Here is a 57,205-nt window from a genome sequence, read left to right on the forward strand (position 1 = left end):
GTAAGTCACCTGTAAAGCTTGTCCATCGCGTGCTTTCATCCGCCGAAACGGCACGTTGGTTGCTCCTGACGACGACGCGACAGCGTCCGAACCACGACCGCCCGTCGGCCGTGTCTCGCCATTCATCGTCACTGAGGGAGTCCAGCATGGCTGGCAACGGAAGACTTCATTCGCTCACGTTCTTCACGGCCATCGTGTTCGTCGTCATCGGCCTGCTGCTCGGGATCGGCGGGGCGTACCTCGTGGCGGTGAAAGGCTCGTGGTACTACGTGGTCACGGGCGTGGCCATCGTCTTGACCGGATTGCTGCTGCTCATCCGGCGCCGCTCGGCGCTTTTGCTATTTGCACTCGTGCTGTTCGGCTCCACGCTGTGGGCCGTATTCGAAGTGCATTTCGATTTCTGGCAACTGATGCCGCGCCTGTGGGTCTGGCTCGTGCTCGCCATCTGGCTGCTGATCCCGTTCGTGCATCGCGGGGCCATGTTCGGGCCGCCGTCCACCGCACGGGCCGCGCGCACTCCGCTGGCGGCGGCGATCATTCTCACGTTGCTGCTCGGCGCCGGCACGTATTTCCGCGATCCGCACGACCTGTCCGGACGCATCGACGTGGAAGCCGCCGCCGATGCCAATCAACCCGACGCGAACGCCGGCACCGGACGCAAGCCCGGCGACTGGACCGATTACGGCGGCTCCCCGCTCGCGCAGCGTTACGTGCCGCTGACGCAGATCACGCCGGAGAACGCGCATCAGCTGAAAGTGGCCTGGACGTATCGGACCGGCGACATGCCCGGTTCCGGCGATCCCACCGAGACCACCGACGAGAATACGCCGATCAAGGTCGGCGACACGATTTTCCTGTGTACGCCGCATAGCAAGGTGATCGCGCTGGATGCCGCGTCGGGCAAGGAGAAGTGGCGTTTCGATCCGCAGATCCAGAGCCCGGTCGGATTCAAGCATTGGGAGCATATGACTTGCCGGGGCGTCGCTTATTACGATCCGGCGATGCATGCGGCCGCTGCTCCTTCCGATGCGGCGGCTTCCGCTCCGACCGATGCCGCCGCATCCGCTCCGGCCGATGCCGCGGCCTCTGCTCCAGTCGATGCCGCAGCGTCAGCACCCGCGCCCGTAACAACGCCCGCGCAAACCACCGCGCTCGCTGAGTGCCCGCGCCGCCTGTTCCTGCCCACCGCCGACGCCCGCCTGATCGCCCTCGATGCCGACACCGGCAAGCCCTGCGCGAGCTTCGGCAAGGACGGCGCGATCGATCTGCGCGCCAACGTCGGCCCGTTCACGCCGGGCGGCTATTACTCGACTTCGCCGCCGGCGCTGTTCCATAACCTCGTGATCGTCGGCGGCCACGTCACCGACAACGAATCGAACAACGAACCTTCCGGCGTAATCCGCGCGTTCGACGTGAACGACGGCCATCTCGTCTGGAACTGGGATCCGGGCAACCCGGACGCCACCGAGCCGATCGCGGCTGGCGGCACCTACGTCCGCAATTCGCCGAACATGTGGTCGATGTTCAGCGTCGACGAGAAGCGCGGCATGATCTACCTGCCGATGGGCAACCAGACGCCGGATCAATGGGGCGGCCAACGCACGCCGCAGGCAGAGAAGTTCGGTGCGGGACTCGTCGCGCTGGACGGCGCGACCGGCAAGCTGCGCTGGAATTATCAATTCACGCATCACGACCTGTGGGACATGGACGTGGGCGGCCAGCCGACGCTCATCGACCTGCAGACGGCGCAGGGCACGCAGCCGGCGATCATCGCGTCGACGAAGCAGGGCAGCATCTACGTGCTGAATCGCGAGACCGGCCAGCCGATCGTGCCGATCAACGAAGTGCCCGTGCCGCAGGGCGCGGCCAAGGGCGACCATACATCGCCGACGCAGGCGGTCTCCGCGCTCAACTTCAACCCGCCGCGCATCCGGGAGGCGGACATGTGGGGCACCACGCCGTTCGATCAGCTCTGGTGCCGGATCAAGTTCAAGAGCCTGCGTTATGACGGGCCGTTCACGCCGCCGTCGGAGCAGGGCACGCTGGTGTTCCCCGGCAACTTCGGCGTGTTCGACTGGGGCGGTATCTCAGTGGATCCGGTGCGGCAGATCCTGATCGCGAATCCGGACTACATGGCGTTCGTGTCGAAGCTGATTCCGCGCGAGAAGATTCCGGAAGGAACCGGCGAGAAGAAAGGCAGCGAGACCAGCGGCATCAAGCTGGCGCGCGGCACGCCGTTCGGCTTCGAGATCAATCCGTTCCTTTCACCGCTCGGCATTCCGTGCCAGGCGCCGCCGTGGGGCTACATGGCGGGCGTCGATTTGCGCACGAACAAGATTGCGTGGCAGCACAAGAACGGCACGATCGTCGACAGCGCGCCGTTGCCCATTCCGATGCCGCTCGGCGTGCCGAGTCTGGGCGGAACGATCGTGACGGCGGGCGGCGTGGCGTTCCTGACCGGTACGCTCGATCAATACGTGCGCGCCTACGACGTACACGACGGCCGGAAGCTGTGGGAAGCGCGCTTGCCGGCGGGCGGACAGTCGACGCCGATGAGCTATGCGGACGCCAGCGGCAAGCAGTATTTGCTCGTGACCGCGGGCGGTCATGGTTCGCTCGGAACCAAGGCCGGCGATTACGTCATTGCCTACACGCTGCAATGACGCATGAGCCGTGAGATTACTGCGCGCGCCGGTAGGCTTCGGCCATCAGCGCGCTGACCTTGGCGCGGGCATCGAGCGCGTCGCGCGTGGCTGCGCGCAGTTTGGCGACGAGGAAGGAAACGAGGGCGATCGGGGTGGCGGCGATGATTCCCATGGCGGACTCCGTACTAGGGGTAACTAACTAGGTAATAACCCTAGGTTAGCATATTTTGATGCGGTGCAATAAAACGCTTTCACAAAACTGCATCAGTGTGGGCATTTCGTATGCTGATTAACCGGGATCGCCGTGCGTTGAAATGTCGGCACGGTGATTCCTGATCGTTCCGTCTCTCCGTCAAGGAGTTGCACATGAAAGCGCTCGTTCCTGCCTGTGCTGCTGCTGTCGGCGCCGCGCTGCTCGCGGTCATCATCGGCGCATGCAGCGGGGGCGGCTCCGGCGGTGATGCCTCCTCATCGGCGGCGGGCGGCGGAGCGGCTTCGGGAGCATCGGGTGCTGGAGGTGCGTCGAGTCCGGCGGGTGCATCGAGTCCTTCAGGCGCTTCCGGCAGCAACGGCAACGGCTCGACCGCCGTCAGTCATCCGATGGACGTCACCACCTGGCACAACGACATCGCCCGAACCGGCCAGCAACTGGCCGAAACCGTCCTGACGCCCTCGAATGTCAATACGGCGACGTTCGGCAAGGTGGGCGTGTTCAACGTGGACGGCGCCGTCGATGCCCAGCCGCTCTTCCTCGCAGGCGTGCCCATCGCGGGCGGCACGCGCAATGTGCTGTACGTCGCGACCGAGAACGCGAACGTCTATGCCTTCGACGCCGACAGCGGCGCCGTGCTCTGGAAAGTCTCGACGCTCGGCAACGGCGAGTCGCCCAGCGACGATCACGGCTGCGCGCAGATCACGCCGAACATCGGCGTCACGGCGACGCCGGTCATCGACCGTTCGCGCGGGCCGAATGGCGTGATGTACGTGGTCGGCATGTCGAAGGACGGGTCGGGCGGCTATCACCAGCGCATCCACGCGCTCGACGTCGCCACGGGCGCCGAACTCTTCAACGGTCCGACGGAGATCACCGCGAGCTATCCGGGCAACGGCGCGGGCAGCCAGAACGGCCAGGTGCCATTCACGCCGGGCCAGTACGCCGAACGTGCCGCGCTGCTCTTGCTGAACGGCGTCGTCTACACGTCCTGGACTTCGCACTGCGATTTCATGCCGTACACCGGCTGGGTCATCGGCTATAACGCCGACACGCTCCAGCAGGCGAGCGTGCTCAACCTGACGCCGAACGGCCAGATGGGCGCGATCTGGATGAGCGGCGCGGGACCGGCATCGGACGGGCAGGGCATCTATCTGCTCAATGCCAACGGCACCTTCGACCCGACGCAAAACGCCCAGGAGATGCCGATCAACGGCAACTACGGCAACGGCTTCCTGCGCATCGACCCGAATCCGCTGCGAGTGCAGGATTACTTCCAGGCGTCGAACACGGTGCAGGAGTCGAACGAAGACGAGGACCTCGGCTCGGGCGGCGCGATGGTGCTGCCCGATTTCACCGATGCCAACGGCGTCGTCCAGCATCTTGCGGTGGGCGCGGGCAAGAACTCGACCATCTACGTGGTCAACCGCCTGTCGATGGGCAAGTTCGACTCGAACGCCGACCACATTTATCAGGAACTCGTCGGGCAGATCACGGGGCCGATGTTCGCCGGGCCGGCCTACTTCAACAACACGGTCTATTTCGGCTCGATTGGCGACAGCATCAAGGCGTTCGCGGTATCGAACGCTGCGTTGTCCGCGACGCCCACCAGCAAGACCGCGAACACCTTCGGCTCACCGGGCGCGACGCCGAGCATCTCGGCCAACGGCGCCGCGAACGGCATCCTGTGGGCAGCGGAGAACGGCACGATCGCCGGGCTGCGCGCCTACGACGCCAGCAACCTCGCGACCCAGCTCTACAACAGCGGCGACACCAGCGGACGCGACCAGTTTGGCCAGGGCAACAAGTTCATCACGCCGACGGTCGCGAACGGCAAGGTGTATGTGGGCACGAAGAGCGGCGTCGGCGTGTTCGGACTGCTGGCGAAGTGAGCGCGCTATCTCACGGCGCCGGATGCGCCGCGACGAACGACTTGAACGCGCTGTAGGCCGGCTTGGGCGTCTTGCCGTCGTTCAGCATGATGCCGTACGGGCCTTCGCCGCCGCTGGGGTCGTCGTAGAGTTCGTAGACCTGCAGTGACGTGATGCCGTATTGCGCGGAGATCGACTTGAGTGCGCCCAGCATGTTGACCGACAGGTAATCGGCGGCCTGTTGCTGGGTGCCCGGAAAGCTCGGCCGGATACCGACTTCGTTGATCCACACCGGCTTGCCGAAACTCTTCAAGGTGCCGATCACGTTGTAGCAACCCGTGCCGCCGCACGCGTGAGTGATGTCGCCTTGCTCGGAATACCAGTGCCAGGCCGTCACGTCCCAGGTGACTTTCGGATGGCCGCTGGTGCCGTCGGGCTGCGTGCCGTTCGCGAGCATGACATCGAAGCCATAGTGCATCCAGGTATTGCCGCCGATCACGATCTTGCCCAGCGGATCCAGCGACTTGATCCCCGCGATCAACCCGCGCACCACGCCGCGTGCAATCTGGAAGCGTGCGTTGTCGAAGTCGGTGCTGCGCACGCCGTCCACCCAGCCGACGAGACATTGCGCCGCGAGCTCGTTGGTCACTTCGTAGTACGCGTAGCGCTGCACGGCGACGATCTGTCGGGCGATGGAATACGCGACGCTGTAGGCATCGCTCTCGCCGGCGAAATTGAGTTCGAGCAGGATGACCGGATACACGGTGATGCCGCTGGCGGCCATGGTCCTGGCGACGTTGGCGAGGGTTCGGGCGCCTGGCGCATCGCGCACCTCGATGCGATACATCTTCACGTTGAGATCGCGCAATTGCGACCGTTGCAGCGCCGGGCTCGAGATGGCATACGCGCCGGTGTTGTTATGGCCGTTGATGCCGTAGGCGATGTCGCGGGCACTCGGGTACGTAAGCGGCGCGGGAATGACCGGGCGCGCGGCATCGCTGACCGCGGCGGGGCCGGCGCTGTCCGAGCCGCCGCCGCACGCCGCGAGCAACAGAGGCAGCGTGAGCGCGCCGAGCTTGTGGACGAGTTTCATGATGAGGTAAGGACGCGAGAAATATCGAAGCGATACCCCGAACCGTTGCCGATATCGAATTGATGGGGTGGACGCGAACCGGAGGGACGCGGCGTTGTGATGGTTCGATGGGAATGCGCGTCGGCGGCGGGCGTCTGGCCGGTGCACGCACGTTCTGCGGAAGGGGCAGGAAGAGGCCGCGAAGGCCTTGTTTGGCGAAGCTGCGGGAACGTGAGGGAGCGTGCGTAGATGACTATAGACGCTGATTCCGCGCGAAATCAAGGCGTGGCGTCGCCAGGCAAACGCACGAAACGGTAGACCTCCGAAAGCCCGTTTTTGCCTCGGCCGAACGGTCGGAATGCAGTCCGGTGCCTGTCTGGAGAAGAAGGCGCGCGCGGCGGGCTTTGCGCGCATGCCGGAACTGAGCGAAGCCGTGCAGGCGACGCGTGAAGCGGCCCGGCAGCGCGAGTGGCTGTTTTCCGATTCGTTCGGCACCGATGCCGCCGCGCTCCGCGAAGCCGCTCGCGCGCTGGAACGCCTGGACGCGACGCTCGTCGGCTTGTGTGTCGAACATGTGGTGCGGCAGACCGCCTCGCGCGGCGCCAAAGGCAAGGCGCGGCGCGCCTGAGCATCGACCCGTGACAGCGTTCAGGGCGATGACCTGATCCCGGACGGCACGGCATCGAGCTGGCGGAATACACTGAGCCAGTCTTCGAGATGCCAGGTTTTCGACACGCGGTCGCCGCGTATTTCGTGGAAGGAGTGAATCGCGAAACGAAGCGGCTTGCGGGTGGCGGCGATGCCCATCAGCGGCCCGGCCTGTGTGCCGCTCACTTCGGCGCGCACGCCCACGCGATCATCCTGCACCAGCATGTCCAGAATCTCGATGCGCATGTCGGGCAGCGCAATGGCGAGATCGGCGAAGATGGGGATCATCTGGTCGGGACCGGGACGCTCTCCGGGCGGTTCGGGAAGATACGCCCAGTCCGGTGTGACGGCCTCGCGCAGCAGCATGAGATCGTGCGTGGCAAACGCACGATAGAGCCGTTCGACTGCGTCTTTCGCAGCCGCGTGGGTAAGCTGGCCTGCCTGCATGGCGCCTCCGTCATGAGCGGGTTGGCATGCGGTGGAAACTGCGGCATAACGCACCCACTGTACCGCAACCTGTCGTGAACGCGCAGGAACGCCCGGGAGTCATGTTAAGCTCACGTCTCTTCGCTGGGGAGTAGCCAGCTTTTCCGTTCGGAAAAGCGTCCATGTCAACACGCTCGGTCGTTCAGACCGTGGCATGGACAACCGTCAAGGGTTGGCAAGACCATCGACAGAATCCGCGACCGGTCGGGCGCGCGTTCTGTCGTTCCATCTTGCCCGGCCAGAGCGCTACTCGATGAACCTCGCCTCCACACTATTCCTCGCCTTCGCCATGTCCACCGACGCCTTCGCGGCCGCCGTCGGTAAAGGCGCCACGTTGCACAAGCCGCGCATTGCAGAGGCCCTGAAGACCGGCGTGATCTTCGGAGTGATCGAGGCGCTGACGCCGCTCGTCGGCTGGGCGCTCGGCAAGGCGGCCGCGCACTACGTCACCGCGTGGGACCACTGGATTGCGTTCGCGCTGCTCGGCCTGCTCGGCGCGCGCATGATTCGCGAAGGCCTGCGCGCCGCGGAGCACGAGGAAGAAAAGCCCAACTCCCACTCGTTCTGGGTGCTCGCGCTCACCGGCTTCGCCACCAGTATCGACGCCATGGCGGTCGGCGCGGGCCTCGCGTTCATCGATGTCGATATCTTCTCCACGGCCGCGACCATCGGCTTCGCGACCATGCTGATGGTGACTATCGGCGTGATGGTCGGGCGGCTCGTGGGCGCGACCATCGGCAAGCGGGCGGAGATCGTCGGCGGGCTGATACTGATTGGTGTCGGCTGCGTGATCCTGGCCGAGCATCTCGGCTATCTCAACTGAGCTTGCCCGCCTGTCCGCCGCGCGGCGTGAAGTACGCGAGCGCGGCGGCGACGATGAACAGCGCCGGCACATCGCCGGCCAGATGGCCGATATGCGCATGAGACTGCGCGCCGCCGAATGACTGCACGGCCATGATGGCGCCGTGCACGATGCTCGACCACACCGTGAACCAGATGAGACTCAGGTGCCGCAGCGGATCGCGCGAGGCGATCAGCAGGAATACGCCGAGCGTCGCGTAGAGGCCGACGATCATCAGCGCGTACTCCGAGCGGCCTCCGTGCTCGCCTTCCCAGGCCCAGCCGGAAGGCCAGAGCAGCATCAGGGGATAGAGGGCGAACAGCGCGATCAGCCCGACGATCACGAGCACGATGCGCAGGCAGGCAAGACGACGGGCGTCGGTCATGGTGATCTCCTTCGCCGCATGCGGCATGAGCCTCACGATACGCCGGAAAGCACGCGTCGCGAAGCTTGGGATGCGTGTTCGGCGGGCAGCGTCTTCCACCAAAATTCGGCGCGAATACGATAACAAAAACTGCCTTCCGGCCGATACGATTCGTGCTTCCACTGCCTTCTTTCACAAAAGCAGCATGGCGCGTCCTATCAGGCGGCCCATGCCGGGGAGCACGCATGCCACGTCCGATTTCCGCACGCATTCATCTCGACGCCATCCGTCACAACCTGCAATTCGTCCGGGACACGGCGCCGACGTCGCGCGTATGGGCCGTGATCAAGGCGAACGCGTATGGTCACGGCATCGAGCGCATTTATCCGGCGCTCGCGGACGCCGACGGCATCGCGTTGCTCGATCTCGACGAAGCCGTGCGCGTGCGCGAGCTCGGCTGGCGCAAGCCAATACTGCTGCTGGAAGGCGTTTTCGAACCGGCTGACGTGCAGGTGGCGGACCGGTATCGGCTGAATGTCACCGTGCACTGCGACGAACAGCTCGACATGCTCGAAGCCGCACGCCCGCGTGAGCGCATCGACATCCAGCTGAAGATGAACTCGGGAATGAACCGGCTGGGCTTCCGCCCGGCGGACTATGAGCGTGCGTGGCTGCGGGCGTCGCGCATCGGATCGATCGGTTCGATCGGCCTGATGACTCATTTCGCCACCGCCGATGATGGCGCAATCGACTGGCAAGTCGACGCCTTCGACGCCGTCACGCGCAACCTGCCGGGCACGCGGTCCCTGTCGAACTCGGCGGCGGTGCTGTGGCACCCGCGCGCGCATCGCGACTGGGTGCGGCCCGGGACGATCCTTTATGGCGCGTCGCCGAGCGGGTGCGCGCGTCATATCGCAGGCGTACCGCTGCGCGCGGCGATGACGCTCGAGAGCCGCATCATCGGCGTGCAGACGTTGCAGCCCGGCGAGACGACCGGCTATGGGCGCATTTTCACGACGGATCGACCGATGCGCATCGGCGTGGTGGCGTGCGGTTACGCGGATGGCTATCCGCGCCACGCGCCGGCCGGTACGCCGGTCATGGTGGCGGGCGTGAGGACGCGGATCGTCGGGCGCGTGTCGATGGACATGCTCACGGTCGATCTCACGCCCTGCCCGGCGGCGGGTATGGGCGCGCCGGTCGAGCTGTGGGGCGCGCACGTCGGCGTCGACGAAGTGGCGGAGCCGTCCGGTACGATCGGCTACGAATTGCTGTGCGCGCTGGCGCGTCGGGTGCCGGTGCGCTGCGAGGCGGCTGAAATGGCCGCGGCGGCCGTCTACGAGTGACCCGGTTGACGTGCCGCTGCGCGAAGCATCAGCGCGTCGCGGCCATGAAGAACGCCGTGGAACGCTGCGGCGTCACGCCCACGATGCTCATCTGATTGTTCACGACGGTCGCTTCGACCGGCATCGTCACGCCGCTGCCCGTCGCGCACGCGGCGCTGGTGAAGTTGAGCGAGCCGTCCAGAACATGCTTGCCGGTCGCGCGCGGCTTGAAATTGCCGGTGAACGTGCAGGCGCCCTGCGAACCGGTGACCGCGCCGTTGGCGGCGAAGGTGATCGTCGAGACGGTCGTGACGCTGGCCGGGTTGGTCCACGTGCCCAGCACGTCGCCGATGACGAGCGGCGTGTCGTAGGTGGCGCTGTAGTTGCCGTTGAAGTTCAGCGCGGTGGCGTTCGGCTTGGTGTTGATCGAACTCGTCGCCGAGAACGCGCTCTTCGCCGTGAACGTGCCGCTGAGCGTGCCCGCGATGATCTCGCCGGTGTAGTGCAGCGCGACGACCGCCGGATCGGTGAATGCGCCGTCGGTGGCGGTGACGAAGCCTTCGGTCATCCAGACCAGATCCTGATTCAACGTATAGATGCTGAAGTACTGTCCGGTCTCGAGGACGATGGTCTGCGCCGCCAGGCCGGTGTCCGTTGCGCCGAACCAGATGCCTTCGGGAATGGCATGCGACGTCTTGGCGACGCAGGTCTTCGTGAGGTCTCCGTTCGTGACACATGTTTCGTCGCTTCCTCCGCCTCCGCAGGCGGCGAGAACGGGCAGGGCGAGCAGCATCACTTTCGGGAGCAGTTTCATGGGAACGTTGGAGGTTGTTCTTGTCGATGAGCGTGGTGGGCGCGCGGGAAGGCGCGCCTGCCATGCGTTATCGGAACGTTCGGACGAAACTTGAGATGAGGTTTGTAGCCAGGCCGCTATGCCATTCCTGATCGGCACGCTATGACATTGATTGGCGGGACATCCCTCACCACCGCGCCTCCCCCGCCCCCGGCCTGACCGACTCCCGCGCATACCCCGCCGGCGTCCGCGCCAGCTGCGCGCTCGGCGTCACCGCCACCAACTCGCCAAAGCCCGACGCATACCGCGTCATGAACGGCGCGACATCCGGCGTCGGCGCAGCGATACCGCCTTCCACGCGCCCCAGTCCGCGCAACCACTGCCCCGTCTGCGCGAGCGATACCTGCACATGCCAGCTGCCGCCTTCGCGCTGCTGCCGCCACAGCGCCGCCGCCGCGCCGAACGCCATCAGGAAGCCGCTCGCCATGTCGAGCATCTGCATGGGCAATGCACGCGGCTTGCCTTCGCCGGCTGCTTCGCCTTCGACTGCGTTGAAGCCCATCGCCGTCTGCACGAGCGAATCGAACCCGCGCCGTTGCGCCCACGGTCCTTCCGTGCCGTACGCCGTCAGCGAGACATAAACGATGCCCGGCCGCCGCGCCGCCAGCGCATCCGGCCCGAAACCGAGCGCCGCCAGCCCGCCCGGCCGATACCCCTGCGAGAACACATGCGCCTCGTCGATCAGTTGCCCGAGCGCCGCGCGATCCCGCTCCGTGCGCAAGTCGAGCAGCGCCGAACGCTTGCCGCGACTCGTGTCCGCAATCGCCGGAATGTTCGGCAGATGCGGCGCGTTCACCAGCATGACGTCCGCGCCGAACGCAGCCAGCGTGCGCCCGCCGACCGGCCCCGCAAGAATGCGCGTGAAGTCGAGCACGCGAATGCCATCGAGCGGCCGCGCGGTTTCAGCCAACGCAGGCAGCGCGCGCGGCGGCGCATCGCCGATACGGGTCAGCGTCATCAACGGTTGCGCGGCGATCGCACGCGCGTGAGGCGTCGCGTCCCATTCGTCGAAGCTGCGCAGCATCGTGACAACAAGCCCTTGCGCCGCCGCAGCGTCCTCGAAGTCGCGGCCGCGCCAGGCCAGCATCGCGCGCTCCGCGTCCGCGCGCGTCGCCGCCTTCGGATTGAGACCGAGCAGGCGCAGCGCGCCGTCCTGATGATGTTCGAAGTTCGCGTGAATGCGCACGTAGCCGTCGGCGCAGCGATACAGGCCGGAGAAGCGTCCCCATGTCTCGGGTGCTTGCCCGTCGACGGTGAAGGCGCCCGTGCACTCCACGGCCGCGTGCGTCATGTCCACCGACACGCGTTGCCGGTCTACGCCCCGCGCATGCGCCAGTTCGCACGCGGCGAGCGCCGCTGCGGCGACGGTCGCCTGCGCCGCCGTGCCAATGGCGAAGCTCGATGGAAAGACCGGCTCGCGACCCGGGAGATCGATGAAAGAAAGCGCATCGCCGGGCAAGCCGGCGATGCGCCAGAGCGCGTGAAGCGTATTGGAAGCTGAAGCGGACGTTTGAGCGGACATGATGGATGGGCGCGCGTGCTTCGTGAGGAAGAAGCCCCCATTGTCGCGCCGACCGCGCGCTCGCGCTCGACCCGCCGCTCAGTAAATAGCCTCAGTGACGCCGCGTCGCCAGTTCCGCGCCTTGCCGCAGCGCTTCGAGCATGCTGCCTTCGTCGGCGATGCCCTTGCCGGCGATATCGAATGCCGTGCCATGATCCACCGACGTGCGGATCACCTCCAGCCCGACCGTCACATTGACGCCCGCTTCGAGACCCAGCACCTTCACCGGACCGTGCCCCTGGTCGTGATACATCGCGACGACGAGATCGAAATCGCCGCGTCCGGCGCGATAGAACAGGGTATCGGCGGGCAGCGGACCGGTCACGTCGAGACCGCGTTCCTGCAGCACCTTCACGGCCGGAATGATCTTCTCTTCTTCCTCGCCATAGCCGAACAGGCCGTTTTCGCCCGCATGCGGATTGATCCCGCACACGCCGATGCGCGGCTTGCTGATCCCCGCCTTGATGAGCGTCGCGTTGCCGCGCTCGATCGTGCGCTGGACCAGACCCGGCTCGATCTTGCGGATGGCGTCGATGATGCCGATATGCGTCGTCACGTGGATCACGCGCAGTTGCGGCGCGACCAGCATCATCGAGACTTCGTCGACGCCGGTCAGGTGCGCCAGCATTTCCGTGTGGCCCGGATACTTGTGGCCGCCCGCATGCAGCGCTTCCTTGTTCAGCGGCGCGGTGCAGATCGCGTCGATCTGGCCGGCCTGCGCAAGCTCGACCGCGCGCGCGATGTACTGATACGCGGCATCGCCCGCGACGGCGGACAACTGGCCGAACGGCAGATCATCGGGAATCAGGCCGAGGTCGATGCAATCGATCGTGCCGCGCTCGTAGCGCGCTTCCGGCGCGCCCTGGATGCGTCGCACGCTGGCGCTGACGCCGGTGAGTTCGATCGCGCGTTCGAGGCGGCGTGCATCGCCGATCACGAGCGGACGGCACTGCTGGTAGACCGCATCGTGCGCGAGGCTCTTGACGACGACTTCCGGACCGACGCCGCTTGCGTCGCCCATCGTGATGCCGATTACGGGGAGGTAGTTGCTCATGATGTTCGTCTGGGTGAATTCGGTTACTGGCGCGCGACGGGAAGGTCCGCGCCGCGCAAGTGCAGGTAGGCGCCGAGCAGCGCATGCTCGCTGCCGAACGCGCCCGCCTTGGTGACGACGGCCGGCCCCGCGCCGTTCGCGGGCCTGCCGAGCGCGACGCCGGCTTCCACCTCGCGCAACAGCTCGAGGCTGCCGACCTGCGCGGCGGCAAGCATCGCGCGCGCGGTTTCTCCGCCGGTCGCGATCAGGCCGCCCAACTGGTCGAAGTGCGGTGCGACGAGCGCGGCAAGGGCATTCGACAAGCGCGCGCCTTCAGCCGGATCGAAGGCATCGTCGCGGCCGATGCGCACGATCGCGTCCTCGCGATCCCGCACCGTTCGGCCAATGCGTTCGTGCCACGCCTGCCATTCCGGATGACGCGCGCCGTCGCGCAGCACGGCGGGCGGCACGATCATCTCGCGGACGCCGGCTTCCGCGCCGAGCAGCGCGCACTGGCGCTCCGAGATCGCCGAGAGACTGCCGACCAGCGCGAGGATCGGGCCTTGCGTGCCGTCGAACGGACGGGCGCCGTGGGTATCGGCTTCGGTGGCGAAGAGATCGGGCAACGCGGCCAGTTCGCGCGCGAGCCCGCCCGAGCCGACCCAGAAGAACGACGCATCGAGCGCCGCCGTCACGCGGGCGAGCGAGGCGAGATCCTCGCTGGTTTCGGCATCGACGATGATCGCATCGACGCCGTCCGTTGAAGCCGCCGCCGACGTCACCATCGCCGCGACATCCTGCGGCGCGGCACGAAACGCTTCGAGCGATACATGCGCGACGCGCAGTCCCACCATGTCGAGCATCGCGCGCAGTTCGGGGTTCTGGCCGGCGTGTTCCAGCTGCCAGGTCTCGGTTTCTTCGAGCGGCACGCCGCGCACGATCACGCAGCCATCGCGCACCGCGCGGCCGGTAGCGGGAAAGGCGGGCGCGACGATGGCCGGTCCCGCGATCCGCGCGAGCGCCGCCACTTCGGCGGTCCAGTTGCCGCGCAAGGTCGAATCGATCTTCTTGTAGAGCCGTCGGCCCGGCGCGCGCAACGCCTGCCACGCAGCAGCCACGCGCTGCGCGGCTTCGGCGGGCGCGAGGCGGCGCGTGTCGGTATCGGCGGCGATCACGGCCGCGTCCTGGGACGGTGCGTTCGCGTCGAGCGACACGACCGTCCTGCGACCCGCCGCCGCGAACGCGATGGCGCAGTCGGCGGCGCCCGACAGATCGTCGGCGACGATCAGCAAGCTGTTCATTGCGTGGCCTCGCGTGTCTTCGCGGTGGCGCGCGCCTGGTCCCGGGCGTTGGCGCGTTTCGCGATCGACGCTGTCAGGATCGGCGAGACGATGGCCGTCACTACCACGCAGGCGGCCACCAGCAGCGTCGCCGATTTGGCCGCTTCGTTATAGACCGGATTGGCCGCCGCGATCAACGCCGGCACCGCTGCCGCATTGCCCGCGGTATTGGCTGCCGCCGCGCCCGCGACACCCGTGCCGCCGGTGAGACGGTCAGCGAGATAAAGCGGAATGCCCGTCACGATCACGACCGCGAAGCCCAGACCAATGCCGAGCAGTCCCGCCTGCCAGACTTTGTGCAGATCGAGGCTCGCACCGAGCGCCAGCGCGAAGAACGGGATCATCACCGGCACGGCGCGGCCGAGGAAGTCGCGCATCTCGCGGTCGAGATTGCCGAGCAGCATGCCGACCGCGAGCGGCAAGATGCTGCCGACGAGCGTCGGCCACGGAAACGCCGCAAGGCCCGCGACGCCCAGCGTGACCATGGGCAGGAACGGGCCGGATTCGAGCGACATGATGGTGTACGCGCCCACGTCCTCCGAGCGGCCGTACTGGCCCATCAGCGCCATGTAGAGACCGCCGTTGGTGTCGTTCATCGCGGCGACGACGGCCAGCGTCGAGATGCCCGCGAACAAGCCTGAGCTGACCGGCTGCTCGCCGAGGAAATGCCCGAGCACGATGCCCGCGACAATCGCCGTCCCGACCTTGGTCGCGAACAGCGCGCCGCCCTTGCGCAGCAGGTAAGGCGTCGCCTTCACGTCGATGCCCGCGCCCATGCAGACATAGAACACCGCGAGAATCGGCAGCGAACCGGTGAACAGCGCGTTCGTGAACGAGCCGAAGAACTTCGGCATGCCCGGCGCGAAGGTCGCGATCAGCGAGCCGATCAGCAGCGGGACGATCATCATCCCGCCGGGCACGCGCTCGACGGCGCGCTTGATGTGAATCTGAGCCATGCATGTCTCCAAGTGGTTTCTGGCCGAATCACGCAAAATATGATTGATTCGATCAATTTGGAGTGTAGCGCTATCGTCCGGTTCGCGCAATTTGCGCAATGTGCGGGTTTGTACTGATCGTTTCGATCATTTGTGTCCGTCGGAAGATGATCGAAACGATCAAAGGTCAAGCATGCGGCGGGCCCGCCGGGTTCGCTACACTGTGCGTCCCGCCGGGAAGCCACCAAGTCAGGGAACAGGATGAAAGTAGAGAAACGCCGCGAAGCGATGCTCAAGGCCGTGCTGTCCGGCATGAACGATGTCGCCGCGCTGTGCGAGCACTTTGGCATGTCGGAAGCAACGGTGCGCCGCGACCTGAGCGCGCTCGCCGGCGAGCGGCGGCTCGTGCGCACCTACGGCGGCGCGGCGTCGGTGGGCATGCATGAACCGGAGGAATCGCTCGACACGCGCCGCGAGAGTTTCCGGGAACAGAAGGAAGCGATCGCCCGCGCGGCGGTGCGCCACATTCAAGACGGCGACACCATTTTCCTCGACGGCGGCACCACGACCGCCGCGCTGGCACGCCTGCTTGCGGGACGTACGGCGATTCATGTGGTGACCAACAATCTGCTAGCAGTGGGCGCGCTTGCGGCGGCGGACGTGCGCGTAACGCTGATCGGCGGCGATGTGCGGCCGTCCAGCATGAGCACGCTCGGGCCCATCGCGCAGGTGGGGCTGACGCGCGTCACCTTCGACAAGGCGTTCCTCGGCGCGGACGGCGTCGTCGCGGGCCGCGGGCTGTGCGAGGCCACGGCGGAGCAGGCGTATCTGAAGGAATGCATCGTCGCGCAGGCGGCGGGCGTGTTCGTGCTGGTCACGTCGAACAAGCTCGAACGCGCGAGCCAGCAGCACTGGACGCCGCTGGACCGCAACTGGACGCTCGTCACCGATGCGCTGGCCGAAGCGCCGCTGCTCGCCCGTTTCAGCGAGCGCGGCAATGTGACGGTGGAAGCGGCGGCGCTTACGTCGAAAGAAGCGTGACCAGCGCGACCGCCGAGTCGCCCGCAAGCTGACCGCCATTGTTTTCCGCGAGCGCGACCTTCGCGCCCGGCCGCTGCCGCCCGCCGGCCTGGCCGCGCAACTGCTGCGTCAGCTCGACGATCTGCGCCACGCCCGTCGCCCCGACCGGATGACCACGCGACAGCAAACCGCCGCTCGGATTCACCGAAATCCTTCCGCCGATGCCGGTATCGCCCGAACGGATCAGCTTCGGCGCATCGCCGGGGGCGCACAGGCCGAGGTTCTCGTAGTGGATCAGCTCGGCGGGCGCGGAGGCATCCCGCAGTTCGACCACGTGCACGTCCTCCGGGCCGATGCCGGCCTGTTCATACGCCTCGCGCGCAGCGCGCACGGCGACGAGTTCGCCCGTGCCGTCCGCTTTCGCCGACACGATCGAACTCGCGCGAATGAACACCGGGCGGATGTCGTGCCGCGCCGCGAAGGACTCGGAGCAGATGAACACGGCCGCGCCGCCATCGCCGATGGACGAGCACATGAACAGCGTCAGCGGATCGCTCACCATGCGGCTCGACAGCACTTCCCCGACGCTCGTCTCCTTGCGGAACTGCGCGTGCGGATTGAGCGAGCCCGCGTGACGGCTCTTCACGACGACCCGCGCGAAATCGCTGGCCTCGGCGCCGGTCCGGGCCATCCACTTGCGCGCCTTCGCCGCGTACAGATCCATGAACAGCGAGCCGGTGCCGGCCGTCACGCCTTCGGGCAGCGGCTCTTCGAGATCGACGGCCTTGGCGAACGCGTCGAACGACACCGCCTTGTCCTCGTGCGAGAGCTTTTCCACGCCGACGACCAGCGCCGTCTCCGCTTGCCCCGACGCCACCGAGAGCCACGCGAGATGCAGCGCCGAACTGCCGGACGCGCAGGCGTTCTCGACGTTGAACATCGGCTTGCCGTCGAGCCCGGTGCGTTCTGGCCCGTGCTGAAGCCGCCCTATCGGCTGGCGAAGACGCCCGCCTGCGTGCGGGGTATTCCGGGCGCGCCGCGTCATGTGAGTGACTTCAGCCCCGTCCCGCCAGCGCCAGCACGCGTTCCAGTTCCGGAAGATCGACCGGCTTGACGAGATGCGCGTCGAAGCCCGCAGCGCGGGTGCGCGCGCGGTCTTCATCCGAGCCGAGCCCGGTCATCGCCGCGACGACCACGCGCGCGCCTTCGTCGCGCATGCGGCGGATCACGTCGAAACCGGTCAGGCCGGGCATCGAGAGATCGAGCAGCACGACCTGCGGCCGTTCCGCCTCGAACAAGGCGAGCGCTTCGGAACCGTCATAGGCCGGGCGCGTGCGATGGCCCAGCATGTCCACGAGCAAGGTCATGCTGTCGGCGGAATCGCGGTTGTCGTCGACCACGAGCACGTCGAGCTGACGGGTCGCGGCCGTGCCGGACGTCGTGCTCGCGGGTGCGCCCGTGGCCGGCGGTTCCGCGAGCGGCAGCCATAGCGAGAACGCGCTGCCCCGGCCCGCGCCGCCGCTCTTCGCTTCCACATGGCCGCCGTGCAGTTCCGTGATTGCCCGCACGAGCGTCAGGCCGATGCCCAGCCCGCCTTCATCCGGATGCGCGCCCGGCGGATGTTCCTGCACGAACAGGTCGAACACGATGGCGAGCGCTTCCGGCGAGATGCCGCGCCCCTGGTCGATCACGCGCACCATCACCGATGAGCCGCGCGGACCCACTTCGAGCGTGATGGTCGAGGCGGGCGGACTGAACTTCGATGCGTTGTTGAGCAGGTTGTTGAGCGCCTGCACGAGGCGCGTGGGATCGCCGTTGACGTACAGCGGCTGGCCGCTGTCTTTCACGACGATGCGCTGGCCGCGTGCGTCGATCAGCGGCTGGCTGGCCTCGACGCTGAGATGCACGACCGTGGCGATATCGATGACATCGGTACTGAGGCGGATCTTGCCCGAGCTCACGCGGCCGGCTTCGAGGAGATCGTCGACGAGCCGCGTCAGGTGCGCGAGCTGCCGGTCGACGATCTGACGGCTGCGGATCACTTCTTCGTCGCTGGTGGCCTTGAGCTTCAGGATGCTGACCGCGTTGCGGATGGGTGCGAGCGGATTGCGCAACTCGTGGCCCAGCAGCGCGAGAAATTCGTTCATGCGTCGGCTCGACGCCTCCAGTTCCTCCAGACGCCGCCGCGCGGTCATGTCGCGCGTGATCTTGACGAAACTGCGCTCGCCGCCGGAACCGTTCGGCAGCGCGCTCAGCATCACGTGCGCCCAGAATTCCGAGCCGTCGCGACGCATGTGCCAGTCTTCGTGTTCCACGCGGCCGCGTTCGGCGGCCAGCATCAGGTCGTCCATGGGACGGTCGCGGCCGTGTTCGTCCGACGTGTAGAACAGCGCGAAATGCCGGCCGATCGCCTCGCTGGCCGTGAAGCCGTAGATGGCGCGCGCGCCCTCGTTCCACGAGCGCACGTAGCCGTTCTGGTCGAGCATGCAGATGGCGTAGTCGCTGACCGAATCGATCAAGAGACGCAGGCGTTCGTTCGCCTCGCTGGCGCGCCGCCGGTCGGTGATGTCGTGCACGAAGCAGGCGAACTGGCGCTGGCCTTCATACCAGACTTCGCTGATGGTCAGTTCCGCGGCGAATTCACTGCCGTCGCGGCGCAGCGCCGGCAACTCGACGCGCCGGTTGATCATGCGCGCCTCGCCGGTGGCGAGATAGCGCGTGAGCCCGGCACGGTGCCCGTCGCGCAGACGTTCCGGCACGATCAGCGCCGCCAGTTCGCGGCCCACCGCTTCGGGCGCTTTCCAGCCGAACAGCAGCGCGGCGGCCTCGTTCCAGTCGACGATCATGCCCGCTTCGTCCATCGACACGAACGCGACATGCGCGTTGTCGAGCACGGTCTGGCGGCGGCGCATGGCGTCGGCGAGCTTCTTTTCGTACTCGAGCCGCAGGGACGACTCCACCGTGAGATCCGCTGCGACGCTCGCGTTCTCCTTGAGCAGCTTGCGGTTTTCCTGCGCGAACTCCTCGCGCGCGATGGTTTCCGCGATGCAAGCGCAAAACGCGTTGAGAATGCTGATGTCGGACGGACCGAAGAAATCCTTTTGCCCGGAAATCAGTTTCAGGACAGCGACCGAACGGCTTTCGTAGATGACCGGCGCCACGACCATCGACACCGCGCCGACAGCCTCGCACGCGGCGCGGTCCACGCGATGATCCGTGGCTGCATCGCGGCAGATGAGCGCCTGCTGCCGCGTGATGCACAGACCGGACAGGCTGCCGGCGGTGGGCAGGCGCACGCCGATGTGCGCGGCTGCGGCGCCGCTCGCCGCCTGATAGACGAGCTCCTCGCCCTCGATCCATTCCACCACCGCCGATGCGACGCCTGCGACTTCCCTCAAGGTATCGGTGACTTTTTGCAGATAGGCGGACAGCGGCAGCCGCGAATGCGCGAGGCTGGCGAAGGTGGCGAACCAGCGCTGGAAATGCACCTGACGCCCGTCTTCCGCCTTGTTGCGCTTTTCTGAAGTCGATGCCTCGGAGTGAGTCCGCATGAGCCGAATATCCAATCGATGATTTGCGATGGTAATCGCGAACGTATCGCAGGGTTTGAACAGATAATCGGATCAATTGGAACACAAAAGGTGGTAAAACGTTTGCGGTTTGAGGGTTTTTATTAAATGCAATCTGGAACAGGGCGTTTCGCGAAAATCGTCGGGGCGCATGGTTGCGCCCTTTTGCGAATGCCCCATTCCAGACCCTTTTACTCGCTTGCCCATTGTTGCGCGCATTCGGCCGCGAAATCGCGGTACGTACGCGGCGGACGTCCGAGCAATTGGGACAGGCGCTCGATTTCATGCGCATTCGCCACGGCGCCGTCTTGCTGGTAACGCTGCATCATGAGCCGGATGTCATAGGCGAGCCACTCGGGTCCTGCGCCTTTCATCCGTGTTTCGAGCGCGTCGAGATCGTCGCCGCCGTAGCGGATTTCACGATTCAGCGCGTCGCTCCAGATGGCGACAATGCTGTCCGCCGTCAGCGCATCCGGTCCGACGAGTTCGTACGTGGCGGGCGGCAGCGGTTCCGCGCTGCGTTCGCGCCGCAGCAGTTCCCGCGTGGCGGCATCGCCGATATCGCGCACGTCGACCATCGAGATGCCTTTCGCGCCGATCGGCATGCCGAAGACGCCGTGCTTCAGAAGCGCGTCCTTCGTGCTCGCGTCGTTCTGCATGAAGTACGCGGGGCGCAGGACGGTTGCGGGCAGGCCGGCCTGCTCGATCATGCGTTCCACCGCATGCTTGCTGGTGAAATGCGGCACGTCCGCGTACGCCTCGCCCTTGAACACGGACAGATACACGATGCCTCGCACCCCGGACTCGCGCGCGATGCTCAGCGCCTGCAAGGCTTGCGTGAGTTCGTCGGCTGCGGTGGGTGCGAGCAGGACCAGCGGGTCGACGTCCTGCAATGCGTTGCGCAGCCCGCCAAGGTCGCCGAGTTCGCCCTTGATGGCTTCCACACCGGCGGGGAATTGCGCGCGCTCCGGCGAGCGCGTCAGCGCGCGCACGCTCGCGCCGCTGCCTTGAAGATGCTCGAGCACCTGGGTACCGATGACGCCGGTGCTGCCTGTCACGAGGATGGTCATTTCGAAACTCCTTAATGATTCAGTTTGGACGCTGTTACGATAATCGTTCCGATTTGGCGTTGATAGACCTTGGTTCGAGACTCTTCGTCTCGTCAATGGAACGAAAATGGACCTGATCGCACTCGTGGACTTCAATGCCGTCGCTTTGCACGGTGGTTTCGGCCCTGCGGCGCGCCAGACCGGACGGCCGAAGGCCACGCTGTCGCGGCATGTCGCCGAACTGGAGCAGAGCCTGGGCGTGCGGCTGATCGAGCGCGGCGCACGCACGCTGCGCCTCACCGAAGAGGGCCGCGCGCTGCATGAACGGACGCGCGGCCTGCTGGCCGAGATCGACGACGCCGGGGAAGCGCTCGTCGCGCGCGCCCCTGTGCCGCGCGGACGATTGCGCGTGAGCGCGCCGATCGTTTTTTCGCACGTGATGTTGCCGGGCATCGCGTCGCGCTTCGCGCGGGACTATCCACAGGTCGAGCTGGAGATCGTTGCCGAGGATCGCGTGGCGGATCCCGTGCAGGACGGCTATGACCTCGTGATCCGCGTCAATCCGGATGCCGATGAATTGCTCGTCGGACGGTGTGTTGCCACTGACCGGCGTGCGCTGGTTGCGCCGCGCGACTTTGCAGCGGATGCGGGCGCGGCGACGCTGCCTGCGGTCGTGCTGGCGCGCACGGCGAACGAGGTGTGGCGGATCGAGGATCCGGATGGCGGCACGCGAGAGATCACGCCTGAACCGGTGTTGCGGCTGTCGTCGCTGCTGATGGCGCGCGAAGCCGTGCTCGCGGGCGCGGGTGCGGCGTTGCTGCCGGGCATGCTCGTCGAAGCCGACGTGGCGGCGGGCCGCCTTCAACTGCTCGGATACGAGGCGGGGCCGAACGTGGAGCTTTGGGCGCTCTACAGTTCGCGACGTCTGTTGAGCGCGAAGGTCCGCGCGTTCGTCGACATGTTGAATGCGGGTTAAGACGCTTGAATTCGCGTCTTGCGAGCAACGTTGTCGGGTTTTGGATTTTTTAAAACAGCTTGATCCGAATTAATGATGCTTGTCGGCATTAATTAATTCGGATGCCTGTTCTTGACAGAGTGCGCCCTTCGAAGAATTAGGAAATATCGCGTTATATCGCAGGCACTCGCGAAGATAAATTGACAGTCGGTTGAATACGCAATCCGCGTGTTCCGCTTCAGATCGATTGTCGAGGTTTCATCGTGTCGAATGCCGGGTTACAGAATAGTGGAATGCTCGAGCGCAGCGCGGCGGACATCGCCGGGAGCGCGCTCGGCTCGAAGCGCACGATTACCTTGAGCGGGGCCGCGCTGCCCGTCGCGGGAACCGGTGAACCGGCGTTGCGCTTGCGGTCGATCGAGGGCGAGGAAGTGCTTTCCCGGCTGTATGCGTACACCATCAAGTGCGCCACGCCGCTCGATTCCGTGATGCCCGGTCAGGCAGCGGCGAACCTCGACCGGAACGCAATGATCGGCAAGGAACTGACCGTGTCCATCGAACTGGAGGGCATGGGGCTCGGCAGCGTGGTCAATATCGGCGCGGGCGTGCGCGAGATCAGCGGCCTCGTCACGCATGCGGACTACGTGGGCCAGTCCGACCGTCAGAGCCTCTATCGGCTCGTCCTGCAACCCTGGCTGGTGCTGCTCGAACAGCGCTCCGACTACCGGATCTTCCAGCGCAAGACCGTGGTGGAGATAATCGAGGAGGTGTTCGAGAACTACCTGTACTCGTATGAAATGCGGCTGTCCGAATCCTATCCGGTGCTGGACTACCAGGTTCAGTATGGTGAAACGGATTTCGCGTTCATCCAGCGGCTGATGGCGGAGCACGGCATCTACTGGTTCTTCGAGCACAGCCAGTCTTTCCATCGCATGGTGCTGGTGGATCAGGTCGGCGCGCATCGGCCTGTTCAGAGCCCGGCGTATCAGACGCTGAGGTACTTTCCTCCGGGGCACAAGACCGACGCCGAACACATCAGCAAGTTCGAAGTCAACGGCAGTCTGCAACCGGGGCGTGTCACCACCAATGATTTCGACTTCAAGAAGCCGCGCGCCACGCTGATCAAGCAAAACGAGCTGCCGCTGGAAACCGATCACAACCGTCTCGAGCGCTACGAATGGCCAGGCGACTACACCGATCCCTCACACGGTGAACAGTTTGCGCGCTTGCGCATGGAAGAGTGGCGCGCGCAGGGAGAACGCGCTTCCGGCTCGGGCAACGTGCGCGATATCGTCTGCGGCACGACCTTCAAGCTCGAAGGCTTTCCGCACGAAGCGGCGAACCGGGAATATCTGGTCATCGAATCGCGGGTCGTCGCGTCCGAACCGGATCAGACCAGCAACTCGGGCCACTATCTGTTCGTGGCTTCGTTTGTGGTGCAGCCGGCGACGGTCGCGTTTCGGCCGTCGCGCAAGGACTATCCCAAGCCGCGCACCAGCGGCCCGCAGACCGCCATCGTCACGGGACCGGCAGGCCAGGAAATCTGGACGGATCAATACGGCCGGGTCAAGCTGAGCTTTCACTGGGACCGCTCGGGCGTGAAGGACCAGAACTCGTCGTGCTGGGTGCGCGTGTCGTATCCCTGGGCGGGCGGCGGCTATGGCGGCGTGAATATTCCGCGTATCGGCAGCGAGGTGATCGTCGACTTCGAAAACGGCGATCCGGACCGGCCGATCGTCGTGGGACGGGTCTATAACGCGGAGTCGATGCCGCCCTGGCCTCTGCCGGCCAACGCAACGCAAAGCGGAATGTTGTCCCGCTCGATGAAAGGGGGCGTCGAGACTGCGAACGGCATCCGCATGGAGGACAAGCAGGGCGGCGAGGAACTCTGGGTGCAGGCCCAGAAGGACATGAACACGACGGTCAAGAACAACGAAACGCACAAGGTTGCGGCGGATCGCGAGAAGTCGGTGGGCGGGAACGAGACTACGACAGTCACCGGCACCCGCACCGAGACCGTGACGAACGACGAGACCATCACCCTCAAAGCCAACCGCAAGCGCGAGGTGACGGCCAACGATACGTTGACCATTGGCGGGGATCAGAAGACCGACATCACCGGCAAGCAGACGCATACGGTCAGCAAGGACCGCACATCGACGGTGGTGGGGAAGGAAACCTTCACGGTGCACAAGGATCGCGAGGCCGAGGTTATCGGCGCGGAGCATGAAACCGTCCACCTGGCCAAGACCTCGGACTTTCTGAATAACCACACGGTGAACGTGACCGGTCATCAGAAGTTCGTTGTCGGGAACGGCCAGGAGGTCGAAGTCACCAATAACGTGCTGCTCACGTCCACGACGCAGATCAAGCTTCAGTGCGGCGCGTCCTGCATCACGATGATGCAGGACGGCACCATCACCATATCAGGCGTCAAGATCACCTCGACGGGCACGGACAGTCATGCGATCCACGGCTCGACCGTCACCTTCGACGGCTCGACCATCACCAGTAGCGCAACCGGCGAACACACGGTTCAGGGCGCCAAGCTGAAGCTCAATCCTTGATGCCGGCCTCATGCAAGACTGGAAACCCACCAACCCGGTAGAGCGCCGGCTGATGGCCGCGCATGAAGACTGGCTTCGCTTCGCCCACGACCCTTCTGCGCGGCTGCTCTACTGGCATGCCAATCCGGCCGACATCGAACTGCTGAAGACGTTCTTCCAGGGACAACGGGAACTGTCGAATGCCGTGCTGGAGTTGAGCGCGCCTTTCGAAGACGCGGATCAGTACGTCACTGCTCTGGCCGAAGAAGTCATCCGGTTCTATGACGCGCGTCGCGAAGGGTCCGCAAGGGCGGGGATTGTCGCGGACTGGCAGCCTCCCGTGCGCAACCGCGAGCCTGCTGCGGCTTATTTTCTCGCGCTGCTTGGCAGTCTGATGCGGCATCACCCGGATGTGTTTCCGGGCGTGGTGCTCGTGCTCGTTCCAGAGCGCATCAGCAAACTCAAGGCGTTCGCGGCATGTCTCGAGACGCTGTTGCTATTGCTGGAGGGCGCTTACGCCGATCTGTCCCGGCGGCTAAGGTTGACGCTCTACGGAACCGAGCCGACGTTCCTCGACGGCCTCGCGCAACGGCAAGCTCACGCCGTGCGCGTGATCCATGGACGCTATCAGATGGACGCGCTGCCTCGGGAACTCGCCGCGCAATCGGGCGAGCGTGGGACGTCGGGGCAGTTCAGGCGGCTGTTCGTCGAACTTTCGGAAAGCGTGTCGCATGAGGATCCCGCTCGCCTCGAACGCTTGCGCGGGGCGGCGCTTGCCGTGAGCAACGGCCGTCAATGGTTCGATCAGAGCGCGACCGTGCATCTGCTGGCCGGCGCGGCGTATCTCAAATGGGGCGATACCGAAAACGCGTTGCATGCCTATCGCGAAGCGGCTGCTTCCGGGCAGCAGGCGCGCGCCGTGGCGGCCCCCGCCGGAAACAAGCTCGTTCTCAACGGCTTGTTCGGCGAAGCGAGCGTGCATGTCATGGGCGAGCGCTATCTCGATGCAGCGCGTTGCTACGCGGGCGCGGCGCCGTATGCGCAGGCGGAGAACGACGCCATCATGCTGGTCGAGGCCTATCGGATGCAGGCATGGTGTCTCGATCGCAAACGCGAACGCGCGGCCGCGCTCGACGCGGGCTTCAACGCGCTGAACGCCGGCATGGGCATCGATCCGGCGTTGCGCGCGAACAGCAACCTGCAACTCGTGGTCGCCTGGATGCTGGCGCGGATCGACTGGCTGCACACGCGGCGCAGTCAACTGGAGGGCGCACTGCGGTCGCTTTATGGCACCGACTGGAAACAGGCGGTTCAGCCGCTGGAGCCCGCCGAAGTTTCGGCCCGCCTGATGGAACACGACGCCGACTGCAATAACGCAGGCACCGGGACGCAAGCGACATGACGATGCTGGCAGTGAACCACCTGACGCCAGTGGTCGGCATCGATGTGCATTGGGTCAATCTCCCGCCGTCGCCCGCGCCGGTTCCGCTGCCGCACCCGCACGTGGGCGTCGTGCTGGATCTGCGCGAGTACGCGAATGCTGCGCTGGCGGTCATGGGCAGCATCGTGTTCAGCTTCGTCGAGGAGCAGGTCGGCGGCGTGATGCAAAGCGATCTGGTTCAGTCCGGCCTGGGCGCCGTCGATGCCGTCATGAACAACGACGTCGTCAAAGGCGGCATGGACGCGCTGAAAGCGGCGAACGCGCTGCAGCGGAAGGTGAGCGATGCCTTGGGCGGCCGCGTCGGGTCGGGCGGCGGGGGCGCGCCGGTCACGATCAACGGCTTGCTGCGCGCGACCGCGGGCACGCACACGTTCCATGCACCGGGCCTGCACTTTCCGTTGGGCGCGGGCTTTGCCGCATCGGATGCACGGGGACCGTCGCAGGATGCGGAGTCGTTCATGGGCAGCCGCACCGTGCTGGCCAACGGCGACCCGATGTCGTTCGAGGCGCTGCCGGCGTTGAGCTGCTGGTGCGCGGGCATGCTGCCGATGTCGCACAACAGCGCGCATACCGAACGCAAGTACATGTCCTTGCCTACGGCCACGATGCTGCCCATTCCGGCCGATCGTCCCGTGCTGGTGGGCGGCCCGCCCGTGATGAACATGATGGCGATGGCGGCCGGACTGTTCAGGGCGTTTCGCGGCTCGGCGCTGGCCAAAAGGCTGTTCAAGAACTTCCCGTCGGGCTTCATCAAGTGCGTGATCTTCGACGCGGAGCCGGTCAACTCGATCACCGGTGAAGTGGTGGTGCAGCAGCACGATTTCACCATCGACGGGCGCTTGCCGCTGGTGTGGGATCGCTACTACGCGAGTCACGACGCCTTCCTGGGAACGCTGGGCCGCGGCTGGCGCAGTCCGGCCGACATTCGCGTGGACTTGCTGCGCGATGAGGAGCACGAGAAGGCGCAATACAGCGCGGCGGTCACGTTTGCCGATCACGCCACCGCGTTCGATCAAATGCCGCACGAAAGCGGATGGCCCGCGCGGACGCATGACCGCCAGCATGGTCATGCGCTTTATATCGAAGACGACGAACTGCGCATTCGTACGCGGGCGGGCCTCGAATACGCGTTCTTGCTGCCGGACGACTGGCACGCGCGCGTGCCGGTCGTGGACCGAGGGCAGACGCTGGGTTTGCCGTTATCCCGGATGGCCGACCTGAATGGCAACGCCTGGCATATCGAGCGGCGCACCGATGCGCTTCACCACGGCGTCTCGATGCGCTTCATCGAATACGCGGGAGGCCGTCCCACGGGGCGCGAGCTGCGTGCCGCTTCGGGAATCGTCGCGGGCTGTCTCGGGGCGCTCGCGCTGCACGATGCACAAGGCGGCGTGCATCCGCTGGTGACGTACCAGCAAGACGCGCTGGGCAACCTGGGCGCCGTGCTCGATGCGCACGACGCGCCCTACTGTTTCGAGTACGCGCAGCACCAGATGGTGAGGCATACCGATCGCAACGGCCTGTCGTTCTACTACAGCCACGCGATGCACGACGACGGCCAGTGGCGCGTGAGCCACGCATGGGGCGACGGCGGCCTGTACGACTACCACTTCGAGTACGACCTGGCGCATCTGGAGACGCGCTTCACGGATTCGCTGGGCCACCTCACGGTGCTGCAATACAACGAGCAGCAATGGCCGGTGGCGCGCATCGATGGTGCGGGCGGCGTGCGCAGCTATCAATACGATGGCGAAGGCCGCACGATTGCGGAGATCGACCCCGCGGGCAACGCAACGGAATGGGAATACGACGGGTATGGCAACCTGCTCGCGCACAGGCTGCCGGATCGCACGGTGGTGCAGACCGAGTATGACGAGCAGCATCGGCCGGTCGCGATCACCGATCCCGAAGGAGGCGTGTGGCGCCAGGTCTGGGATACGCGCGGCAATCTGCTCGAACAGGTGACCCCCTCGGGGTGCTCGAGCGCGTTCACTTATGACGCGCTTGGGCAGCTGACGCAAGTGGCGGACGCGGCGCGGCGTTGCACCAAGCTGAACTACGACGCGTATGGCTATCTGGCCAGTCTGACCGATGCACTGGGACGCGTCACGCACTTCGCTCACAATGCGCGCGGAAATCTGCTCCACCGTGAAGCGCCGGGCGAAGGAACAACCCGCTATGCATGGGACAAGAAGGACCGTCTGATTCTCTGCGATCTTCCCAGTGGGGCATGGGTGCGTTGCGAGTATGACGGCGAGGACAACCTCATCCGCTACGAAGACGAAGCGCGGCAGGAAACGCGCTTCACGTATTACGGACAGGGGCAGCTTCAGACGCGCACCGATCCGGACGGCAGCGTCACCCGCTATCACTACGATACGGAAGAACAGCTGATTGGCGTGAGCAATCCGCTTGGGCAGACCTGGCATTTGAAGCGCGATGCAGCGGGCCGGTTGATCGAGGAGATCGACTACTTCGGGCAGGCGCGCAGATATGGTTACGATCCGGCGGGGCACTTGACGCGCAAGGTAGATCCGCTCGGGCGCGTGTTGACCATCCGTTGCGATCCGTTGGGAAGGATCGTGAGTCGCATCGCGGAGAGCAGCGGTGAGGACGAGCACTACGCCTATAACAAACGCGGTCAGTTGATCGAAGCGCGCAATGCGCATGGGCTCGTTGAACGCGATTACGACCTCGACGGGCGGCTTACAAGCGAGACGCAGAAGCACGCCGATACGCTCGGTAGCTTGAGCTACCAGTACGATGCGGCGGGTCAGTTGCAGACGCAGCAGCGCGAGATGCGCGGCTTGAATGGCGACGTGTGTTATCGGCAGACGCTCAGCCATGAGTACGATGAGTCGGGATTGGCTCGCGCGCTGAGCATCGATACGCATGAGCCGATCCGCTTCACGCATGATCTGGCGAGCCGCTTGAGCGGGATCGAGTTCGCGCCCGGACTCGATCATACGTTCAGCTACGACAGCGCAGGGCGGCTCGCGCGACAGACCGCGCGGCGTGCGGGGCATCGCGAGACGCATATCGGCTATGAATATGACGTCAGTGGAAATCTGATCACTCGCAGCGATAGCCGGCTCGGGGTGGATCGGTATCGATACGATCCGCTGGGGAGAATCGTCGCGCATACGGATCCGGGGCAGCGCCTGCGTCGGTATGTGTATGACGCGCAAGGTGATCGCTTCTCGCAAGTGCGCGCGACCGAGCAGGGCCGTGAGTGGCACCATCCGGACGGCGCGCGCTGGTGGCTGGATGCGGCGGGGCAGCTGAGCGAGCGTACGCATCCTGCGCGGGGCGTCGAGCGGTTCACGTGGGACGTGTTCGGGCGCATGGTGGGTTTCGAGAACACCGCAAACGAGCGATGGGTGTATCGATATGACGCGCTCGGTCGGCGCATCGGCAAGCAGGCGGCGGATGTCAGGCCGGAAACGGGGCAGAGGCATCGCGATGAAGGGGCGCGGACCTGGTTCGTGTGGGACGGCGATGCGATGGCCGGTGAGGTGCGGCAGACGGCGCTTATCGAGAGTGAGGCGCGGTTTTATGTGTATCGGCAGGGTGGCTTCGAGCCACTCGCGATGCAGGTCGATGATGGGACTGGCAAGCGGATTTACTTCTATCAGAATGATCCGAATGGTGCGCCAGTCAGGCTAAGCAGCGCGGACGGTGACATCGTTTGGGAAACGCACTACAGTGTGTCGGGCGGGGTCGATTGGTGCGAAACGCGGAAGGTCGAGCAGGCGATTCGGTTGCAGGGGCAGTATTCCGATGACGAGTCGGGGCTGCATTACAACCGCTATCGGTATTTTGATCCGGGTACTGGGCAGTTCATTAGTCAGGATCCGATTGGATTGATTGGGGGCATCAACCCACACAGATTCGCGCCGAATATTTTTGGCTGGGTTGACCCGCTTGGTCTAACAGTCAATGCCTTAGAGCTTGCTCGAAGGAGAGCTGCGGAAGTCGCAGCAGGTGGTGGTTGGGTGCCGACCATGACAACCGCGGTCAGAAACACAAGGACTGGTGAGGTTTTCTATGGTCATAGCGGAACCCAACCAACAAATATTGCTTCTGTTCTTTCGTCAAGAATGCCCGCAAAAAGTTTGGAGCCGTGGGCCATTAATAACTGCGCCGAAATAGAAGCAATAAATAAAGCATTAAAATCAGGTTCTTCTGTTCACGACTTGGAGATGGCAACTGTCAGGACTAAGACTGGTAAGTCGGCGCCGAAATGCAAGAATTGCATTCAGACTTTTAAGGCGTGGGGCGTGAAAGTTTTAACAGAATGAAAAGATGAGCTATCATTTCAATTTGCAAGTCGAAAAGCTATTAAGAGAGAATGGCTGGCATCCCAATAGGAAAATTGATCCTGATGCATACTTTGCTACAATCTTAAAGCAAAGTGGATATCTCTATCATGATGCGGCTCGTGGTTTCCTCAAACAATTCGGGCATCTAAAGATCACTCACAAAGCATATTCATCTGAAGAATCAGATGAGTCAGTATTTAATCCGTTGGAACCGGCTGATTGGGTGGACTATAAATGGGTTGGTGAATTATACGAACCTCTGGCGATTGGTCGTTTGTGCGTAGTAGGTTATGGGTTCTCTGAGCACATGGCATTTTTTTTGTCAGAATCTGGGGCTCTATATGGAGGGTATGATAACTATTTCTGCTTAATTGGAGATTCTGTTGAGAGTGGTTTAGAAAATTTGTTTTTTGGTCACGACTTTCAGCAAATAAGCTAGCCTGAAGAGTTTTATCTGGCGTTTCGATAAAATACTGACGCCTCTGAAAGTATTATAGCGAAGAGTCGTTGATTGGATTGAGAGATAACGATCCATAGGGAAGGGCTGCACATGGCAGCCCTTTTGATTTATTCGGTGACAATGACAAGCCGCCCGTACTCAACGTAAGTTTGAGCGGGATCGAGTTCGCGCCGGGACTCGATCATGCGTTCAGCTACGACAGCGCGGGGCGGCTCGCGCGACAGACCGCGCGGCGGGCGGGGCGTCGCGAGACGCATATCGGGTATGAATATGACGTCAGCGGGAACCTGGTCACTCGCAGCGATAGCCGGCTGGGAGTGGATCGCTATCGGTACGATCCGCTGGGAAGAATCGTCGCGCATACGGATCCGGGGCAGCGGCTGCGTCGGTATGTGTATGACGCGCAAGGTGATCGGTTCTCGCAGGTGCGCGCGACCGAGCAGGGCCGTGAGTGGCACCATCCGGACGGTGCGCGCTGGTGGCTGGATGCGGCGGAGCAGCTGAGTGAGCGCACACATCCAGCGCGGGGCGTGGAGCGGTTCACGTGGGACGTGTTCGGGCGCATGGTGGGGTTCGAAAACACCGCAAACGAGCGATGGGTGTATCGATATGACGCGCTCGGTCGGCGTATCGGCAAGCAGGCGGCGGATGTCAGGCCGGAGACGGGGCAGAGGCATCGCGATGAAGGGGCGCGGACCTGGTTCCTGTGGGACGGCGATGCAATGGCCGGCGAGGTGCGGCGGTCGGCGCTCGGCGAGCGTGAAGCGCGGTTTTATGTGTATCGGCAGGATAGCTTTGAGCCCCTGGCGATGCAGGTCGATGATGGGGCCTGCAAGCGGATTTACTTTTATCAGAATGATCCGAATGGTGCGCCGGTCAGGTTAAGCAGCGCGGACGGTGACATCGTTTGGGAAACGCACTACAGTGTGTCGGGCGGGGCCGATTGGTGCGAAACGCGGAAGGTCGAGCAGGCGATTCGGTTGCAGGGGCAGTACTTTGATGAAGAGTCGGGGCTGCATTACAACCGGTATCGGTACTTTGATCCGGGCACTGGGCAGTTTATCTCGCAAGACCCGATTCGACTGCGGGGAGGGGGCAATCCATACCAATTTGCCCCAAACACAATTGCATGGAGTGACCCCCCTTGGCCTAATTAGAATATTTCGGGCAATGAAAAAACAGAATGGTAGTTTTATCTCCAGTCCGTTGTCAGGGTCTCCAAACATGAATCAGAAGGGCGCTAGAACAGAATTCAGCAACCCGAAGCATAACGACTTCAAAGATGTAATGAGCCCGGATGATATGGTAGGGCCGTCCACAACAGGAAAATGTGGTTTAAGCTCTAGTCAAATACCCAATGATCTGCGCGAAGGACAAGTAGACGCGGTGTTTGATACCAATAAACTGCCCGCAGGCTTGACATGGATAAATGACCATGACGATCATGTTTCGATCTATCCGGCAAGAGATATGAAATTCTCAGAGTATCAAACCTTGCTCAACGGCCTTGGCTGGGAGGGCTAAATGGATCCCAATCGATATCAAAGTGCGTTGATCGCCTTGAACGATATTTTGAAAAATTGGTCCACTGGATCGCAGGAAGTCGTGGACCTGTTCTTGATGAAATTGGTTGAAACTCAATGGCGGAGAGGATGTGTTTATAAACTGCTGATGGATTCGGGAAAAAATGACAAGCAAATTTCCGAGGAGGCCAATAATTACATAGACGATGTCGTGACAAGCGTTACGGGTTTCTGCTCGCTCGATTCAATAATGAGATTCCCTGATGAACCGACGGAATCGGATTCGATCTTGAAGTATGTGCGAGGAAATTCATGGCGAACTAAGTGAATACAACTGGTATCGGTACTTTGATCCGAACAGCGGCACCTTCATTTCATAAGATCCCATCGGGTTAAACGGTGCGGCGAATCCATATACTTATGCGCCTGATGTCTTGGGGTGGATTGATCCACTTGGATTAAAGAGACGAAGGAAGAACGGCAAGAAAAAAAAGAAATGCACACAGGAAATTTCACGCGGAGAACAGCCGAGCACCTCGGCTTTAGCAAAGGCGGAAGAAGCGAGAGATGAGCTTTTACGCAAGTATGGAAGGCGTTCTGCGACTTATACCGGTGGACATAAAGACGGTAAGATTACGAGCGGGCGATCTAGAAATCCAACTGGATGTGCGGAGGATGATGTGGCTCGCCAGTTAGGAGATGATGCTAACTCTACAAAGGCAAAGGGAAATCGGCGCAACAAAGAAACAGGAGAACTAGAAGTAGTTGAAATCCCTGTTTGCGTCCGATGTCAAGATAAGTATGGTAGAGGTCAATTTCCAGAAGATGTTGCATATGACAGCGGTGGAACTTGGGATGTCGAAAAGGCCTTATGAGGTAGAGATATCTAGAATAGATTGGAGTTGTTTCGATGACGTAACTGGAAGCGCCGAAAGTGTAGCATTGGCCTTGTACGAGTTTTTGAAAGACGATATTTCGAATGAAGAATTGGATGCAGCATATTGGAAAATTGAAAATCGTGTTGTCGTTCAGGGACAGTTATTCAGCTCCGCAATTCCTGTTACATCGGTGCTTGCTGCCAGCCTGCTTGAAAAGCATAGTTTTTCAGTCAAAGTAATGGTGTTCGAAATTCTGTATCAAATATTATCGGGATCAGATTTATCGGATGATAATAATGGTAAAAGTCCGATCCTCGAAGAATGCCATAGTATGGCAAGGGAAGGATTGTGGCTTTTATACCATGAGCTAAATGGTGCTCACGCTGAGGCCGCATTGGAAATATTGGATTTGCTAGAATTAGATAAAAATAGGCTTAATGCGTTCAGGTGATAAAAACTGATTGCATGCGAAAGTAAATCTATCTGATTCTTGAGGATGAGAACATCGAGCACATTGCGCGAACTGCTGCTCCCTGATCGGTCTTACTCGCGAACGTTAGACTGACCGACGATTACGACGCGGCGGGTCAGTTGCAGACGCAGCGGCGCGAGATGCGTGGCTTGGATGGCGACGTGTGTTACCGGCAGACGCTGAGCCATGAGTACGATGAGTCGGGATTGACTCGCACGCTGAGCATCGATACGCATGAGCCGATCCGCTTCACGCATGATCTGGCGAGTCGCTTGAGCGGGATCGAATTTGCGCCCGGACTCGATCATGCGTTCAGCTACGACAGCGCAGGGCGGCTCGCGCAACAGACCGCGCGGCGTGCGGGGCATCGCGAGACGCATATCGGGTATATGAATATGACGTCAGTGGAAACCTGGTCACTCGCAGCGATAGCCGGCTGGGAGTGGATCGCTATCGATACGATCCGCTCGGAAGAATCGTCGCGCATACGGATCCGAGGCAGCGGCTGCGCCGGTATGTGTATGACGCGCAAGGGAATCGGTTCTCGCAGGTGCGTGCGACCGAGCAGGGCCGTGAGTGGCACCATCCGGACGGCGCGCGCTGGTGGCTGGATGCGGCGGGGCAGCTGAGCGAGCGAACGCATCCTGCGCGCGGCGTGGAGCGCTTCACGTGGGACGTGTTCGGGCGGATGGTAGGGTTCGACATTCGCCTAAGGGTTAACGTTCCCCGCAGTTCAGATTAGTCGTGTAGTCCCTGCTCCAACCGCTCCATAAAATTACGCATATAAGAAAAGCTTTGAAGGCAGAGCGCGTGTTGGTTTGAGAGGTAGCCAACTAGGGATAGCGCCCCGCATAGGCGGGGCGCGCGTCCTGACGGCAGCTGTGAACTCACTTCAAAGAACCACGCAACGTCTCCGCCGCCGCGACCATATTCCTGAGCGCCGGAATAACCTCGTCCCACTGACGCGTCTTCAGTCCGCAATCCGGATTCACCCACAGCCGTTCCGCCGGAATCCGCTCTGCTGCCTTCCTCATCAGATTGACGATATGTTCCTGACTCGGAATGTTCGGCGAATGGATGTCGTACACACCTGGCCCGATCTGATTCGGATACTTGAAGTCATCGAAGGCATCCAGCAGTTCCATATCCGAACGTGACGTCTCGATGGTGATCACATCCGCATCCATGTCAGCGATCGAGGCGATGATGTCGTTGAACTCCGAGTAGCACATGTGCGTGTGAATCTGCGTTTCATCCTGCACGCCATTGGCCGTGATGCGGAACGATTCCACCGCCCAGCGCAGATACGCATTCCACTGCGCGCGCCGCAACGGCAAACCTTCGCGAAGCGCCGCTTCGTCGATCTGAATCACACGCACGCCGACCCTCTCGAGATCCAGGACTTCCTGACGGATCGCGAGCGCCAACTGTTGGCACGACACCGAGCGAGGTTGATCGTCACGTACGAAAGACCAGTTGAGGATCGTGACCGGACCAGTCAGCATGCCTTTCATCGGCTTGCTGGTCTGCGATGCCGCGTACCGCGTCCATTCCACCGTCATGGCCTTCGGACGGCTGATATCGCCGAACAGAATCGGCGGCTTGACGCAGCGGGATCCATACGACTGCACCCAGCCGAACTGACTGAACGCATAGCCATCCAGCTGCTCGCCGAAGTATTCGACCATGTCGTTGCGCTCGGCTTCGCCATGCACGAGCACGTCGAGCCCGAGCGCTTCCTGCTCGCGCACCGCGCGGGCGATTTCCTGCTCCATCGCCGCGCGATAGCCGACGTCGTCGAGTTCGCCGCGCTTGAACCGGCTGCGCGCCTGACGAATCTCGCCGGTTTGCGGGAACGATCCGATCGTCGTCGTCGGGAAGGCGGGCAGGCCGAGAATCGCGGCCTGCTTCTTCGCCCGTTCTTCATAGCCGTGTTGACGCTTGCCGAGCGTCGCGTCGATAGCTGCGATGGCCGCCTTCACCGCCGGGTTATTGACGCGCGGAGACCGACGCCGGCTCTCGATGCAGGCAGCGTTCGCGCCAAGCTCATCGGCGACGGATTCACGGCCATGATTCAATGCGCCGGCCAGCACCTCCAGTTCCCCGAGCTTCTGCAGCGCAAAAGCGAGCCACGACTTGATCTCGGCATCGAGTTGAGCTTCAGTAGTGAGGTCGACCGGCACATGAAGCAGCGAACAGGACGGCGCGATCCACAACCGATCGCCGAGTTGCTGATGCAGCGGTTCGAGCCAATCGAGGATCGCGTTCAGGTTGCTTTTCCAGATATTGCGTCCGTTGATCGCGCCGACGGACACCACCGCCGTGTCCGGCAGTTCAGCGACCGCGGCCTCGATTTCTTCACGTGCATTGATCGCGTCGATATGCAGCCCGTCGATCGGCAATTGGCTCGCGAGCGAAAGGTTCTCCTGCAACTGGCCGAAGTAAGTGGCGAGGAGCACTCGCACGCGTCGGGCGGACAGCGCATCGTAGGCAGTGACGAACGCAGCGCGCCATGCTTCGTCCAGTTCGGTGACGAGCGCCGGCTCGTCGATCTGCACCCAGTCCACACCTTGCGCCGCGAAATGATCGAGCAACGCGGCGTAGACCGGCAGGATGCGCGGCAGCAGTGCGAGTTTGTCGCTGTCGTCTTTCGCCTTGCCGAGCCACAGATACGTCACCGGCCCGATGATGACCGGCTTCACATTCACGCCCAGCGCGCGCGCCTGCGCAACCTGTTCGACCAGATGTGACGTATCGAGTTTGAAGTGCGTGTTCGCATCGAACTCAGGGACGATGTAGTGATAGTTGGTATCGAACCACTTGGTCATCTCGCCGGCGGCGACACCCGCGCAGCAGCCGGCGGGCGCTTCGGCACCCGCCGCCGAGCGGCCGCGCGCGACGCGGAAAGTGTTGTCCAGCGCGTCGCCGTGGAAGTCCCGCACGCGTTCGGGCAGATTGCCGAGCGTGAAGCTCATGTCGAGCACCTGATCGTAGAACGCGAAATCGCCGACGGGTACATAGTCCAGACGCGCCTGTTCTTTCCAGTGACGTTCACGCAACTGCGCGCCGGCCGCCTTGAGTTCATCGAGCGACGTTTCGTTCTTCCAGTACTTCTCGAGCGCGAACTTCAATTCGCGTCCGGCGCCGATGCGCGGAAAACCCAGGTTGTGTGTCGTGACCATCGCGGGTGTCGTCCCTGAAAGTGTGGGTAGCGACGATGATAGAATTTCCGATGTATGAATAAAAATGGTAAGTTTTCATACAAGGATCAAATTTGTTCATGGAGCGCGTCATGCTGGAACGCAGTCATTTGCTCGTCGTGCGTGAGGTCGAGAGGCAAGGTTCGCTGACTGCCGCAGCGGAGGTTCTGAATCTCACGCAGTCGGCGCTGAGTCACACGGTCAGGAAGCTCGAACAGCAATTGGGCACGGCGGTCTGGACGCGTGAAGGCCGTTCCATGCGCTTGACGCAAGCGGGTCACTACCTGCTTGGTCTGGCGAATCGCCTGTTGCCGCAGTTCGAGCATGCCGAAGCGCGCATGAAGCAGTACGCACAGGGCGAGCGCGGCACCTTGCGCATCGGCATGGAGTGTCATCCCTGCTATCAGTGGCTGCTTCGCGTGGTCTCGCCGTATCTTGCGAGCTGGCCCGACGTCGATGTGGATGTGAAGCAGCGTTTCCAGTTCGGCGGAATCGGCGCGCTGTTCGGCTTCGACATCGACATCCTGGTGACGCCGGACCCCTTGAAAAAGGAGGGTTTGCGCTTCGTGCCGGTGTTCGACTACGAACAGGTTCTTGTGGTCCCGGAGGACCATGCGCTGGAATCGGCGGACTATGTCACGCCTGAACAGATCGGGTCTGAAGTGCTCATCACCTATCCGGTGGAAACCGACCGGCTCGACATCTACACGCAATTCCTGACGCCGGCCAATGTCGTGCCGCGCCGGCACAAGGTGATTGAGACGACGGACATCATGATGCAGATGGTGGCGAGCGGCCGGGGCGTCGCCGCGCTGCCGCGCTGGCTCGCGGAAGAGTATGCGGACCGCATGCCCATTGCGCCGCTCAAGCTGGGCCGCAAGGGCATCGCGAAGAAGATCTATCTCGGCATGCGCGAATCGGACCAGGGCATCGACTATCTGGCGGCGTTCGTCGACCTGGCGCGCGGGGCCGACGGCGCGCACGCACGTATGCGGGCGTGAACCTCGGCTTCACGCGTCGATATGAAAGCTCACCACCTCCTGCACCCGTTCCAGCGCGAGCCGTAACGTCTCCACATCCACCGAGCCCAGCGCCAGCCGCAACGCATGCGGCACGTGCGCCGTCGTGCAGAAAGGCTCGGCCGTCGATACCGATATCCGTTCCTGCATCAGCGCCTTCGCGATGCGATCCGCGCGGACCTCTTCCGGCATCGGCAGCCAGATGAAATAGGACGCAGGATGCGCCAGCCGTTTCAGGCGGCTCAACGCGCGGGCCGCCACGGTCTGGCGCATCGTGGCATCGGCGCGCTTTTCCGCTTCGAGTCTTTCGACCGTGCCGTCTTCGAGCCAGCCGCAGGCCAATGCTGTCATCACGCCAGGCGTGTTCCACGTCGTCACCCGGATCGCGCGTTCGATCTTCGCCACCCACTCGCGCGGCGCCACGACATAGCCGACACGCAATCCCGTCGCCACGCTCTTCGAGAAGCCCGACACATACACCGTGATGTCCGGTGCGAGGGCAGCAAGCGGAGGCGGCGTGTCATCGGCGAGAAAGGCATAGGCGGCGTCCTCGATGATGAACAGCCCATGCTTGCGCGCGATCGACACCAGTTGCTTGCGTCTGCTCGCCGTCATCACCCAGCCGAGCGGATTGTGCAGCGTGGGCATCGTGTAGATGGCGCGCACGCGACGCCGCTTGCAGAGCGCTTCGAGCGCATCGAGATCGGGTCCGGCGCCGGACGCAGCCAGCGGCGCGAGTTCCAGCCGCTGCGACTGCGCCAGCAACTTGAAGCCGGTATAAGTAAGTGCGTCCACCGCAACCACATCGCCGGGCTTGAGCAGGCCCATGACAGTGGTCGCGAGGCCATGCTGCGCGCCATCGACGAGCAAGACTTGCTCAGCGTCGATCGAAAGCCCGCGGCGTTCGAGATGACGCGCGACACACGCGCGTTCGTGAAGCCGTCCGGCATGCGGCTGATAGCGCAGCAAGGCTTCCAGATTCCCCGCCGATGCGAGTTGCCGCAACGCCGTGCGCAGCATTTCCGTCTGGCCGGCCAGCGCGGGATAGTTGAAGCTCAGATCGACGATATCCGAGGCGATGGCGACCTGATCGATGCCCAGCCCGTTCGGCAGGCCGGCTTCCTTCACGAACGTGCCGCGTCCGGTCTCGCCGCTGACGAGTCCCATTGCGTCGAGTTCGGCGTACACGCGCGTGGCCGTGACGATGCCGAGTCCCTCGCGCGCGGCCAGTTCACGATGCGTCGGCAGACGCGTGCCCGGCTTCAACCGGCCCGATGCGATGTCTTCAGCGATGCGGTCGACGATCTGTTTATAACGTGCAGGCTGTGGCATAAGACGCGTCCAGAACAGGATGTATCCATGACAATCATTTGATTGTATTCATGACCGACCGTAGCATGCCTGAACTCTCCCCGCCATGAAAGGTTGTCGCCATGCACATCGCCATTCTTACGTTCGATGGGTTCAACGAACTCGACTCGCTGATCGCGCTCGGCATTCTGAATCGCATCAGGAAGCCGGACTGGAAGGTTTCGCTTGCGTGTCCGTCGGCGGAAGTGACGTCGATGAACGGCGTCGTCATCCGGGCGCAGGCCACGCTGGAGGAGGCGAGCACAGCGGATGCGGTGATCGTCGGCAGCGGCGTGCGAACGCGCGACGTCGTGGCCGATGCCGCGTTGATGGCGCGTATCCGCCTCGACCCCGGCCGCCAGTTGCTTGCGGCCCAGTGCTCGGGAACGCTGATCCTCGCGAAACTCGGCCTGCTGAACGATGTACCCGCCTGCACCGACCTCACCACGAAGCCTTGGGTTCAGGAAGCCGGCGTGCGCACGCTCGATCAGCCTTTCGTCGCGAACGGCAATGTGGCGACAGCGGGCGGCTGTCTTGCATCCCAGTATCTGGCGGCCTGGGTGATCGCGCGTCTGGAAGGTGTCGATGCGGCATGCGCCGCCTTGGACTATGTCGCGCCGGTCGGCGAAAAAGACGAATACGTCGAGCGCGCCATGAAAAATATTCTGCCGTTCGTGGACGCCGCCGCGCACGTATGACGTAGCGGAATTCGTGCACTGCAAAGCCCGTCGCCATGCGTGCGACGGGCGTTTTCATGCTGCATCCGCGCATGCGGCAAAACTCCCTCGAAGCGCAAGGCCGTCCGGGAAAGTCCCGAGAGAAACATCAGACGTCTGATGTACATTTCAGTGACTGCTAACCCCCGAGACCTTCATGCGCCTGAGCGTCGAGCGTTCGATGAGCGACAAGATCCAGGCGTCGCTTCTCGACATGATCCATGAGCGCAAGCTCAAGCCCGGCGATCAGATTCCCACTGAAATAGAGCTTTGCGAGCTGCTCGGCGTCGGCCGGTCCAGTCTGCGCGAGGCCGTGGCGCAGATGATCTCGCACGGGCTGCTGTCGCGTCTGCAAGGCAAAGGCACCTTCATCAGACAAATTTCGCTGAAACTGCACGGCGGACTGGATGATCTGATGTCGGTGACGGACATGATCCGCAGCGTGGGCGCCGTGCCGTCGACGAGCCGCAAGCAGATGGAGCATGTGGCGGCATCGGAGAGTCTGGCGGAGAAGCTCGGCATCCGGCCCGGCGATCCGTGCGTGCGCATCGAGCGCGTGCGCCGCGCGGACGACGCCATCGCCGCGTATTGCATCGATACCATCCCGAAGCACGTCTTCGACGGCGCGGAGGGCGAGTTGGGCGAATCGCTGTTCGGCATGCTGGAGCGCACCGGACGCCGGCTGTCGCATACCCATACGTCGATCCAGCCGACCATCCTGACGCCGCGCGACCTGCCGGAACTCGGCGATGGTTTCGGCCTGTTCCTGCTGCTGGACGAAGTGGATTTCGATCAGAGCGGCGAGCCGCTCTGCTACAGCAACGACTACTACAACACGAGCATCTTCAAGTTCGATCTGGTGCGCAAGCGTCGTTGAGCGCGCGTGCCGGAGCACATCGGAGGAGGCACCGATGGAGTTTGAAGCTTTCACGGCGCAGGAACTGGCCGCGTATCTGGGCGGCGTGCCCGACGTGCGCGCGCTGCTGGGCGATCCCGCGGATCTCGATGTCGCGGAAGTCGGCGACGGCAATCTGAACTATGTGTACTTCGTGACCAACACGAAGACGCCGCAGCGCAGTGTCGTCGTGAAGCAGGCGCCGCCGTTCCTGCGTCTGGTCGGCAAGACCTGGCCGCTGTCGTGCCAGCGCATGGAGCATGAAGTCGCCGCGTTGCGGCGCTTCGGCGCGCTCTGTCCGCAACATGTGCCGAAGGTCTATCACGCCGACAGCACGCGCTTCCTGATGGTGATGCAGCATCTCGCGTCGCATCGGATCCTGCGACAAGGCCTGATGGACGGCACGGTCTATCCGTTGCTCGCGCAGCATCTGTCGGCGTATCTCGCGCATACGCTGTTTTACGGCTCCGATCTCTTTCTCTCGGCCGACATCAAGAAGCAGGCCGCCGGCGCGGCCATCAATCCCGAGTTGTGCAAGATCACCGAAGATCTGGTCTTCACCTTTCCGTTCGAAGCGCATCCTTCGAACGTCTACAGTCCCGCACTGCCGCAGGCGGCCATCGAAAGGCTCAGGACGCACGAACCGCTGCGCGCCGCCGCCGCCGACATGAAATGGGCCTTCATGAACCACGCGGAAACGCTGCTGCACGGCGACCTGCATACCGGCTCGATCATGGTGAACGCGGAAGACACTTTCGTCATCGATCCCGAGTTCGCGTTCTATGGCCCGATGGGTTTCGACATCGGTGCGCTGCTGGCGAACCTGCTGCTCGCGTACTTCTCGCGCGACTGGCACGGACGCCTCGACGGACGCAATCCGCTCGAATACCAGGAATGGCTGCTCGACCAGATGACGCGCATCTGGAACGGCTTCAGCGCGCAATTCGTGGCGCTGTGGCGCGATCACGAAAGCCGCAGCAAGCGGCCGTTCATCGGCGGCGGCGCGGACAGCCGCGCGGTCGCGGCCTATCGTGCGCACTTCATGCGCCGGCTGCTCGCCGAGTCGCTCGGCTTCGCAGGCTGCAAGATGATCCGGCGCATCGTCGGCATGGCGAAGGTCGCGGAGATCACGCGCATCACGGATGTCGAGGCGCGGGCGCGCATCGAAGTGCGCTGTCTGCGTTGCGCGGAAGCCCTGCTCGTACAGCGCACCGCGCTGACTGACATCGAACAGGTCGCCATGCTGGCGCGCGAGCTTCAGCGCGATGCCGTGGCCATGTGACGGCGCCTTCTTTTGCACAGGCACAGGGAGAGTTCATGGATTCGCAGCGCTTGTTCAACACGCTTCCCCCGACGATCGAATGGCGCGACGGCGATCTGCTGCTGCTCGACCAGACGCGTCTGCCGCATGAGATCGTGGTGGAGAACGTGGCGGACGTGCAAGCCGTCTGGCGCGCCATTCGCGAGTTGCGCGTGCGCGGCGCGCCGGCCATCGGCGTGGCGGCGGCCTACGGACTGTGCATCGCGATGCGCGACTCGACCGCGTTGCCCATTGCGGAGTTTCGCGCGGCGCTCGAACGTCAGGCGGTGTGGCTCGAATCCGCGCGGCCCACGGCGGTCAATCTGAGCTGGGGCCTGCGACGCATGCTGGACCGCGCCCGCGCGACGGACGCGCACGATGCCGCGACGCTGTATCAGGCTTTGGTCGAAGAGGCGCGCCGCATCCACGAGGAAGACGTGGCGCTGTGCGAAGGCATCGGCATGCATGGCATGGCGCTCATTCGCGAAGGCAGCGGCGTGCTCACGCACTGCAATGCCGGTGCGCTTGCAACCACCGGCACCGGCACGGCCACCGCGCCGATCTACGCGGCGCATCGCGCGGGCCGCGCCTTCAAGGTCTATGCCGATGAAACGCGCCCGCTGTTGCAGGGCGCGCGTCTCACGGCGTTCGAATTGCAGCAGGCGGGCGTCGACGTGACGCTCATCATGGACAGCGCGGCGGCGTCGATCATGTCGCAAGGACTCGTCGATCTGGTGATCGTCGGGACGGACCGCGTCGCGGCGAACGGCGACTTCGCCAACAAGATCGGCACGCTCGGCGTCGCCATCGCGGCGCATCACTACGGCATTCCGTTCTATGTCGCGTGTCCGTCGTCGACGCTGGACCTGCACACCGCCGGGGGCGCGCGGATCGAAATCGAGGAACGCGCGGCGGAGGAGGTCACGCATCTCGCCGGGCGGCGCGTTGCGCCCGACGCCATCCAGGCGCGCAATCCGGCTTTCGATGTCACGCCGCATGCGCTCGTGACCGGCTTCATCACCGAGCGCGGCATCGTGAAGCCGCCGTTCGAGCACGCGCTGCGCAGTCTGTTCGCGGCCGAGGGGAATGCCGCATGAGCGCGGCCGGGGAAGACGCGCTGCGGCGCGAAATCGTCGAGACGGCGCTCGAGATGGAACGGCTGGGCATCAATCAGGGCACCTCGGGCAACGTGAGCGCGCGGCATGGCGACGGCTTCCTGATCACCCCAAGCGGCGTCGCCGCGCGCGAGCTGGACGAGGAACAGATCGTCCGCTTGCCGCTCGACATCGCCGATGACGCCGACCTGCTGCGCACCGCGCGGCCGTCTTCGGAATGGCGCATTCATCGCGACATCCTGCGCGCGCGGGACGACATGCACGCCGTCGTCCACACGCATTCGATCGCGGCCACCGCACTCGCCATTCACGGCCGCGAGATTCCCGCGCTGCATTACATGGTGGCGGCAGCCGGAGGCAACTCCGTGCGTTGCGCGCCCTATGCGGTGTTCGGCAGCCAGCAGCTGTCGGATCACGCGCTGGCCGCGTTGCAGGACCGCCGCGCGTGTCTGCTCGCGCATCACGGCGTGATCGCGTTGGGAACGGACCTGTCGCGCGCGGTCTGGCTCGCGCATGAAATCGAAGTGCTCGCGCGGCAGTATCTGCTGGCGTTGCAGATCGGCGCACCGCCCGTGCTGTCGGATCAGCAGATGGAAGAAGTGCTGGAGAAGTTCAAGACTTATGGCAGGCGCAGCAACGAAGCTCGCTGACGGCAGCACGGAGCAAAAAGCCAGCGCAGCGCTCACCGCAACGTCATCGCATTGAACCACTCGTACAACGGAGACAACCATGGCCTGGAGTTCAGCAAGATTCGACAGTTGGGGCACCTTCGGCAAATCCACGGGCGCCGTCGTGCTGTGCGCGGCCGCCGCGCTGACCGGATGCTCGAAGAGCGACAACTCATCGTCCACGAGCAGCACCAGTTCAGCGGCGAGCGCGAGCGCGCCCACCAGCGCACCCGCAAGCGCGGCAACGACGAGTTCGGCGGGCGGCAAGCCGAAGATCGGCTTCTCGATTGCGACGCTCAACAACGCGTTCTTCGTCGGCCTGAAGGCGGGCGTCGAACGCGGATCGAAGGAGCAGGGCTTCGAGCTCGTGCAGACCAACGCGAACGGCGACGCGCAGCAGCAGGTCAACGACGCCCTCAACCTGCTGAGCCAGGGCGTGACGGCCATCGTGCTGAATCCGATCGACTCGAAAGCGATCATCCCCGCCGTGCAGAAGGCGAACGAGATGAACGTTCCGGTGTTCACGCTGGACCGCGGTTCGGACGGCGGCAAGGTGACGTCGTTCGTCGCGTCGGACAACGTGGCGCTCGGCCAGACCGGCGCGAAATGGATCGCCGAGCAACTGAAGAAGCGCTACGGCGAAGAGAAGGGCAACGTGGTGGATCTGATCGGGCTGGTCGGCACGACGGCGGCGACGGACCGCGAGAAGGGCTTCAGCGAGGAGATCGCCAAGTATCCGAACATCAAGGTCGTCGCGCGTCAGGAAGGCGCCTTCGACCAGGAGAAGTCGCTCAATGCGATGACCAATATCCTGCAGAAATTCCCGCAGATCGATGCCGTCTTCGGCGCCAACGACGACAACACCGTGGGCGCGGAAAAGGCCATCGACAATGCCGGGCGCTACAAGCCGCTCGGCGACAAGGAGCATATCCTCGTGATCGGCGCCGATGGCACCGCGCAGGCGCTCTCCGCGATCCGCGCGGGCAAGCAGGACGCCACCATCTCGCAGAATCCGATCATGATGGCGGCGAAGTCGCTGCAATTCATCGCGGATTACAACGCGAAGAAGGACGTGCCAGCAAACTACGCGTGGCCGACGATGCTGATCGACAAGTCGAACATCGACTCGGATGAAGTGAAGAAATACGGACTGTGGTCGGAGGAAGTGAAGCAGTAAGGGCAACCGGCGGCCGCGTGTCCTTCGAGGACAGGCGGCCCGCACACGGAATGCGGATCATGACAGTCGAAACACAGGCTCACGCGCGTACCCCCGCCACATCGGCCAAGCCGTTGCTGCGCATGCAGGGCATCGTGAAAAGCTTTCCTGGCGTGAAGGCGTTGCGCGGCGTCAGCCTCGAGCTGCACGCGGGCCACGTGATGGCGATCGTCGGCGAGAACGGCGCGGGCAAGTCGTCGCTGGTGAAGACGCTTTCAGGCGCCTACGAGCCCGATGAAGGCACGATCGAGATCGACGGCATGCCGCTCGCGCGCGGCACGAATGCCGCCATCGACGCGGGCGTGGCCGTGATCTATCAGGAGCTTTCGCTCATCAACGACATGACGGTCGCGGAGAATCTGTTTCTCGGCCGCATGCCCGCGCGCAATGGCTTCGTGAGGATGCGCGAAGCGAACCAGATGGCGCGTGAAGCGCTCGCGCGCGTCGGGCTGGACAACGTGCCGCCCTGGATGCGTCTCGGCGACCTGCCGCTGAACAAGCGCCAGTTGGTGGAAGTCGCGAAGGCCATCGCACGCGACGCGCGCATCCTCGTGATGGACGAACCTACCGCCGCGCTGCAAAGCCACGACATCGCGAATCTGTATGCGGTGGTGCGGCGGCTGCGCGCGGAAGGCATGGGGATCATCTTCATTTCGCATCATCTCGAAGAGGTGTTCGAACTCGCGGATTCGGCTGTCGTGATGCGCGACGGCGCGACGGTCGGCGCGCGACCGATGTCCAAATGGACCGAGGCCGATCTCGTGCAGGCCAGGGTCGCGCGCACTCTCGAATCGTTATCTACCTGGGAGCCCCGAGAATACGGTCCGGTCGTACTCGAAGTCCGCGATCTCGCCAGCGCTCCGCTGCTGCGCAACGCGAGCTTTGCGGTGCGCGCGGGGGAAATCGTCGGCGTTGCGGGGATCGCGGGCGCCGGGCGCACGGAGTTGCTGAAGACCATCTTCGGCGCGCTGCCGGTGACAGGCGGCGAAATCCACGTGCGCGGCAAGAAGGTGAGCAATCACTCGCCGACACAAGGCGTGCGGCATGGCCTCGTCTATACGTCGGAGGACCGCAAGCTCGAAGGGCTGGTGCTGGAGGCGAACATCGAGGAGAACATCGCGCTGTCGAGCCTGAAGGCGCTGGCGAGCGGCGGCTTCGTCAGCCGCGCGAAGAAACGCAAGCTGGCGCACGACGCCAGCGCTCGGTTCGGCGTGCGTGCTTCGTCGGTGTTGCAGATCACCGGGACGCTTTCCGGCGGAAACCAGCAGAAAGTGATTCTCGGCCGCGCGACGGCAACGAGCCCGTCCGTCATCATGCTCGATGAACCGACGCGCGGTATCGACGTGGGCGCGAAGTCGGAAATCTACGCGCACATGGTGACGATGGCGCGCGCGGGTGCGGCAGTCGTCATGGTGAGTTCGGAACTGCCGGAACTGCTCGGCATGTCGGATCGCGTGCTGGTGATGTATCGCGGCACTATCGTGACCGAGATTCCGCGCGATCAGTCGAACTCGGAAACCGTCATTCAGTGGGCAACGACAGGAGCAGGCGCATGACCTCCACAGCAGCCGATCGTGCGGATTCCGAGGCGCTCTCGCGCCGGGTGATCCGCCAGTTGCGCAGCGGCATCGGGCCGTTGTTCGCGGCGCTCGTCATCATATGCGTGGCGCTTTCCATTGCATCGCCGGAATTTCTCACCACCAGCACGCTGACCAACATCATGGTGCAGGTGTCCGTCGTGGGCATCGCGGCGGTGGGCGGCACCTTCGTCATCATCACGTCGGGGATCGATCTCTCGGTCGGCTCGCTCGTGGCGCTGAGCGGCATGGTCGCCGCCACCGTGATGGCCGGCTCCAGTCCGGGCGCGGTGGGGCTCGGCGTCGCGGGGCTGTGCGTGGCGCTCGCCGTCGGCGCGGGGGCGGGCGCGCTCAATGGCCTCGCGGTCTCGTGGCTGCGGCTCGTGCCGTTCATCGTCACGCTCGCGGCGATGGCCATGGCGCGCGGCCTCACGCTCGCCATTTCCGATGGCCGCACCAAGTTCGATTTCCCAAGCGCGTTCACGCTGTTCGGCGCGAAGACGGTCGCCGGCCTGCCCATGCCGATGGTCGTCATGCTCGTGGTCTTCGTCATCGGTCACGTGTTGCTGCGCAAGACCACCTTCGGACATCAGGTGTTCGCCGTCGGCGGCAATCAGGAAGCGGCGCGGCTCGCGGGCATCCCGGTGCGGCGCGTGGTGTTCTTCACGTACATGCTGGCCGGCGTCACGGCGGCGATCGCGGGCATCGTGCTGGCCGGGCGGCTCAATTCCGCGTTGCCTTCCGCTGCCAATGGACTCGAGTTGCAGGTGATCGCGGCCATCGTGATCGGCGGGACTTCGCTCGCGGGCGGGCGCGGGTCGATTGTCGGCACGTTCATCGGCGTGGTGCTGATCGGCGTGATCAATGTCGGTTTGTCGCTGCTCGGCGTGAATCCGTTCTGGACACAGTTCATTCAAGGCGGCGTCATCTTCGCCGCCGTGCTGCTCGATGCCCTGAGCCAACGGCGCAAACCCTGAACACATTGGAGACGCCCACCATGAAGAAGATCATCAACCAGCCTGACGTATTCGTCGACGAGATCATCGAGGCGCTGCTGCTCGCTCATCCGCACTGGATTCGCGCCGCCACCGCCGATCAGCGCGCACTGGTTCGCGCCGATGCGCCCGGCAAGGGGCGTGTCGGCATCGTGACGGGCGGCGGCTCGGGTCATCTGCCGGGCTTTCTGGGTTACGTCGGCGAGGGCTTGTGCAGCGGCGTCGCGGTGGGCAACGTGTTCTCGTCGCCGTCGTCGGAGCAGATCTTCGAAGCGACCAAGGCGGTGAGCGGCGGCGCGGGCGTGCTGTACGTCTACGGCAACTATGGCGGCGACGTGCTCAACTTCGATCTCGCGGCGGACCTGGCGGAAGCGGAAGGCATCGACGTGAAGACGGTCGTGCTCACCGACGACGTCGCCTCCGCACCGAAAGACCGCGCAGCCGACCGGCGCGGCGTCGCGGGCATGGTGTTCGCGTTCAAGTGCGCGGGCGCGGCGGCGGAGCGCGGCGATTCCCTCGATGACGTGACGCGCATCTGCGCGAAGGCCAATGCCAACTGCCGCACGATGGGCGTCGGCCTCTCGCCCACCATTCTCCCCGCCGCCGGCAAGCCCACCTTCACGCTGCCCGAAGGGGAAATGGAGATCGGCATCGGCATTCATGGCGAGCCGGGCACGCATCGCGGCAAGCTCGAATCCGCGGATGCGATCGCCGAACGCATCACCACGCAGATCACCAGCGATCTCGCCGCGCCGAAGGGCTCGCGTGTCGCGCTGCTGGTGAACGGTCTGGGCGCGACGCCGCTGGAAGAACTGTATCTGCTGTACCGGCGCTCGGCGAAGCTGATCGCGGATCAGGGGCTGAAGATTGCGCGCTCGTATGTCGGCGAATATGTGACGAGCCTGGAAATGGCGGGCGCGTCGATCACGCTCATGCTGCTCGACGACGAACTCGAAGCGCTGCTCGACGCTCCCGCGCGCTCGCCTTTCTTCCGCGACGGCACCGAATCCTGAAGGAGCGATCCATGAGTGTGACGAGCCAGGAACTGCGCGACATCCTCACGCGCACGCTGAACGCGCTCCCCGCCCATGCAGATGAACTGCGTGATCTCGACGCGGCGCTCGGCGACGGCGATCTCGGCATCACGGTGCAGTCGGGATCGGTTGCAGTGGTGAAGGCGCTGGCCGCGCTGCCCGCCGAAGCGACGCTGAACGAAACGCTGCTGGCGGCCGCGAAGGCGTTTTCGACGGCGAATCCATCGACTTTCGCGGCGCTGGTCGGTGGCGGACTGCTCGCGGCGGCGAAGACGGTGAACGGCAAGGATGCGTTGAACCGCGACGATGTGCTCGCGATCGGTCAGGCGGTGGCCGGTCGCATCATCGAGCGCGGCAAGAGTCAGGTCGGCGACAAGACCGTGCTGGATGCGCTCGTGCCGAGTCTCGACGTGCTGGCCGCGTCGCAGGGCAACGCCACAGACGCGCTCGACGCGATGATCGCGAAAGCCGACGAGCAGGTCAGCGCAACGGCCGCGATGCAGTCGAGGAAAGGTCGTGCGGCGTGGGTGCAGGAGCGCAGTATCGGTCGTGCCGATCCGGGCGCGACGGCGTATCTCCGCTTTCTCCAGGCCTTGCGACAAGCACTTCCAGCTTAAGCGCGCTTCTTCTTCAACACGACTTCGCCCTTGCCCGAATGCACGACCTTGAGTTTCGTGCGGGCGAGGGCGAGCGCTTCTCCCTGCGTGCCGACGCACGGACCCGAGCCGGGCAGCGGCTTGCGCGCGCTTTCGCGCAGCGCGAACACCGACATCATGCCGATCACCGAGGCCGCCATCAGATAGTAGGCGGGCATCATCAGGTTGCCGGTGGCATCGACGAGCCATGCCGTGACGAGCGGCGTCGTGCCGCCGAACAGCGACACCGAGACATTGAAGCCGATCGCCAGCGCGCCGTAGCGGATGCGCGTCGGGAAGAGGGCGGGCAGGGAAGAAGGCATGACGCCGGTAAAGGTGGACAGCAGCGCGCCGAACATCAGCAGGCCGAGAAACACGAGAGAAGGCGCACCGGTCCGCACGAGCAGCAGCGCCGGAATGGAGAGCGCGAACAGGCCGATACACCCCGCCATCATCACGGGCCGGCGGCCAAGACGATCGGAGAGATGGCCTGCGCACAGCGTCATCGGGATCATCAGCAACATGACGAGCAGCACGAGCAGCAGGCCGCGCGTCTCGGCGAAATGCAGCGTCGCCGACAGATAGCTCGGCAGATACGAAAGCGCCATGTAGTCGGTGACGTTGAAGATCAGCACGAGGCCGACACATTGCAGCATCGGCTTGGCCTGATGCGACAGCAATTGCAGGAACGACTCCTTGGGCCGCGAGCGCTCGTCTTTCTCGCGCGCCTGCGCTTCCTTCTTGAACGCGGGCGTTTCCTCCAGCTTCATGCGGATATACAAGCCGACGAGCCCGAGCGGCCCCGCGATCATGAACGGCACGCGCCAGCCCCACGAGAGCAGCGCTTCGTGCGACAGCAAGGCGGTCAGCAGCGCGACGGTGCCCGCGCCGAGGATATAGCCCACCAGCGTGCCCACTTCGAGGAAGCTGCCGAAGAAGCCGCGCCGCGCATCGGTGGAGAACTCGGCGATGAAGGTCGCTGCGCCGCCATATTCGCCGCCGGTGGAGAAGCCCTGCACGAGCCGGGCGAGCAGCAGCAGGACGGGCGCGAAGATGCCGATCGACGTATAGGCCGGAATGAGGCCGATGCAGAAGGTGCCGACGGCCATCATGATCATCGTCATCGCGAGCACGCGCTGGCGGCCGATGCGGTCGCCGAGCGGGCCGAACACCATGCCGCCGATGGGCCGCACGAGGAAGGCCGCCGCGAAGGTGCCGAAGGTTGCGATCAGCTGCGCGGACGGACCGCTCGACGGAAAGAACACCTGGCCCAGCACCACGGCGATATAGCTGTAGACGCCGAAATCGAACCATTCCATGGCATTGCCCAGCGCCATCGCGCCGACCGCGCGTTTGAGCAGCGCGTGATCGACGACGGTGATGTCGTCCAGCGTGACGGGCGGTGACGGCTGCGAGGCGGCATGACGCGCGTGCGTGGGGCTCACTTGTCTCACTCCTGTAGTGCAGGCTAGGGAGTGTGCGGATCATCGGACTGGCGTGCCTTCGCTCACGCGTCTGGAAACCGGCGGAAAACGACACGGCAGCGCTGCGGTGTCGGCGACGCGCGAACAGGGCGGCTTCAGAGCGTCGTCGTGCCGCCGACACCCGGAGCATGCGGCGGGCGCGTGCGCTGACGCGCTCGCCCTTTCATGGCGGGCTTCGCGGGCATCTGCCGCGCACACTGGCATGGGCCGTGCACTTCGGGGCGCGTGACGTTATCGATCCGCGAAGGAAGCCGCCATGAAACCCCAGCTCATCATCATTCTTCTCGCCGCCAGCGTGGCATGGTCCGCCGTGCCTGCGTCAGCGGGCGATTGCAGCATGTCGAAACGCGTCTGCCGGGTTTCGCATGCGGAGCGGACCGCCGGCCCCAAGGTGCGCGGCGTCGACGCCTATCGCACCCAGCCCGAAAAGCACGAGCAGCGCGCGCAGCACGAGCAGCGCGACAGCATCGACGCGTGGTATCGCGGAGGCTGAGCTCCGCGCGCGGCGTTCAGTCGAGCGTGATGCCGTCGAAGCGGTGTCCGCCAAGCGGGCTGATCAGATAGCCGTGAACGCGCTTCGAGATCGGCTGGAAGATGTTGGCGTGCGCGAGCGGCGTATAGGGCACCTGGTCCTTGAACACCACTTGCGCTTCCTCGTACAGCTTCGTGCGCGCATTCTGATCCGTGATGAGCCGGGCCTTCGCGAGCAGGTCGTCGAACTGCTTGTTGCACCACTTCGCCATGTTGCTGCCGTGCACCGCGTCGCAGCCCAGCGTGGTGCCGAGCCAGTTGTCCGGATCGCCGTTGTCGCCGAGCCAGCCGTACAGAATGGCGTCGTGTTCGCCGTCGGTCTTCGCGCGCTTGTTGTACTCGGCCCATTCGTACGTCACGATGTTCGCCTTCACGCCGATCTTCGCCCAGTCGGACTGGATCAGCTGCGCCATCAGACGCGCGTTCGGGTTATAGCCGCGCTGCACCGGCATGGCCCACAGCGTGATCGTGAAGCCGTCCGGCAAGCCCGCTTCCTTCAGCAGCGCCTTTGCCTTCGCCGGGTCGCGCGGCGCGTCCTTCAGCGCCTTGTTATAGGACCATTGCGAGGGCGGCATCGGATTGGTCGCCACCGTGGCCGCGCCTTCGTAGACGGTCTTGATGATCGCCTGCTTGTCGATGGCCATGTCCAGCGCGCGGCGCACTTTCACGTTGTCGAGCGGCTTGTGGGTCGTGTTGTAGCCGACATAGGCCACGTTGAAACCGACGCCCGACAGCACCGTGAGTTTCGAATCCTGTTTCGATGCGGCGATATCGGCGGGACGCGGGAACGACGTCACCTGACATTCGCCGCTCGCGAGCTTCTGCTGACGCACGGCCGCGTCGGGCGTGATCGAGAAGACGAGCTTGTCGATATGCACGTCCTTGCGGTTCCAGTAAGTCGGATTCGCTTCGTAGCGGATGGTCGAATCCTTCTGGTAGTCGCGGAACACGAACGCGCCGGTGCCCACCGGCTTCTGGTTGATATCTTCCGGCTTGCCCTGCTTGAGCAATTGCGCTGCATATTCGGCCGAGACGATCGACGCGAATTCCATCGCGACATTGCGCACGAACACCACGTCCGGCGTCTTCAGCGTGAAGCGGACCGTGTTGTCGTCGAGCTTCTCCACCGAGGCGATGTTCTTGTCGTAGCCGAGATCGGTCAGGTAGGGAAAGCTGACCGGATGCGCCTTCTGGAACGGCTCGTTCGGATCGATCATGCGCTTGAACGTGAACACCACGTCGTCCGCGTTGAAGTCGCGCGTCGGCTTGAACCAGGCTGTCGACTGGAACTTCACGCCGCGTCGCAGATGGAAGGTGAAGGTCTTCGCATCCGGCGACTCGTCCCATTTCTCGGCAAGGCCGGGCGTGAGATCCAGCGTGCCGCGCTTGAATTCGACCAGCGTGTCGTAGACGGCGTGAGCGCCTGCGTCGAAGTCGGTGCTGGTGGTGTACTGGGCGGAATCGAAACCGGCGGGGCTGCCTTCGGAACAGAACACGAGCGTCTTGCTCGCAGCCGATGCAGCCTGTGAAGACAGGGCGAGCGCGGCAAGGAGGGATACGGCGAGAGTGCGTCGTCTGGTGATCATTGTTCTTGTTGCCCGGAAGAGTTGGCTGGCCGCCCTGCGGCGGACGCGAACCCTACTCTACCCGAGCCGACTTTTTTTCTCGCGACGCGGTTCTACAGCGCCCGCAATGCGAAACGCTTGAGCTTGCCGGTTTCCGTGCGCGGCAAGGCCGCGAGGAAGGTCACCAGACGCGGGTACTTGTAGGGCGCGACGTTGCGCTTCACGAAGGCCTGCAACTCGGCGGTGAGCGCATCATCGCCGATGAAACCCGGATTGAGCACGACGAACGCCTTCACAATTTGGCCGCGCGTCTCGTCCGGCACGCCGATCACGCCGCATTCCGCCACCGCCTCATGCTTCATCAGCACGCTTTCCACTTCGGGCCCGGAGATGTTGTAGCCCGCAGAGACGATCATGTCGTCGGCGCGCGCCTGATAGAAGACATACCCGTCTTCATCGATCACCACGGCATCGCCGGGCAGGTTCCAGCCGTCGCGCACGAAGTTCTGCTGACGCGGGTCCGACAGATAGCGGCAACCGGTCGGACCGCGCACCGCGAGCTTGCCGAGGGTGCCGGGCGGCACGGGCTGCATGGCGTCGTCGACGGCCTGCACGACATAGCCGGGCACCGCGCGGCCGATGGCCTGCTCGCGCACCTCCGCGCCCGCCGACGAGATGAAGATATGGATCATCTCCGTGCCGCCGATCCCGTCGATCATCTCGATCCCGCTCGCGTCACGCCACAGAGCGCGCGTGGAGGCGGGCAAGGCTTCGCCGGCGGAAACGGTCTTCTTCAGGCTCGATACATCGAAGCGGTCGATCAGCGGCGCCATCTGCCGGTAAAAGGTCGGCGCGGTGAACACGATGCTGGCCTTGAAGCGCTCGATGGTGTGCAGCAAGGACTCGGGCGTGAGCTTTTCCAGCAGCACCGTGGAAGCCCCGGCGCGCAACGGAAAGCACAGCAGCCCGCCGAGCCCGAACGTGAACGCGAGCGGCGGCGTGCCGCAGAACACGTCGTCGGGCGTGGGCTTGAGGATATGGCGCGGGAACAGGTCGCACATCGCGAGCACGTCGCGATGGAAGTGCATGCAGCCCTTCGGCGCGCCCGTCGTGCCGCTGGTGAACGCGATGAGGCAGACATCGTCGGCGGCGGTGTCGCAGGCGTCGAAATGCTCGGGCTTCGATGCCGCCAGCGTCTCCAGCGCGGCCGGGGCATCGTCGTGGAAGGTGAAGACTTGCGCGAGCGTGGCGCAATGATGCTCGCCCGGCTCGCGACAGCGCGTGAGTTCTTCAGTCAGGCGCACGTCGCACAGCGCGACCGAGATGCGCGCCTTGTCGATGATCTGCTTCAGTTCCTTCGCGCGCAGCAACGGCATGGTCGGCACGACGACGAGCCCCGCTTTCAACGCCGCGAGGAACGCCACCGCCATCTGCAAGGTATTCGGTCCGCGCAGCAACAGCCGGTTGCCGGGACGCAGGCCCATTTCATCGACGAGCACATGGGCGCTGCGATTCACGAGCGCATTCAGTTCCCGATAACTCGTCGCGCGCGGTTCGCCGTTCACGTCCGACCAGATCGCGGGACGCTCGCCATGACCGGCTTCGATGGCTCGGTCCAGCAGTTCGGTCGCGCAATTCAGGCGCGCCGGATAGGCGACATCGGCATGGTCCAGCAGAAGCACGGGCCATTGATCCTGCGGCGGCAATGAATCGCGCGCGAAGGTATCGACGTGTGCGGACGGTTCCATGGCGCGCTCCGTTCAGTCGGGAATGACAGCCGTTGCTTCGATTTCCACCAGCGCATCGTCTTCGATCAGCGCGACGACCTGCACGGCGCTCATCGCGATGTCGTAGTCGCCGATATGCTCGCGAAACGCCGCGCCGATTTCCTTCGCCGCCGCGAGATACGCGCGCTTGTCGGTCACGTACCAGGTCATGCGCACGATGTGCTCCGGCTTGCCGCCTGCCTCGCGCAGCACGGCCGCCACGTTGCGCAGCGCCTGCGCGGCCTGCGCGCCGAACTCGCGGCTGACGAAGCGCGCCTGTTCGTCCCAGCCAATCTGGCCGGCGATGTACACCTGCGTGCCGCGCACCGCGACGCCGTTCGCATAGCCGCGCGGCTTGATCCAGCCCGGAGGCAAGAGCGTCTTCTTCATGTGTCCGATTCCTCCTGCAAGGCGCGGCTCGTGCCCGGCGCGAACTGCTCGATGGCGCGGGCGATGTCGCCGGGAATGTCGATTGAACGGCCATCGTCGAGCGAGGTCGTCACGAGAACCTGTCGGGAGCGGAAGCGCACTTCGCCGTTGCACTGGCACACGATCCCGATGCGCACCGAACGCTGTCCCACCGAATCGACACTCAGCGAGAGCGTCACGGTTTCGCCGAGACGGCTGGGCCGCGAGAATTCGCAGTTGAGCTTGACGATGGGCAGCCCGACCCGGCGCACCGAAATCATGTGCGCATACTCGATGCCGAGCGCGTCGTCGAACCAGTCTTCGACCAGCGCGTTGGTCATCACGAGGTATTGCGGAAAGTAGACGATGCCGGCCGGATCGCAGTGCGCGAAGCGGATGCGTACCGGCATCTCGAAGGTGGGTGTCATCGCGTGCTGTCTCCCTGCGCCTTCAGCAGATCGCGCCCGACGATCAGTTGCTGGACTTCGGTGGCGCCCTCATAGATGCGCAGCGCACGAATCTCGCGGTACAGCGACTCCACCGCCATGCCGCGCTTCACGCCGAGCCCGCCCCACAGTTGCACGGCTGCGTCGATGACCTGCTGCGCGCCTTCGGTCGCATGCCACTTCGCCATGGCGGCTTCGCGCGTGACGCGTTCGCCCTGATCGCGCAGCCAGGCGGCGCGATAGACGAGCAGCGCGCTGGTGTCGATGGTGAGCGCCATCTGCGCGAGCTTCGCCTGCGTCAGCTGGAAGTCGCCGAGGGTCTGGCCGAACATCTGGCGTGATGTTGCGCGCGCCAGACCTTCTTGCAGCGCACGCCGGGCAAAACCCAGCGACGCTGCCGCGACCGAAGTGCGGAAGATGTCGAGCGTGCGCATGGCCAGCTTGAAGCCTTCGCCGGGCGCGCCGAGCATCTGGCTGCGCGGCACTTTCAACGCGTTGAAACGCAGCCGCGCGAGCGGATGCGGCGCGATCACGTCGATGCGCTCGGCAATCTCGAGCCCGGCCGTGTCGGCATCGACGATGAACGCGCTGATGCCCCGCGCGCCCGGCGCTTCACCCGTGCGCGCGAACACCACATAGAAATCCGCAATGCCGCCGTTCGAGATCCAGGTCTTCTCGCCGTCCAGCACGTAGGTGTCGCCATCGGCGTGGGCTTGCAGCGACATCGCGGCTACATCAGAGCCAGCTTCGGGCTCGGAGAGCGCGAATGCCGCCAGCGCTGTGCCGGCTGCGACGCGCGGCAAGTAGCGCCGCTTTTGTGCATCGGTGCCGGCGAGCGTGATGGCGCCCGAGCCGAGCCCTTGCATCGCGAACGCGAAATCCGCCAGACCGTCGTGCTTTGCGAGCGTCTCGCGCAGCAGACAGACGGCGCGCGTATCGATCGCATCGCCCGATGCGCCGTAAGCCGTGCCGCCGATGCAGTGCCCGAGCCAGCCCGCCTCGCCGAGCATGCGCACGAGCTGTTTGCAGGCGGTGTCGGGATCGGCGTGATCGATGTGCTTCAGATGTGCCGACGCCCACGCATCGGCCTCGCATGCCAGCTTACGATGACGATCCTCGAAAAACGGCCACGCGAGCGCGCTGTGCGGATCGACGGTCAATTCAGTCTCCTTCGAACACAGGACGGGACTTGGCGGCGAAGGCGCGGTAGGCGCGCTCGAAGTCGCGCGTGCTCATGCAGATGGCCTGCGCCTGCGCTTCGGCTTCGATCGCTTCGTCGATGCCCATGTTCCATTCCTGATGCAGCATCTTCTTCGTGATGCCATGGGCGAAGGTCGGTCCCGCGACCAGATCGGCGGCGAGGCGCGCGGCTTCGTCCCGCACGGACTCCGGTTCGCACAGGCGGTTGTAGAAGCCCCACGCGTGCGCTTCCTCGCCCGACGCCAAGCGGCCCGTGAACAACAGTTCCGACGCGCGTCCCTGCCCGATGATGCGCGGCAGGATCGAACACGCGCCCATGTCGCAGCCCGCCAGCCCGACGCGCGTGAACAGGAACGCCAGCTTGCTGCGCACGGTGCCGAGCCGCAGGTCCGATGCCATCGCGAGAATGGCGCCCGCGCCCGCGCAGACGCCGTCCACCGCGGCAATCACCGGTTGCGGGCAATGGCGCATGGCCTTGACGAGATCGCCGGTCATTCGGGTGAAGAGCAGCAGCTCGGGCATTGGCAGATCGATCAGCGGCGCGATGATGTCGTGCACGTCGCCGCCGGAACAGAAGTTCTCGCCTGCGCCCTGGATCACGACGGCATGCACGTCCGTCGCGTAAGCCAGCTGGCGAAACAGGTCACGCAGCTCGGCATACGATT

50 protein-coding genes, 1 pseudogene and 1 riboswitch (2 of these 52 cut by a window edge) are annotated in these 57,205 nt (G+C 64.1%); of the genes and pseudogenes, 30 read left to right on the forward strand and 21 right to left on the reverse strand.

Annotated features, from left to right (window positions below; all coding sequences use genetic code 11):
- Nucleotides 1-4, forward strand: the end of a protein-coding gene (locus tag QCE83_RS26425) for a hypothetical protein (RefSeq protein ID WP_309818269.1). 317 nt of this gene lie to the left of the window's left edge; only the last 4 of its 321 coding nucleotides appear in the window; its start codon lies off the left edge, out of view; the stop codon is at nt 2-4.
- A 142-nt stretch (nt 5-146) separates the two neighbouring features.
- The gene (locus QCE83_RS26430) at nt 147-2,663 is read left to right on the forward strand and encodes a glucose/quinate/shikimate family membrane-bound PQQ-dependent dehydrogenase (RefSeq protein WP_309818272.1); all 2,517 of its coding nucleotides are present in this window, start codon (nt 147-149) and stop codon (nt 2,661-2,663) included.
- A 16-nt stretch (nt 2,664-2,679) separates the two neighbouring features.
- On the opposite strand, the gene QCE83_RS26435 is transcribed toward QCE83_RS26430, so the two are convergent.
- Complete coding sequence (locus tag QCE83_RS26435; RefSeq protein ID WP_309818274.1) at nt 2,680-2,817, reverse strand: hypothetical protein; 138 nt, start codon at nt 2,815-2,817, stop codon at nt 2,680-2,682.
- A gap of 194 nt (nt 2,818-3,011) precedes the next feature.
- Between QCE83_RS26435 and QCE83_RS26440 the strand changes: the two genes are divergently transcribed.
- Nucleotides 3,012-4,748, forward strand: coding sequence for a PQQ-binding-like beta-propeller repeat protein (locus tag QCE83_RS26440; protein WP_309818276.1), 1,737 nt, complete (start codon nt 3,012-3,014; stop codon nt 4,746-4,748).
- A 10-nt stretch (nt 4,749-4,758) separates the two neighbouring features.
- On the opposite strand, the gene QCE83_RS26445 is transcribed toward QCE83_RS26440, so the two are convergent.
- A complete protein-coding gene (locus QCE83_RS26445) occupies nt 4,759-5,820 on the reverse strand; it encodes a lipopolysaccharide biosynthesis protein (protein ID WP_309818278.1) in 1,062 nt (353 codons plus the stop codon).
- A gap of 337 nt (nt 5,821-6,157) precedes the next feature.
- Between QCE83_RS26445 and QCE83_RS26450 the strand changes: the two genes are divergently transcribed.
- A complete protein-coding gene (locus QCE83_RS26450; protein ID WP_309818280.1) occupies nt 6,158-6,427 on the forward strand; it encodes a hypothetical protein in 270 nt (89 codons plus the stop codon).
- Between the two features lie 20 nt (nt 6,428-6,447).
- On the opposite strand, the gene QCE83_RS26455 is transcribed toward QCE83_RS26450, so the two are convergent.
- Nucleotides 6,448-6,894, reverse strand: a complete 447-nt coding sequence (locus QCE83_RS26455; protein ID WP_309818282.1) for an ester cyclase — start codon at nt 6,892-6,894, stop codon at nt 6,448-6,450.
- Nucleotides 6,895-7,007: 113 nt separating this feature from the next.
- A riboswitch (yybP-ykoY riboswitch) is annotated at nt 7,008-7,177 on the forward strand.
- A gap of 9 nt (nt 7,178-7,186) precedes the next feature.
- On the opposite strand from QCE83_RS26455, the gene mntP reads away from it, so the two are divergent.
- Nucleotides 7,187-7,756, forward strand: a complete 570-nt coding sequence (gene mntP, locus QCE83_RS26460) for a manganese efflux pump MntP (protein ID WP_309818284.1) — start codon at nt 7,187-7,189, stop codon at nt 7,754-7,756.
- Here mntP and QCE83_RS26465 read toward each other — a convergent pair.
- Nucleotides 7,749-8,159 (reverse strand): DUF6632 domain-containing protein, encoded by a 411-nt coding sequence (locus tag QCE83_RS26465; RefSeq protein ID WP_309818287.1) that lies wholly within the window; start codon nt 8,157-8,159, stop codon nt 7,749-7,751. The two genes, mntP and QCE83_RS26465, sit on opposite strands and share 8 nt — an antisense overlap.
- 224 nt (nt 8,160-8,383) lie before the next feature.
- Between QCE83_RS26465 and alr the strand changes: the two genes are divergently transcribed.
- Complete coding sequence (gene alr / locus QCE83_RS26470) at nt 8,384-9,484, forward strand: alanine racemase (protein WP_309818289.1); 1,101 nt, start codon at nt 8,384-8,386, stop codon at nt 9,482-9,484.
- Between the two features lie 28 nt (nt 9,485-9,512).
- Here the strand turns inward: alr and QCE83_RS26475 are convergent, their stop codons facing one another.
- The 5 genes from QCE83_RS26475 to QCE83_RS26495 form a co-directional block, all read right to left on the reverse strand.
- Nucleotides 9,513-10,277 (reverse strand): hypothetical protein, encoded by a 765-nt coding sequence (locus QCE83_RS26475; protein WP_309818291.1) that lies wholly within the window; start codon nt 10,275-10,277, stop codon nt 9,513-9,515.
- 166 nt (nt 10,278-10,443) lie between these two features.
- The gene (locus QCE83_RS26480) at nt 10,444-11,838 is read right to left on the reverse strand and encodes a CoA transferase (protein ID WP_309818293.1); all 1,395 of its coding nucleotides are present in this window, start codon (nt 11,836-11,838) and stop codon (nt 10,444-10,446) included.
- Between the two features lie 91 nt (nt 11,839-11,929).
- Entirely contained in the window at nt 11,930-12,931 is a 1,002-nt protein-coding gene (gene pdxA / locus QCE83_RS26485; RefSeq protein WP_309818294.1) for a 4-hydroxythreonine-4-phosphate dehydrogenase PdxA, read from the reverse strand.
- A gap of 23 nt (nt 12,932-12,954) precedes the next feature.
- A complete protein-coding gene (locus QCE83_RS26490; RefSeq protein WP_309818296.1) occupies nt 12,955-14,211 on the reverse strand; it encodes a four-carbon acid sugar kinase family protein in 1,257 nt (418 codons plus the stop codon).
- Nucleotides 14,208-15,206, reverse strand: coding sequence for a 2-keto-3-deoxygluconate permease (locus QCE83_RS26495; RefSeq protein WP_309818299.1), 999 nt, complete (start codon nt 15,204-15,206; stop codon nt 14,208-14,210). The genes QCE83_RS26490 and QCE83_RS26495 overlap by 4 nt, the downstream gene beginning before the upstream one ends.
- Nucleotides 15,207-15,446: 240 nt before the next feature.
- On the opposite strand from QCE83_RS26495, the gene QCE83_RS26500 reads away from it, so the two are divergent.
- Nucleotides 15,447-16,226: a DeoR/GlpR family DNA-binding transcription regulator gene (locus tag QCE83_RS26500; RefSeq protein WP_309818301.1), complete on the forward strand. Its 780-nt coding sequence runs from the start codon at nt 15,447-15,449 to the stop codon at nt 16,224-16,226.
- Here QCE83_RS26500 and QCE83_RS26505 read toward each other — a convergent pair.
- The 3 genes and pseudogenes from QCE83_RS26505 to QCE83_RS26515 all read right to left on the reverse strand — a co-directional run.
- Nucleotides 16,207-17,169, reverse strand: a pseudogene (locus QCE83_RS26505) (thiolase family protein); the annotation flags it as partial. The gene QCE83_RS26500 and the pseudogene QCE83_RS26505 sit on opposite strands and share 20 nt — an antisense overlap.
- Nucleotides 17,170-17,260: 91 nt before the next feature.
- On the reverse strand, nt 17,261-19,756 hold the full coding sequence (locus tag QCE83_RS26510; RefSeq protein ID WP_309818303.1) for a PAS domain S-box protein: 2,496 nt from the start codon (nt 19,754-19,756) through the stop codon (nt 17,261-17,263).
- A gap of 209 nt (nt 19,757-19,965) precedes the next feature.
- The gene (locus QCE83_RS26515) at nt 19,966-20,844 is read right to left on the reverse strand and encodes an NmrA family NAD(P)-binding protein (protein ID WP_309818306.1); all 879 of its coding nucleotides are present in this window, start codon (nt 20,842-20,844) and stop codon (nt 19,966-19,968) included.
- A gap of 106 nt (nt 20,845-20,950) precedes the next feature.
- On the opposite strand from QCE83_RS26515, the gene QCE83_RS26520 reads away from it, so the two are divergent.
- From QCE83_RS26520 to QCE83_RS35175, 11 genes are all read left to right on the forward strand, one after another.
- Nucleotides 20,951-21,799: a LysR substrate-binding domain-containing protein gene (locus tag QCE83_RS26520; protein WP_309818308.1), complete on the forward strand. Its 849-nt coding sequence runs from the start codon at nt 20,951-20,953 to the stop codon at nt 21,797-21,799.
- A gap of 272 nt (nt 21,800-22,071) precedes the next feature.
- Complete coding sequence (locus tag QCE83_RS26525) at nt 22,072-24,345, forward strand: type VI secretion system tip protein TssI/VgrG (RefSeq protein ID WP_309818310.1); 2,274 nt, start codon at nt 22,072-22,074, stop codon at nt 24,343-24,345.
- Nucleotides 24,346-24,355: 10 nt separating this feature from the next.
- Nucleotides 24,356-25,726, forward strand: coding sequence for a hypothetical protein (locus tag QCE83_RS26530; RefSeq protein WP_309818312.1), 1,371 nt, complete (start codon nt 24,356-24,358; stop codon nt 25,724-25,726).
- Nucleotides 25,723-30,066 carry an RHS repeat-associated core domain-containing protein gene (locus QCE83_RS26535; protein ID WP_309818314.1) on the forward strand — a complete coding sequence of 1,448 codons (4,344 nt, stop codon included), beginning with the start codon at nt 25,723-25,725 and terminating at the stop codon, nt 30,064-30,066. Before QCE83_RS26530 ends, QCE83_RS26535 begins: the two co-directional genes overlap by 4 nt.
- Before the next feature lie 4 nt (nt 30,067-30,070).
- Nucleotides 30,071-30,526 carry an SUKH-3 domain-containing protein gene (locus tag QCE83_RS26540; RefSeq protein WP_309818316.1) on the forward strand — a complete coding sequence of 152 codons (456 nt, stop codon included), beginning with the start codon at nt 30,071-30,073 and terminating at the stop codon, nt 30,524-30,526.
- A gap of 170 nt (nt 30,527-30,696) precedes the next feature.
- Nucleotides 30,697-31,704 carry an RHS repeat-associated core domain-containing protein gene (locus tag QCE83_RS26545; RefSeq protein ID WP_309818318.1) on the forward strand — a complete coding sequence of 336 codons (1,008 nt, stop codon included), beginning with the start codon at nt 30,697-30,699 and terminating at the stop codon, nt 31,702-31,704.
- A gap of 67 nt (nt 31,705-31,771) precedes the next feature.
- Nucleotides 31,772-32,071, forward strand: a complete 300-nt coding sequence (locus QCE83_RS26550) for a hypothetical protein (RefSeq protein WP_309818320.1) — start codon at nt 31,772-31,774, stop codon at nt 32,069-32,071.
- Nucleotides 32,072-32,398: a hypothetical protein gene (locus QCE83_RS26555; RefSeq protein WP_309818323.1), complete on the forward strand. Its 327-nt coding sequence runs from the start codon at nt 32,072-32,074 to the stop codon at nt 32,396-32,398.
- Between the two features lie 106 nt (nt 32,399-32,504).
- The gene (locus tag QCE83_RS26560; RefSeq protein WP_309818325.1) at nt 32,505-32,945 is read left to right on the forward strand and encodes a hypothetical protein; all 441 of its coding nucleotides are present in this window, start codon (nt 32,505-32,507) and stop codon (nt 32,943-32,945) included.
- Nucleotides 32,905-33,399, forward strand: coding sequence for a hypothetical protein (locus QCE83_RS26565; RefSeq protein WP_309818327.1), 495 nt, complete (start codon nt 32,905-32,907; stop codon nt 33,397-33,399). Before QCE83_RS26560 ends, QCE83_RS26565 begins: the two co-directional genes overlap by 41 nt.
- Nucleotides 33,400-33,539: 140 nt before the next feature.
- Nucleotides 33,540-34,049 carry a hypothetical protein gene (locus QCE83_RS35175; protein ID WP_404985627.1) on the forward strand — a complete coding sequence of 170 codons (510 nt, stop codon included), beginning with the start codon at nt 33,540-33,542 and terminating at the stop codon, nt 34,047-34,049.
- Nucleotides 34,050-34,307: 258 nt separating this feature from the next.
- Here the strand turns inward: QCE83_RS35175 and metE are convergent, their stop codons facing one another.
- Nucleotides 34,308-36,602, reverse strand: coding sequence for a 5-methyltetrahydropteroyltriglutamate--homocysteine S-methyltransferase (metE, locus tag QCE83_RS26580; RefSeq protein WP_309818334.1), 2,295 nt, complete (start codon nt 36,600-36,602; stop codon nt 34,308-34,310).
- A gap of 110 nt (nt 36,603-36,712) precedes the next feature.
- Between metE and QCE83_RS26585 the strand changes: the two genes are divergently transcribed.
- A complete protein-coding gene (locus QCE83_RS26585; RefSeq protein WP_309818335.1) occupies nt 36,713-37,621 on the forward strand; it encodes a LysR family transcriptional regulator in 909 nt (302 codons plus the stop codon).
- Nucleotides 37,622-37,630: 9 nt separating this feature from the next.
- On the opposite strand, the gene QCE83_RS26590 is transcribed toward QCE83_RS26585, so the two are convergent.
- Entirely contained in the window at nt 37,631-38,971 is a 1,341-nt protein-coding gene (locus QCE83_RS26590; protein WP_309818338.1) for a PLP-dependent aminotransferase family protein, read from the reverse strand.
- A gap of 101 nt (nt 38,972-39,072) precedes the next feature.
- On the opposite strand from QCE83_RS26590, the gene QCE83_RS26595 reads away from it, so the two are divergent.
- The 10 genes from QCE83_RS26595 (at nt 39,073) to QCE83_RS26640 (ending at nt 49,122) form a co-directional block, all read left to right on the forward strand.
- Nucleotides 39,073-39,687, forward strand: coding sequence for a DJ-1/PfpI family protein (locus QCE83_RS26595; RefSeq protein WP_309818341.1), 615 nt, complete (start codon nt 39,073-39,075; stop codon nt 39,685-39,687).
- Between the two features lie 175 nt (nt 39,688-39,862).
- A complete protein-coding gene (locus QCE83_RS26600; protein ID WP_309818343.1) occupies nt 39,863-40,582 on the forward strand; it encodes a GntR family transcriptional regulator in 720 nt (239 codons plus the stop codon).
- Nucleotides 40,583-40,616: 34 nt separating this feature from the next.
- On the forward strand, nt 40,617-41,882 hold the full coding sequence (gene mtnK, locus QCE83_RS26605) for an S-methyl-5-thioribose kinase (protein WP_309818345.1): 1,266 nt from the start codon (nt 40,617-40,619) through the stop codon (nt 41,880-41,882).
- A 35-nt stretch (nt 41,883-41,917) separates the two neighbouring features.
- Entirely contained in the window at nt 41,918-42,997 is a 1,080-nt protein-coding gene (mtnA, locus tag QCE83_RS26610) for an S-methyl-5-thioribose-1-phosphate isomerase (protein ID WP_309818347.1), read from the forward strand.
- Nucleotides 42,994-43,665, forward strand: a complete 672-nt coding sequence (locus tag QCE83_RS26615) for an L-fuculose-phosphate aldolase (RefSeq protein WP_309818349.1) — start codon at nt 42,994-42,996, stop codon at nt 43,663-43,665. Before mtnA ends, QCE83_RS26615 begins: the two co-directional genes overlap by 4 nt.
- 79 nt (nt 43,666-43,744) lie before the next feature.
- On the forward strand, nt 43,745-44,860 hold the full coding sequence (locus tag QCE83_RS26620; RefSeq protein ID WP_309818351.1) for a sugar ABC transporter substrate-binding protein: 1,116 nt from the start codon (nt 43,745-43,747) through the stop codon (nt 44,858-44,860).
- Between the two features lie 59 nt (nt 44,861-44,919).
- Nucleotides 44,920-46,455 (forward strand): sugar ABC transporter ATP-binding protein, encoded by a 1,536-nt coding sequence (locus QCE83_RS26625; protein WP_309818353.1) that lies wholly within the window; start codon nt 44,920-44,922, stop codon nt 46,453-46,455.
- Nucleotides 46,452-47,453 carry an ABC transporter permease gene (locus QCE83_RS26630; protein ID WP_309818355.1) on the forward strand — a complete coding sequence of 334 codons (1,002 nt, stop codon included), beginning with the start codon at nt 46,452-46,454 and terminating at the stop codon, nt 47,451-47,453. The genes QCE83_RS26625 and QCE83_RS26630 overlap by 4 nt, the downstream gene beginning before the upstream one ends.
- Before the next feature lie 20 nt (nt 47,454-47,473).
- On the forward strand, nt 47,474-48,484 hold the full coding sequence (locus QCE83_RS26635; RefSeq protein ID WP_309818357.1) for a dihydroxyacetone kinase subunit DhaK: 1,011 nt from the start codon (nt 47,474-47,476) through the stop codon (nt 48,482-48,484).
- 11 nt (nt 48,485-48,495) lie between these two features.
- Nucleotides 48,496-49,122, forward strand: coding sequence for a DAK2 domain-containing protein (locus QCE83_RS26640; RefSeq protein ID WP_309818358.1), 627 nt, complete (start codon nt 48,496-48,498; stop codon nt 49,120-49,122).
- On the opposite strand, the gene proP is transcribed toward QCE83_RS26640, so the two are convergent.
- Nucleotides 49,119-50,585, reverse strand: a complete 1,467-nt coding sequence (gene proP, locus QCE83_RS26645; RefSeq protein WP_309818360.1) for a glycine betaine/L-proline transporter ProP — start codon at nt 50,583-50,585, stop codon at nt 49,119-49,121. The genes QCE83_RS26640 and proP overlap by 4 nt on opposite strands.
- Before the next feature lie 295 nt (nt 50,586-50,880).
- On the opposite strand from proP, the gene QCE83_RS26650 reads away from it, so the two are divergent.
- The gene (locus tag QCE83_RS26650) at nt 50,881-51,117 is read left to right on the forward strand and encodes a hypothetical protein (protein WP_309818362.1); all 237 of its coding nucleotides are present in this window, start codon (nt 50,881-50,883) and stop codon (nt 51,115-51,117) included.
- Between the two features lie 16 nt (nt 51,118-51,133).
- Here the strand turns inward: QCE83_RS26650 and QCE83_RS26655 are convergent, their stop codons facing one another.
- From QCE83_RS26655 to QCE83_RS26680, 6 genes are all read right to left on the reverse strand, one after another.
- A complete protein-coding gene (locus tag QCE83_RS26655) occupies nt 51,134-52,741 on the reverse strand; it encodes an ABC transporter substrate-binding protein (protein ID WP_309818364.1) in 1,608 nt (535 codons plus the stop codon).
- A 92-nt stretch (nt 52,742-52,833) separates the two neighbouring features.
- On the reverse strand, nt 52,834-54,468 hold the full coding sequence (locus QCE83_RS26660; RefSeq protein ID WP_309818367.1) for an AMP-binding protein: 1,635 nt from the start codon (nt 54,466-54,468) through the stop codon (nt 52,834-52,836).
- Between the two features lie 12 nt (nt 54,469-54,480).
- Complete coding sequence (locus QCE83_RS26665) at nt 54,481-54,876, reverse strand: RidA family protein (protein WP_309818369.1); 396 nt, start codon at nt 54,874-54,876, stop codon at nt 54,481-54,483.
- Nucleotides 54,873-55,322, reverse strand: coding sequence for a thioesterase family protein (locus tag QCE83_RS26670; protein WP_309818371.1), 450 nt, complete (start codon nt 55,320-55,322; stop codon nt 54,873-54,875). The genes QCE83_RS26665 and QCE83_RS26670 overlap by 4 nt, the downstream gene beginning before the upstream one ends.
- Entirely contained in the window at nt 55,319-56,500 is a 1,182-nt protein-coding gene (locus QCE83_RS26675) for an acyl-CoA dehydrogenase family protein (protein ID WP_309818373.1), read from the reverse strand. Before QCE83_RS26675 ends, QCE83_RS26670 begins: the two co-directional genes overlap by 4 nt.
- Before the next feature lies 1 nt (nt 56,501).
- Nucleotides 56,502-57,205 carry the 3' portion of an enoyl-CoA hydratase family protein gene (locus QCE83_RS26680; RefSeq protein ID WP_309818375.1) on the reverse strand. It continues 145 nt past the right edge of the window, so only the last 704 of its 849 coding nucleotides appear in the window; the start codon falls outside the window, past its right edge — the gene reads right to left on this strand; the stop codon is at nt 56,502-56,504.

Source organism: Caballeronia sp. LZ034LL, from assembly GCF_031451215.1.
In the GTDB taxonomy this organism is placed as follows: Bacteria; Pseudomonadota; Gammaproteobacteria; order Burkholderiales; family Burkholderiaceae; genus Caballeronia.

Excerpts from the sequence above, each read along its gene's own strand:
- QCE83_RS26430 (WP_309818272.1), top strand. The coding sequence starts at position 147 with ATGGCTGGCAACGGAAGACTTCATTCGCTCACGTTCTTCACGGCCATC.
- QCE83_RS26435 (WP_309818274.1), bottom strand. The coding sequence starts at position 2,817 with ATGGGAATCATCGCCGCCACCCCGATCGCCCTCGTTTCCTTCCTCGTC.
- QCE83_RS26440 (WP_309818276.1), top strand. The coding sequence starts at position 3,012 with ATGAAAGCGCTCGTTCCTGCCTGTGCTGCTGCTGTCGGCGCCGCGCTG.
- QCE83_RS26445 (WP_309818278.1), bottom strand. The coding sequence starts at position 5,820 with ATGAAACTCGTCCACAAGCTCGGCGCGCTCACGCTGCCTCTGTTGCTC.
- QCE83_RS26450 (WP_309818280.1), top strand. The coding sequence starts at position 6,158 with ATGCAGTCCGGTGCCTGTCTGGAGAAGAAGGCGCGCGCGGCGGGCTTT.
- QCE83_RS26455 (WP_309818282.1), bottom strand. The coding sequence starts at position 6,894 with ATGCAGGCAGGCCAGCTTACCCACGCGGCTGCGAAAGACGCAGTCGAA.
- mntP (WP_309818284.1), top strand. The coding sequence starts at position 7,187 with ATGAACCTCGCCTCCACACTATTCCTCGCCTTCGCCATGTCCACCGAC.
- QCE83_RS26465 (WP_309818287.1), bottom strand. The coding sequence starts at position 8,159 with ATGACCGACGCCCGTCGTCTTGCCTGCCTGCGCATCGTGCTCGTGATC.
- alr (WP_309818289.1), top strand. The coding sequence starts at position 8,384 with ATGCCACGTCCGATTTCCGCACGCATTCATCTCGACGCCATCCGTCAC.
- QCE83_RS26475 (WP_309818291.1), bottom strand. The coding sequence starts at position 10,277 with ATGAAACTGCTCCCGAAAGTGATGCTGCTCGCCCTGCCCGTTCTCGCC.
- QCE83_RS26480 (WP_309818293.1), bottom strand. The coding sequence starts at position 11,838 with ATGTCCGCTCAAACGTCCGCTTCAGCTTCCAATACGCTTCACGCGCTC.
- pdxA (WP_309818294.1), bottom strand. The coding sequence starts at position 12,931 with ATGAGCAACTACCTCCCCGTAATCGGCATCACGATGGGCGACGCAAGC.
- QCE83_RS26490 (WP_309818296.1), bottom strand. The coding sequence starts at position 14,211 with ATGAACAGCTTGCTGATCGTCGCCGACGATCTGTCGGGCGCCGCCGAC.
- QCE83_RS26495 (WP_309818299.1), bottom strand. The coding sequence starts at position 15,206 with ATGGCTCAGATTCACATCAAGCGCGCCGTCGAGCGCGTGCCCGGCGGG.
- QCE83_RS26500 (WP_309818301.1), top strand. The coding sequence starts at position 15,447 with ATGAAAGTAGAGAAACGCCGCGAAGCGATGCTCAAGGCCGTGCTGTCC.
- QCE83_RS26510 (WP_309818303.1), bottom strand. The coding sequence starts at position 19,756 with ATGCGGACTCACTCCGAGGCATCGACTTCAGAAAAGCGCAACAAGGCG.
- QCE83_RS26515 (WP_309818306.1), bottom strand. The coding sequence starts at position 20,844 with ATGACCATCCTCGTGACAGGCAGCACCGGCGTCATCGGTACCCAGGTG.
- QCE83_RS26520 (WP_309818308.1), top strand. The coding sequence starts at position 20,951 with ATGGACCTGATCGCACTCGTGGACTTCAATGCCGTCGCTTTGCACGGT.
- QCE83_RS26525 (WP_309818310.1), top strand. The coding sequence starts at position 22,072 with ATGCTCGAGCGCAGCGCGGCGGACATCGCCGGGAGCGCGCTCGGCTCG.
- QCE83_RS26530 (WP_309818312.1), top strand. The coding sequence starts at position 24,356 with ATGCAAGACTGGAAACCCACCAACCCGGTAGAGCGCCGGCTGATGGCC.
- QCE83_RS26535 (WP_309818314.1), top strand. The coding sequence starts at position 25,723 with ATGACGATGCTGGCAGTGAACCACCTGACGCCAGTGGTCGGCATCGAT.
- QCE83_RS26540 (WP_309818316.1), top strand. The coding sequence starts at position 30,071 with ATGAGCTATCATTTCAATTTGCAAGTCGAAAAGCTATTAAGAGAGAAT.
- QCE83_RS26550 (WP_309818320.1), top strand. The coding sequence starts at position 31,772 with ATGAATCAGAAGGGCGCTAGAACAGAATTCAGCAACCCGAAGCATAAC.
- QCE83_RS26555 (WP_309818323.1), top strand. The coding sequence starts at position 32,072 with ATGGATCCCAATCGATATCAAAGTGCGTTGATCGCCTTGAACGATATT.
- QCE83_RS26565 (WP_309818327.1), top strand. The coding sequence starts at position 32,905 with ATGACAGCGGTGGAACTTGGGATGTCGAAAAGGCCTTATGAGGTAGAG.
- metE (WP_309818334.1), bottom strand. The coding sequence starts at position 36,602 with ATGGTCACGACACACAACCTGGGTTTTCCGCGCATCGGCGCCGGACGC.
- QCE83_RS26585 (WP_309818335.1), top strand. The coding sequence starts at position 36,713 with ATGCTGGAACGCAGTCATTTGCTCGTCGTGCGTGAGGTCGAGAGGCAA.
- QCE83_RS26590 (WP_309818338.1), bottom strand. The coding sequence starts at position 38,971 with ATGCCACAGCCTGCACGTTATAAACAGATCGTCGACCGCATCGCTGAA.
- QCE83_RS26595 (WP_309818341.1), top strand. The coding sequence starts at position 39,073 with ATGCACATCGCCATTCTTACGTTCGATGGGTTCAACGAACTCGACTCG.
- QCE83_RS26600 (WP_309818343.1), top strand. The coding sequence starts at position 39,863 with ATGCGCCTGAGCGTCGAGCGTTCGATGAGCGACAAGATCCAGGCGTCG.
- mtnK (WP_309818345.1), top strand. The coding sequence starts at position 40,617 with ATGGAGTTTGAAGCTTTCACGGCGCAGGAACTGGCCGCGTATCTGGGC.
- mtnA (WP_309818347.1), top strand. The coding sequence starts at position 41,918 with ATGGATTCGCAGCGCTTGTTCAACACGCTTCCCCCGACGATCGAATGG.
- QCE83_RS26615 (WP_309818349.1), top strand. The coding sequence starts at position 42,994 with ATGAGCGCGGCCGGGGAAGACGCGCTGCGGCGCGAAATCGTCGAGACG.
- QCE83_RS26620 (WP_309818351.1), top strand. The coding sequence starts at position 43,745 with ATGGCCTGGAGTTCAGCAAGATTCGACAGTTGGGGCACCTTCGGCAAA.
- QCE83_RS26625 (WP_309818353.1), top strand. The coding sequence starts at position 44,920 with ATGACAGTCGAAACACAGGCTCACGCGCGTACCCCCGCCACATCGGCC.
- QCE83_RS26630 (WP_309818355.1), top strand. The coding sequence starts at position 46,452 with ATGACCTCCACAGCAGCCGATCGTGCGGATTCCGAGGCGCTCTCGCGC.
- QCE83_RS26635 (WP_309818357.1), top strand. The coding sequence starts at position 47,474 with ATGAAGAAGATCATCAACCAGCCTGACGTATTCGTCGACGAGATCATC.
- QCE83_RS26640 (WP_309818358.1), top strand. The coding sequence starts at position 48,496 with ATGAGTGTGACGAGCCAGGAACTGCGCGACATCCTCACGCGCACGCTG.
- QCE83_RS26650 (WP_309818362.1), top strand. The coding sequence starts at position 50,881 with ATGAAACCCCAGCTCATCATCATTCTTCTCGCCGCCAGCGTGGCATGG.
- QCE83_RS26655 (WP_309818364.1), bottom strand. The coding sequence starts at position 52,741 with ATGATCACCAGACGACGCACTCTCGCCGTATCCCTCCTTGCCGCGCTC.
- QCE83_RS26660 (WP_309818367.1), bottom strand. The coding sequence starts at position 54,468 with ATGGAACCGTCCGCACACGTCGATACCTTCGCGCGCGATTCATTGCCG.
- QCE83_RS26665 (WP_309818369.1), bottom strand. The coding sequence starts at position 54,876 with ATGAAGAAGACGCTCTTGCCTCCGGGCTGGATCAAGCCGCGCGGCTAT.
- QCE83_RS26670 (WP_309818371.1), bottom strand. The coding sequence starts at position 55,322 with ATGACACCCACCTTCGAGATGCCGGTACGCATCCGCTTCGCGCACTGC.